The following is a 49,283-nucleotide window of genomic DNA, read 5'->3' as shown; positions in this document are numbered from 1 at the left end:
TTGGGCCGGCAGGCCTCGACCAAAGGCTCCAGTTCAGACCACTGGGCGTCGCTCAGCATCGTCCCTCCTGCTCAGAGAAACGAAAACGCTAGCCAAGCCAATCCGTTCAGACGACAACAGGCCCTAGCTCTCCGGCAGCAGACAAACGACCACGCTGCGATCGAAGAGAGCGAGGAGCAGCCGAGCCAGCGATCTCCTCAATGTCTTACGCTGTGCCGGACGTAGGCCTGCCTGAAGCGTGGCAGTCTGAAAGCGAGCCCCGAAGTGCTACCCTAGGGTCACTGAACCGTCGGTCTGATCAACTGCGAGGACCGCGGACATCCGGATCACGCTGTTCCCAGGCCGATAAGGCAGCGTTAGCCGCTTCGACGATCGCTCCCGTGGAGCCGATGCCGATCTGCGGACGGATCGCTTCAACAAGCCGCGTGACGATCGTCTGCTCCTCAAGAAGGTAAGCAGGCATCGTCGCCTGCCGGCAGAGCGCTGCGTAGACGTTCTCGGCAATTACCCGTGCGGCGCGGTCAGGATCCGGCGTGTCGCTCATTTCAGATGACCCTTCGCATACGGGTGGTCGGTCAGTGCTCCACCGGCTGCTCAACGAACGAACGTATTCCGTCCTTGGCGACCGCATGTTCGAAAGCCTCGAAGGCGTCCTCATCGTTCGCGAAGGTGCCGGTCCAGGCCGTGTGCCCGCCTTCGTGGTCAACGACCTCTAGGGTCCATTCGTCCGCGGTGCCGGCGAACCGGTAAATATGGACCTGCACCGTGACGCCGTCGCGGGTGACGCTGCCGCCGAGCGGGGAGTCCTCGATCTCGCAGTCAGGGATGCCAGCCATCGATCGTTCCTTTGGTTCGCGCCCTCGGGATCCTCACGGTGCTGCACGTACCCCTGGCCGGGCGCGGTGGTATGTCAAAGATCCGGCACGTCCGCATCGAGCCAGTCCGCCGCTGCTTTCAGGTTCGGGAACTTGTGCGCCTCACTTGTGAAAGGCGCCGGCAAGGGTGAGCTGTCGGCGAGTGGTTCGGCTGTCCAAATCGCCTTCGTACCCATCCCGCGACACATCGCGGACCAAACTGCCGACCACTTGGCCGTCGAGGATGAGATCGAAACTGCCGGGGGCGAGGCGTTTGAGGCTGTAGGGCATCAGCATCTCTCGGAGCGAAGGCGCGATCAGGATCTAGCGTAGCGCTCACTTCAGGCGGCCCTTCGCCTTCAAGTGCTCGTCGCAGTCCAATTGGATCCAGCTCAGAAGGGCCTCGGCCTACGCGGCTTCCTCAGCACGATCATCGTCCGCCTGATCATGATCCGATCCGTCTGCTTCCTCGCTTTCCTGATCGTGGCTCTTAGGATCGTCGCTTCCTGGGTCCGCAATTTGAGTGCCAGAGCGATAGGAGTCGCCCTGACGTACCAATTCTCCACTGGTTGCCATCACGCTAAGGTACGTGGCCAACGTGTTCGCAGCTACGTCATGCAAACGCTCCGTGATCTGCGCGTGAGATAGGCCCTGCGAACCGGCTTCCTCTAAGAGCGCCTTCAACCGACCCTTCGCGGAGTTGGCCCGAGGTCCACGAGGACCGCGGGTAGCGCGAGGTTGATCATCGCTAGCGGCAGCACGACGGCGCTTTGGCTGATCGTCAGTGTTATCCTCCATCGGCGTGCCCTCGACGATCGATGCGAGCGACCGCTCTGCCAAGCGGAGCTTCGATAGCTCGCCACTCACCCGTTCAAACTCAGCCTCAAGAGCCTCGCGCTGGTGCCTCACGTTGGCCAGAGCTTGCGTGAGCGTGCTGTCTTTTGTCATTGGTAGATCGACTTCTCTAATTTCGAATTGAGTTCCTGTAGGCGTAGTGGCTACACGCCCTAATCCGCGCCCTCGGGATCCTCACGATGCCGGACGTACCCCTGGCCCGTGAGCCAGTCCGTCAAGGCATGTCGGATTGCCTCTGGACGTGAGGGCTTCGGCTCCGGCTGGTCTGCAATCCAGGCGTCGAGGGGAGAGACCTGCGTCGGCATCAGCCGCACCAGGACAGGCGTCGCATCCGTCGCCGGGCGACCGCGCTTCTTTTTTCCAATATCGCCTATTGACGCCATGCATTAGACGATATTATAAATCGGCTCGGCCCGCAACGGTGTTTGCACCACCGCGCGGGCCTGACCACCATCGAGCCGCAGAGATCGATCATTGCTAACCACGCCCATAGCACACGCACGCCCTTATTACCCCAGGCTGGCGCTCCGTCGGCCTTATTACCCCGCGGGGCTGGGAGGCAGCTTGGTCCCGTCACCGTGGCCCTTTGTGCCATGCGGACAGCCGATCCCGACCAAGCCGCACACGACGCCATCGAGGCGATCCGCCGAGGCTTGGATCGCCACTTCTGCTATGCCGACCACGAGCGCCTGCAGGCCCTTCGCCAGCGCGTTGCGGATCGCATCGAAGCCGACCTTGCTCTACTGGATACCCTGGATGGCGACCCGGACTTAGACGCCGACCATATGACATGTGAGCGGGCGGCTGACGGTAGCCTCTACCTGCTCGGCCGTTCCACGGACGACGAGGATGGCGACAACAGCTGCGGCGACCTCGATGGCTCGCTTGAGCAGCATGGCCACGGCGCCTTCAACGATGTGGTGTTCGCATGAGCGCCCCATCAGACCGCCGCGGGTTCCTCCGCGGCCTCGTCTTGCTCCCGCTCATCGGCGGCGGCGTGACGCTCATCGGCAACCCGATCAAAGCGGCCGAAGCAACCTCCATCCCGTGCGCCGAGAGCTATGCGGCGTGGCTCCATTACGAACAGCGGGCTTTGCAGAACGCTCTCTATCCGGGGATCGGCGAGGGGTACTACATACCGCAAACCTGTCCCGGCGCGACGTTTCATTTCGATGATCACTTCGGGAACGAGGGCTGGTGGCAGAGGGTCGGCGCCGAGGCCATGGCGCGCGCCCCGGTGGTTCTGGCAGCGGTCGGATGCGATTGGCGGGAGGCTCGCCGATGAGCAATCCGTCCGCTTGGGAGGCCATCGGCGACCTAGAAGGTGACGATCGCGACGTGGCGCGCTGGGGCCAAGTCGTTAGCACCATGGCCGAAGCGCAGGCCCATGGATCGAAGCCGCTGATCACGGTCGCTTATGCGATCGTGGATCTCGGCAAAAAGCTGACGGCGCAATGGGAGGCGGCCATGGATGCCGCACGGCAGGGGGACAGGCGATGAGAGTCCTCCTCGCCGCTCTTGCCATCGCGAACATCCGGTGGGCCGTCGCCGACCTCGCTCGAGCCGAACGGCTCGCCAACGAGTCCGATGCTGCTCTCGCCCTGGCAGGGGAGCGCCGGCGGCTAGCCGAGAATTTGGCTCGCCGCGCAGGCCTTGGCAGCCTGCTTTAGGCCGCGCCGCGTGAGTGATGACGTCCGCGCCCGGCGTGAGGCAGGAAGGGGCCAACCTCAAGCGGGCGCGGACGGTCTGACCGAAGCCTAACTGGCGACACTTACCGGTCAGTTGTTTCGATGAAATTACCGCTTGGTCACATCGCTAGCGGCCCCGCGGCTGGCCGCCCTCGTCCGCTATCGTTCGCCTAAATTTGTCGAACGTATGTGGGTGAGAACGTGGGTAGGCATTGATGAAAAATCAGTAAAGGACTGCGTCTAATGGAGATCTACGAACGTACTCGCGGACACCCCTTCCGCCTGACTTCCCGCCTTCCTCGGCGCGGCGCAGACCGCCGCCGCGAGACCGCGCGCCGGCTCGGCTTCCCGGGCAGGGTCGAACGTTCGGCTACGCCGGGAGGACGACTACCTTGGTCTTCACCAGCGTCCGGGCGTAGAGGTGGATCATGTCCTGGCTGAGCAGGCCGACGCAGCCGCTCGTGATGCCGGTGCCGATCGTGTCGGGCTCGCTCGAGGCGTAGATCGTGTAGAGCGTGTAGGCGCCGTTCTGGTAGAGATGCAGGGTGCGGGCGCCCAGCGGGTTGTCGAGGCCGCCCGGCATGCCGCGGGCGTATTGGGCCGCCTCCGGCTGGCGCCGGATCATCTCCTTGGGCGGCGTCCAGGTCGCCCACTCGGACTTGCGGCCGACATAGGCGTCGCCGTGCCAGAGGAACCCGTCGCGCCCGACATTGGCGCCGTAGCGGGTCGCGGCTCCGTCGCCTTCGATGCGGTAGACGTAGTAGTTGGCGGGATCGACGACGATCGTGCCGGGCGCTTCCTTGGTCTCGTAGCGCACCGTCCGGCGATAGTATTTCGGGTCGAACTTGCTGATGTCGACCGCCGGGATCGGGAACTTCTCGTCCGGCATCGGCCCGTAGGTCTTGGCCGCCTCGGCCAGCAGGATGCCGTCGGTGGTCGCGCAGCTGCCGAGGCCGAGGGCGCCGAGGCCGACCGCCGAGCCGGCCAGGAACGACCGGCGGCTCAGAAGCGCCGTCCGAAGCCGAGCGGTCCGGTCCATCGCGCCGGCATCGGCACGCCCACCATCCATGATCATGATCCCGAGCGTCCCATGTCCTGCGGCCCGATCGAAGCACGCTCCGACCGACGCTGCGCCAATGTACTGCCAAGCCGAGACCGGTGACAGCCGACGGGACTTGCAAGCTCGGCTTTTGCGTCGGGAGTGTGGCAAAAGTCACTCGGCGGCTCTGATCGACCGCCGACGGCGACTTCGGAACATCAGTCGAATGCACTTGCCGCGAGTCGCACTTGCGTTCGGAACTGTCCGACACTGGGCGATCGCGGTGACGATCGTTGCGCGTCGCCGGGCTCGCCCGCGGTGGCCGGCGCGGAAGGATCGATGCCGAAGTGATCGATGCCGAGGTCCCTCGGGCGAGCCCGGAGCCGGATCCGATTGGATCGCCGCGCGATCCGCGCATCGAAGGCTCCGGGATCAGCCGTGCGACCGGCTCGCGATGCGGTCGAGGAGGACGTGCGGCACGGTCAGGGCGGACAGCATCTGGAGCGTCAGAGTCAGGAGGTTGGCCGGCGCATCCGCGGCGCCGGCGGCGTAGAGCGGCCACAGCCCCGCGCCGAGCAGCAGCGTCAACGCGAAGACCGGCAGCGCGGCGCGGACGGCGCGCGGCATCGTGTCGACGCCGGGCGCCTTCGCCGGGTCCCGCACCAGCGCCCGCATGTGCCGGGGGCCATGGAGGACGACGAAGTACAGGGTGAACGCGGTGAGCGGCGGCAGCAGCCAGAAGGCAGCGGCCAGGACGAATATCTCGGCCAGCACCGCCGGCCGCACGCGACGGCCGAGGAGCCAGGCCGCCGCGAGGGCGAGCCAGAGCCAGGCGGCGGCCGTCCACCAGGCGGGAAGCGACGGCATCGGCACCCGTGCGACCGCCGAGAAGATCTCCGCCGTCTCGGGCGGATGCAGGAGCGCCGGCAGGGCGATCGGGAGGCCACCGCGCACGAGCGCCTCGAATGGTCGGCCCGGGCCCGAATCCTCCTCGCCGAAATGCAGGACCGACAACCCGAGGAAGCCCGCAAGCGTCGCAAGGGGGGCGATCTGCCAGGCCAGGAGGACGAGGGCCGAGAGGCCGAGATAGGGAACGGCGAAGACCCCGAACCACGCCCGGCCGTAGCGCGGGCGCAGCAGCGGGGCCGCCACCGCGCCGTCAAGCGCACCGTGCGGAACGCCGAGGACGATGACGACCGTCAGGGCGACGAGCCAGGAGGCTTCGCGCGGGAGGAACGCGGAGGCGACCAGCCCGAGCGCGACGAGCGCGGCGGCGAGCTGCGGCAGGCCGGTCACCCCCGCATGGATGCGGTGGCGGCTCGCGCCGTCGGGCCCCGCGAGGCGGGAGAGGGACGATCGAGCCGCCAGGGGCATCAGGCCGCCCGGCGCAGCGGCGTCGTGGCCGTCCGCCCCTCCGCCAGGTCGCGGTCGACGGCGCGGGTCGTCTCCAGCGTCGCCATGATGCCGTAGACGACCTTGGCGGTGAGATCGAGGATCGCGATCACCGCCAGCGCGAGGCTCGGCGACAGGATGCCGAGGCCGTCCTGGCCGACGAGCAGCACCACCGGGTAGGCGCACCACACCCCGGTGAGGAATACGGCATTGCGCAGGAAGGCCTTGCGCACGTCGGCCCGCTCGCCGGCGTTCTCCTCGCGCAGCTGCACGAAGATCCCGTAGAACACGGCCAGGAACGCGCCGCAGGAGATGGCGAACCACGTCCACTTCACGGCGGCGACGTCGGACAGGCCGAAGGCCAGGGCCGTCACGATCATGAGCAGGTCGGAGCCGATCAGCCCCCAGACGACGGCCGGCCGGCGCATGCCGGAATGCATCGCGGTGCGCGAGAGCCCGACGAGCAGGAGCGGCGTGGTGAAGGTCCAGTCGATGTAGCGTGCGAAGTAGAACTGCCGCGCAGCCTCCGCCGCATCGGGACCGGCTGGAAGGATGATGCTGCCCTGGCCCGTCGCCATGGCGAAGTAGGAGCAGGCCGCGATGATCGGCACGATTCCGTGGATGATCCCGTCGGCTTCTTCGGCGGGCGTGCGCCGCTTCGCGATGAACAGGATCACGGCGGCGCCTGCCGCCATTCCTGCAAAGCCCAGCCACAGCCAGAATTGAGGCGTCATAAATCTCTCGTCGGTATGGGGATGAAAGGGGCGCCCAGGACCGTGGCGCCCCTGCCCAATCACCCTCGCCCCCGATTGTTGCCAAGCCGCCGCGTCACAGGCGCGTGAGCCCCTGCGGCGCGTCGCCGCCTCGGCGAACGCGGGGTTCCGCCCTGTCCTGCGAGCGCTCGGCCTCGGCCGGCGTGCCGGGGCAGCATCGCAGGCTCCGCCAAAATGCCGACGCTGCGACGCGCCGTCAGGGCGCGGCAGACGGGGCGACCGCCTGCTGCCGCCCGCGCTGCCAGACCTCGACGATCCGGGTGCTGGCGGCGATGTCCTCGGACGGATCGGCGGCGAGCACGACGAAATCGGCGCGGCGACCCGCTTCCAGGCGGCCGCGGTCGGCGAGGCCGAGGAGGTCGGCCGCCCGCGCCGTCGCGATGGTCAGGGCTTCCATCTGCGTGAACCCGGCCTGCACCATCAGCGCCAGCTCGCGGTGCTCGGCCACGCCGGGGACGCGCTCGGGGGCCGCGCCGCTGTCGGTCCCGAACCCGATCCGGACGCCGGCGGTCTAGAGCCTCTTGAGGTTCGCGAGGTTCGTGGCCAGCGAGTCGCGCGCGGCCTGCGCCTTGGCGCTCGCGCGGGTGTCGCGCTGCCAGGCGGGGTCGTCGAACCGCGCCTTGAGGTCGGGCGCGAGCGCTGTCCGGACGAAGGGCGTTTGCGCCCAGGCCGGCGCGTCGGCGTAGGCGAAGGTCGCCTCGTCGAGGGCCAGGGTCGCGATGTACCAGGTGTCGTGCGCCTTCAGCAGCGCGACGAAGTCCGGGTCGACCGGCTTGTCGCGGACGCCGTGCGCCAACACGTCGGCTCCGGCCCGGACCACGGCCCGCGCGTCCTCGAGATCGTGGACGTGGGCCGCGACCCGCAAGCCGAGGCGATGGGCCTCGTCGATCACCGCCGCGTAGACGGAAGGCTGCATCTTGGCCGGTACGGAGCCGCCGAAATCGTCGAGCCAGAGCTTCACCATGTCGGTGCCGCGCGCCTTCATCGCGCGGACCGCGTCGCGGCCCTCGTCGGCGTTCGCCGGGCGGAAGAGCTGATCCGGGCTGACGCGCACCATCGCCTGCGGCGGGCCGCCGTCGGGCACCCCGATGCCGCGGTCGACGCCGAACAGGTCGGCGTCGGGGATGAGACCCGCATGCGCCTCGTTACGGATCTCGGGCATGATCGCGCCGTTGAGCCCGAGCGCCATGATCGTGGTGACGCCCCGGGCGGTGTAGGCTTCGAGCTGGGCGAGGATGTTCTCGCGCGTGTAGTTCCAGGCGCCGATGTCGACGCCCCTTACGATGCCGACGTGTGAGTGATCGGAGATCAGTCCCGGCATGATCGTGTGCCCGGGCCGTTCGCGGATCTCGGCGTCGGACGGCACCGCGACCGCCATGCGCGGCCCCGCCGCGACGATGCGGTCGCCGTCGACGACCAGCACCGCATCCGCGACCGGCTCGGCCGACAGGCCGTCGATCAGCCGGATGCCGGTGAAGGCGAGCGGCTTGGCGGCGGCTCCGCCGATGCAGGACAGGCTCGTGGCGACGGCCAGGGCCGACAGCAGCGCGTTCCGACGCATCGCACTCTCCTCCCGGATCGCCGACGGGACGTCGCCGGTCGCTCTTTCTGGCGTGCGACCTGGGACCCCGCGCGGTTCTCGAGCTGCGATCTGACGGCGTTTCATCCGGTTTGTCGAGGCGATCCGGGCGTGCGGTGCCGCCCGGCGCTTCGATCCGCCTCGGACCTGCGCACGGGCGTGCCGGGATGAATCGTCTGCCGGGTGCGCCCTCAGGTGAAGAAGCGGTTGCCCGGGCGCGGCAGGCCGAGATGGTCGCGCAGGGTCGTCCCCTCGTAGTTCCGGCGGAACAGGCCGCGGCGCTGCAGTTCCGGCACCAGCCGGTCGACCACGTCGTCGAGGCCTTCCGGCACGAAGGGGAACATCACGTTGAAGCCGTCGCAGGCCCGGCCGTCGAGCCATTCCTCCATCCGGTCGGCGACCTGTGCCGCGGTCCCGACCATCTGAAGGCCGCCGTAGCCGCCGACCTTGCGCGCCAGCTCCCGCACCGTCGCGCCGGTCCTGCGAGCGTAGTCGACGATCTGCGCCTGCCCGCTCTTGCTCGCGTTGGTCTCGGGGATCTCGGGCAGCGGCGCGTCGAGGGCGAAGCCCGAGGCGTCGACGCCGAGGCGCACCGAGAGGTTGGCGAGCCCGCTGTCGGGATGGACGAGGTCGTCGAGCCGCGCCTTCTTGTCCCTGGCCTCGTCCTCGGTCCCGCCCAGCACCACGAAGGCGCCGGGCAGGATCTTGAGGTGTTCCGGGTCGCGGCCGAGCGCCGGCATGCGTCCCTTCACGTCGGCGTAGAACGACTGGCCCGCCTCCAGGGTGGAGCTCGACCCGAACACCACCTCGGCGGTCTCGGCGGCGATCTGGCGTCCGGCTTCGGAGGCGCCGGCCTGCACGATCACCGGCCAGCCCTGCACCGGCCGGGCGACGTTGAGGGGGCCCTTCACCTTCAGGAACGCGCCGCGGTGATCGAGGACGTGCATCCTGTCGGGGTCGAAGAACAGCCCGCTCTCGGGGTCCATGCGGAAGGCGTCGTCGGCGAACGAATCCCAGAGGCCGGTCACCACGTCGAAGAACTCGCGGGCGCGGGCGTAGCGGGTGGCGTGCTCGACATGCGCGTCGCGGCCGAAGTTGTGCGCCTCGTCGGGATTGCCCGAGGTGACGAGGTTCCAGCCGGCGCGGCCCTTCGAGATGTGGTCGAGCGAGGCGAACTTGCGAGCGACGTGGTAGGGCTCGTTGTAGGTCGTCGAGGCGGTGGCGATCAGCCCGATGCGCTCGGTGACCATGGCGAGCGCTGGCAGCAGGGTCAGCGGATCGAACGAGGTCACGGTGGCCGAGCGGCGCAAGGCCGCCGGCGGCATGTTCATCACCGCGAGATGGTCGGCCATGAAGAAGGCATCGAACTTCGCCGCCTCCAGCCGGCGGGCGAAGTGGACGAGATGCTCGAGGTTGAAGTTGGCGTCCGGGTACCCGCCGGGATAGCGCCACCAGGCGGTATGGATGCCGAGCGGGCGCATGAACGCCCCGAGATGCAGGCGTCGGTCCCGGCTCATCGTCCCTCCTTCGTGCCGCTGCCCGAGCCGGACGGCGCCGTTGGGCCGAAGCCCGCGGGCGGACGCGTGCCGAGATGCCCGCGCAGCGTGCGGCCCTCGTACTCCGTCCGGACGAGGCCGCGCCGGCGCAGCTCCGGCAGGACCAGCTCGATGAAGTCGTCGAGGCCGCCGGGCAGGGTCGCGGGCATGATGTTGAAGCCATCGGCGCCGCCGGCGCGGAAGCGGGCTTCCATCTCGTCGGCGATCTGCATGGGCGTGCCGACGATCTGCGAGTGGCCCCGCGCCCCGGCGATCCGCAGGTAGAGCTGGCGCAGGGTCAGCCCCTCGCGGCGGGCGAGGTCGAACATCAGCTGCTGGCGCGACTTGGCGCCCTCGGCCTCCTGCAGCTCCGGCACCGGGCCGTCGGGATCGAACCCGGAGAGGTCGAAGCCGCCGACCATCCGCTCGAGCAGGGCGAGGCCCACCACCGGGTCGATCAGGTCCTGCAGCGCCTCGAACTTGGCCCGCGCCTCCGCCTCGCTGCGCCCGACAACGGGAAACAGGCCCGGCATGACCTTGAGGTCGCCGGGCTCGCGGCCGAACCGCGGCAGGCGCGCCTTGAGGTCGCCGGCGAACTCGACCGCTTCCGCGAGCGTCTGGTTGGCGGTGAACACGACCTCGGCGGTGCGGGCCGCCAGATCCTTGCCCGGCCCCGACGAGCCCGCCTGCACCACCACCGGCTGGCCCTGCGGCGTGCGCGCGATGTTGAGTGGTCCGCGCACCTCGAAATGCGTGCCGCGATGGTTCAGCGGGCGGAAGCCGTCCGGCTTCGAGAACTGGCCGCTGGCGCGATCGATGACGACGGCGCCGTCGTCCCAGGTGTTCCACAGGCCCAGCACCACGTCGACGAACTCCTCGGCCCGGGCGTAGCGGTCGCCGTGGCGGGCGATGCCGGCCTCGCCGAAATTGGCGGCCTCGGCGTCGGTCGTGGAGGTCACGAGGTTCCAGCCGGCCCGGCCGCCGCTGAGGTGGTCGAGCGAGGCGAAGCGCCGGGCGACGTTGTAGGGCTCGTTGAAGCTGGTCGAGGTGGTCGCGACGAGCCCGATCCGGCTGGTGACGGCGGCCAGCGCCGACAGCAGCGTTACCGGCTCGAAATGCGCCGAGCGCGCGGTCCGCTCGCTCGAGCGCAGGTTCGAGTCGCGGATGCCGGAGCCGTCCTCGAGGAAGACGAGGTCGAACTTCGCCGCCTCGGCCCGCTGCGCCCAGCCGACATAGCGCTTGAGGTTGAGGCCGCCGTCGGCCTCGCTCGACGGGTGGCGCCAGCCCGCCACGTGGTGGCCGGTGGCGTAGAAGAACGCGCCGAGGCGCATCGTGTCCTGTCCCAAGGTGTCCCGCCCCGCCGGCCGATGGTGAATGTCGCGCTGGGCCTCTCGGGTGCCCGCATTGCAGAACGCGCCGCGACCTGCGCCGTTTCAGCACTCGCGGCGCCGGGCCTCAAGGATGCTTGTGGATCGGATCGATCCAGTGGACGGTTTCGGGCCGCTCCACCGGCTCGACCTCCGGGATGTTGACCACCACCGCCTCGTTGTCGGAGCGCACGAGCACGCATTGCAGCGTCTCGTCGGGCGAGGCGTTGATCTCCTGATGCGGCACGTAGGGCGGCACGAAGATGAAGTCGCCGGGGCCCGCTTCGGCGACGTATTCGAGCCGGTCGCCCCAGCGCATCCGGGCGCGCCCCGACAGCACGAAGATCACGCTCTCCAGCGCGCCGTGATGGTGCACCCCGGTCTTGGCGTCGGGCTCGATCGCCACGGTGCCGGCCCAGATCTTCTGCGCGCCGACGCGGGCATGGTTGATCGCCGCCTGCCGGAACATGCCCGGCGTCTGCGCCGTGTTGGCGTCGAGCCTGTCGCCGGGGATCACCCGGACGCCGTCGTGCTTCCAGCGCTCGGCGCCCGGACCCGGCTCGGCCTGGGCGTGCGGGTGGTCGTGCGGGTCGTCGTGGTGATCGTGCATCGCTCGAATCCTGCTCGTCGGCCGATCAGCGTAACGCAGCCGGTTGCGGGAATCCCGTGTCGAAGATCGCCTCGGCCCGCGGCGCGCGCGCCTTCGGGATCAGGCCTGCGCGCACGTAGAGGTCGATGTTGGCCTGCTCGTCGGCGATCACGGCCTCGTCGATCGGGACGTTGCGGTACTGCGCCCGGCCGAACCAGCGCAGCGGCACCGCCTCCGGCAGGCCGATGAGCTTCGACCAGACCTTCGCGTAGGGGGCGGGGTCGCCGAGCGCCCAGGCCCGGGCCCGCGCGAGCCGCTCCCCGAAATCGGCGAGCAGCGCGCGCTTGCCCTTCAGCGCGGCGTCGCTCGCCACGGCGAAGCTGAGGCCGGGCGTGATGCCGTTGCCGTCGCGCACGACACGGACCAGGCCCGCGAGCTCGGCGGTGGAGGTGTAGGGCTCCCAGGTCGCCCAGTCGTAGACGCTGCCCGAGGCCAGGGCGATCTTGGCGTCGGCCGGCGGCAGGAAGCTCAGGGTGACGGCATCGGCCGGCAGCCCGGCCTCCCCCAGGGCCGCGAGCACCACCTGATGCCCGATCGAGCCGCGGTTCGTCGCGATGCGCCTGCCCTTGAGATCGGCGACCGTGCGGATCGGTGAATCCGCCGCCGCCAGGATCGCGAGCCCGTCCTGGCGGTTCCGGAAGGCGAGGAAGGCCTTGACCGGAACGCCCGCGGCGGCGGCGAAGGTGAAGGGCGCGTCGCCGACGCCGCCGGCATCGATCGCGCCGGCGTTCAGGGCCTCGAGCAACGGGGCGGCGGCCGGGAACTCGCTCCAGGCCAGCCGGTAGGGCAGCCCGTCGAGGACGCCGGCGGCCTCCATCAGCGCGCGTGCGTTGCCGCGCTGGTCGCCGACCCGGAGGACGTCCTCGGCCCGGGCGGGGACCAGGGCAACGAGGAGCGCGAGAACCGTCAGGAGCGCGCGCATCAGGCGGCGTCCGCGGTGGCGGAGCGGTTGGCGAGCTGCGCGCGGAAGGCCGGCAGCAGGTCGCGACCGTAGCCGATCGCATCCTCCAGCGGATCGAAGCCGCGGATCAGGAAGGTGCGCACGCCGAGGTCGTGATAGTCGAGCAGCGCCTCGGCGACCTGATCGGGCGTGCCGACGAGCGCGGTGGAATTGCCGGCCGCGCCGGTCTCGGCGGCGATCGCCGTGTAGAGGCGCTTGTCCAGGCGGGTGCCGCTCGCGGCCGCCGCGAGGAGCCTTCGCGCGCCCTCGTTCTGCGGGGTCGCCGCGGGGCCGAGGCCCCTGGCCGCGCGCAAAGCCTTGGTCCTGGCGAGGATCGCCTCGGCCCGCGTCCAGGCCGCCGCCTCCGTGTCGGCGAGGATCGGCCGGAACGACAGGCTGAAGCGCGGATTCCGGCCGTAGGGGGCCGCCGCGGCGCGGACGCGGGCGATGAGGTCGCGGACCTGATCCAGCGTCTCGCCCCAGAGGGCGTAGGTGTCGGCATGGCGCCCGGCCACGTCGAGCGCCGCCGGCGAGGCGCCGCCGAAGAACACCGGGATGCCGTCGGCCCGCACCGGCTTCACCTCCGAGAACCCCTGCTCGACCTGGTAGAAGCTGCCGGCATAGTCGAACGGCGTTTCCGCGGTCCAGGACAGGCGCGCGACGTCGAGGAATTCCCGCGTCCTGGCGTAGCGCTCGTCCTTGCTCAGGTGATCGCCGTCGCGTGCCAGGTCCCGATCGTCGCCGCCGCTGATCGCGTGGATGGCGATGCGGCCGCCGGTGAGCTGGTCGAGCGTCGCGAATTGCCGGGCGGCCACCGTCGGCGCGGTGAAGCCGGTGCGATGGGCGATCATCAGCCCGATCCGTCGCGTCACCGCCGCGATCCGGGACGCGATCAGCAGGGCGTCCGGCGCCGTCGAGTAGGCGGCAACGAGGATGCGGTCGAAGCCGCCGGCCTCGTGCGCCTGAGCGAGGCGGTCGAGGTAGTCCCGGTCGATCGCCGGACCCTCCGCCGGATGGATCTCGGAGGTCAGGCGAGGAGCCGCGAAGCCGATGAACTCGACGGCATCGGGCGGGAGATGGCTCATGGGACTCTCCTGATCGCTCGGGCGTTCGAAGGCCGGGGTGCCGTGCGCTGCGATGGCGCGTGCAGCCGCCCGAAGCGGTCGACCCGAGCGAGGACGCGCGTCCGACGCCTGTCGGACGGGACCGGGAAGGGTTGCGAAAAATCCGACCGTCCTCGCCCGAAGTCAACGAGAGGGAATTTTTAATGCAGACGGCGAGCCAGAAAGACGATCTCCGATCTGGGGCTGCTGGCGAACTATATTCTACTCTTCGAAAGGCTCCTGACCTTCTGCCCTTCGTCCGATCCCGCGACATCATCGGCGACATCGGGAGCGGCACCGAACCCTCGCCGTCTTGCGAACGGATGCGTGCGCTCGATGCCGTTATCGATCGACGGACGCCTTCTTCCTGGAGCGCGCCGAGGGCAACCCTTACGCCAACGTGCGGGCGACGACGCAGGCGCTCGCGCACGACCCGCACATCGAGCGCCTCTTGGTGCCGCTGCAATTGGAGTCGGTCGCCGGCTTCATCCGCGAGCGCGACCGCGGCTCGGTGATCCAGGGTCCGCCAGCATCGTCCGCATCGGCCGGCGGGCAAATCATCCGGTAGGGCGCCGCGGACCATCGCGGCGCATGGTGCGCAAGGGCGTCGTCCGCTCGATGCCGGGGGCATGCACGGCAGTACCGGTCAGCGCCGTCACCGCCGCCTGGTCCGCAGGGCCAAACCCAGCGTGCCCGGCCAGAACACGAGGCTCAGGGCGATGACGGGCCAGAGATTGCGCCCCTTCCAGGCCGCGATCCCGGCCGGCAGGAGCAGGATGGGGATGGCGACCGCGAGGAAGAGCCAGAACTGGAGGTCGCTCATGGCTTCTTCAGGCGGGTCGCGACCGGTCGGGCGTTCTCGGCGGGCTTGGACTGCAGGTCCATGCATCCGACGGTGGCGATGCCGTCGGTGATCGTGACCGAGGGAAGCACCGCGTAGCCTTGGCAATAGGCGCCGATCAGGATCTCGTCGCGCCGGCAGAGCACGTCCTGCCGCACCAGGCCGTCGAGGGCGGGGCCGACGGGACCGGGCTCGCCGCGCTCGCCCCTGTCGCCGGTCGCGCCGCGCTGCCCGGTCGCGCCGGTGAGGCCCGCGTCCCCTCGGGGGCCGGGCGGGCCGGTGTCGCCCTTCGGCCCGGCCGGGCCGGCGGGGCCGGGCTTCGGATCCTGGCAGCTGCCGAGGGCGAGCAGGATGCAGGCACCGAGGAGGGACAGCCGCATCCGGCCGACCTCATCACCGATGGGCCGACGTCGCGGACGCACGGTCGGCGAGAGCGGGATCAAGGCGGCGCGCCGGACGACCGGATCAGGATCGGCCGTGCTTGCACGAATTCCGGAAGGCCTTGCGCGCCTTGCCGTGCAGGCCCTGCTTGTCGGCCTGCATCGAGCATTCCTTCGATCGCGCGGTGCGATCCGCCTTCGGCGCCGCGGGCTTGCTCCCCGGTGCGGTGGGATTGGCCGCCGGTGCGGTGGCCGCCGACCCCGGCACCGCGCCGGGCGCGTTCGCCGTGCCCTGCGCACGTGCGGGGGCGACGAGGAGAAGGCTGCTGGCGACCAGCGAGGCGGCGAGACCGAGCTTCATGATGGTAGGCTCCCGTGAGGCGGCTGAAACGGATCCGCCCGGCCCGGCGTTCCGCCCCACACGGATCGTTGATCGACGCGTTTGCGCGGGTTCTGCGACTCCGGTCCGATTCGAACGCCGTTCGGTCATTCTTCGGCAACCTGTCTGCCGCACCATGCCTTCACTGCCTCGGCAGCCAGCAGATCTGCCCGATCCGCTGCGGCGGCCCTGCCTGCCCTCTCGGGCAGGGTCGCCTCCCCGGGCCTGGCGCGACGCTCCCCCGGCCCTTCCGTCCCGATCGTCTGTCACGGCTCCGAGACTTCGGGGGCGGCGCCTTCGCCGTCCTCCGTGCCGTCGCGGCCGGCCTCGGGCGGGGCTTCCTCCATCTCGGTGGTCTGCAGCCAGGTCATCAGGCGCTGCAGGCTGTCGAGGGACGGTTCCTCGGGGCGAGCGGTGGCGAGCGCCGCGCGGACTTCGCGCAGAAACGCCTCGGCATCGTCATCGGACATCGCGGCTCAACACGGTTGATGCCATTCCCGGTCGCTCATCGGAGACGATGACGGAGCCCGGCAGCCGTTGGCCGGGGGCTCGTCGCCCGTTGCGCCGAACGCCGTGGATACCGCGTTCGGGCCTGTGCGGGGACGGAACGCGACGCCCCGGCGCCGCGGATCCCATGGGGTCAGGACGTCGACCACTCGCGCTTGACCTCCTCGGCCGGCCGGTCGAGGCGGACGGTGTCGCCCTCGACCGCCTGGACGAAGTCGACCGGGATATAGTGGTGCAGGCCCCCGGCGGCCGCGTCCTTCTTCGTCAGCTTAATCTCGCCCTTGTCGACGTGATCGACCGTGCCGACGTGGGCTCCGTCCGAGCCGACGACCTCGGCGTGTTCCTTGATCTGCCCGACGTCGACCATGCGTTTTCTCCCATAATACGGCTGTCTCAACGGGATGCGCCGCGTCGATGTTCCTCGTTCACGCTCCCGGCACAGGCCGTCGATCGGGCATGAACTGTCGATCGGGCCGTCCTGACGCTGGCTGGCTCCGGCGGAACTGTCCCGGGCGGATGCGGTTGCGCTCATCACAGGCCTACGGACGGGGTGAGGTTCATCGTGCGCGACTGCAAGCGACCGTCACGCCGGAGCCTGCTGCGATCCGGGGGCGGCGTCGTCGCCGGCACGCTGCTCGGGATGACGGCCGCCGCGGGTGCGGAGAGCGAGGCGGGAGGGCCGGCTGTGACGGAGACGGGCCGGCGCGCGAAGTCCCTCGACACCGACTACTTCAAGGGCATGTACGCCACCGAGGCCGATCCCTGGCAGTTCGCCTCGAGCGCCTACGAGCGTGCCAAGTACCAGGCGACGCTCGCCGCCCTGCCCCGGCACCGCTACGCGTCCGCCCTCGATGTCGGCTGCTCGATCGGGGTGTTCACGCACCAGCTCTGTCAGCGCTGCGATGCCGTGGTCGGGCTCGACGTGGTTCCCTCCGTGATCGAGGCGGCCCGCGCCCGCTGCGCCGATTGCGCGAATGCGCGCTTCCAGCTCGCCGCCGTTCCGGGGCAATGGCCCGACGGGCGGTTCGACCTGATCGTGATCTCGGAGGTGGCCTACTACCTCGACCGGGCCGATCTCGCGCGTCTCGTCGCACGGGTGGAGAACGCGGTGCTGCCCGAGGCCGACATCGTGCTGGTGCACTGGCTCGGCGTCACCCACTACCCGCTTTCCGGCGACGACGCGGCCGAAGGCTTCATCGCCGGCGCGAAGGGCTTCGCGCGGGTGCTGGCGCAGTCGCGAACCGCCGAGTACCGGCTCGACGTGCTGCGCGCGACCAAGCCGGGCGCCGCCTCGACGCCGTGATCGCGCTTCGGGAACGGTGCGCGCCAGCGGTCTCGGCCGGCCTCGCGTCGCACGCATCGGCTTCGGGATCGAGCGGCCTCATCGCATCGGCGTCCGGTCCCTGCGCCGGGCCAGCCCGTCCGCGACGACGAAGAGCAGCAGGCCGGCCAGCATCAGGAGGAAGCCCGCGAGCGACTGGAGCGGTCGCGAGGCGACCAGGTGGACCAGCATGAACAGCGTGACGCCGAGGAAGATCAGCGGCGTGACCGGATAGCCCCAGGCGCGGACCGGCCGCGGCAGGTCGGGCCGGGTGATGCGCAGCCTGATCACGCCGAGGACGGTGAGGAACGAGCACAGGATCAGGCTGAACTGGATGAATTCCAGCACCGCCTCGAAGCTGCGGGTGAGGAGCAGCAGGCTCGCGACGACGGCCTGCAGCAGGGTCGCGGCCACGGGCACGCCGGTGCGGGCGCGCCGCGCGAACATGCGCAGCAAGGGCGCGTCCTCGCCCATCGCCACGGTGACGCTCGGCCCGATCCACATCATGGCGCTGATCGTCGGGATCAGGCCGAGGCAGATCAGGATGCCGACGAGCCGCCCACCCGCCTCGCCGAACACGTGGCGCCCGCTGATCAGGGCGACCTCGATCTGCCCGGCGAGCTCCGCGGTCGGCGTCGTGTAGAGGAACACCGCGTTCAGCGCGACGTAGAGCACGAGCACGACGCCCGTCCCGACGAACAGCGCCCGCGGCAGGCTGCGCGGCGGATCGGCCAGGTCCCCGACGATGTAGGTCGCCGCGTTCCAGCCCGTGTAGGCGTACATCACGAAGACGAGGCTCACCGCGAAGCTCGCGCTGAAGATCTGGCCCGGGTCGGCGGCGCTCGGCGCGAAGTCGGTCGACCCGCCCCCGCCGCCGGCGAAGCCCGCGACGATGAAGAGCACGATCAGCGCGAGCTTCAGCAGCGTGAAGCCGACCTGGATCGCATCGCCGTGGCGGCCCCCGACCAGGCGGATGGCGGTCACCCCCCAGACGACCGCGAGGCCGAGGGGCAAGGGCGGGGTCCCCGGCAGGATCGCCTGCGCATACTGGCCGAACGCCATCGCCGCGAGCGCCACCGGCGTGGCGAATCCGACAGTCGCCGAGAGCCAGCCGGCCATGAAGCCGAAGGCGGGGCCGTAGGCGCGGGTGAGGAAGTTGTACTCGCCGCTGGAGCGGGGAAACATCGCCGCCAGCTCGGCGTAGCTGAACGCCCCGCACAGGGCGACGACGCCGCCGACGAACCACAGCAGCAGCAGCGTGAAGCCGGACGTGATGTCCGTGACCTGGAAGCCGAGGCTGGTGAAGACGCCGACCCCGACCATGTCGGCGATCACGATCGACGTCGCCGCCCGGGTCGAGACGAGCGGCGCCGTTCGCGTCGCGGGCGGATCACCGATGTCGGGCATGGCCGCGATCATCGCCGCGCCGACCCGCGCGATCAAGCGCGAGGGCTCGGGCACCGGATACGGCGCGGTTCCGACCGGAGAGGGGCAGGCACCGGCCTCGGCGGATGCGGACACCGATCGGCAGGCACCCGCCGCGCGACATCGGGACACGGGCGGTCCGCAACCTCACGGTGACGATCCGGTAGCGCCGAGCCGTCGATCCGTGTTGAAAGGTTGCGGAAACGCGGGGGGCGGAAGCGTCGGCATGAGGCTTCGGACGTGAGCACGATCCCCGATCGCGCCGACGCCGCCGGATGCGGGGATGCGCCGCGCCGGCGGTTGCCGCTCGGCGAGCTCGGGCGGACGATCCAGGGTCTGCGGGCGGGCGAGCGGCTCGTCCTCGTCGGCATCGGGCGCGACGGCGTCGGCGCCGCCCTCGACGCGGCGGGTGCGGCGGAGCGGGGCGTGCTGTTCCTCGAAGCCGACGCGGCGCGGACGGCCGAGGCCGTGCTCGATCGCCTGCTCGACGACTTCGCCGACCTCGCCCTTTCCCGGTGGCCCGACTGGCACGGCCTCGACGCGGCTGCCGATGCCGCGCCCGACGACCTGGGCGTGTCCCGCCCCTGGCTCAGGGCGGCGGCCAAGCGCGCGGGCGCCGGCGCCCGGCCGCGGTTCCGGCATCTCGATCGGGGTTTCGAGCTCGCCCAGCTGCTTCGGACGATCTATCCGGCGGGCGTCGCGCTCGTCGCGGAGGTCGATCCGTCGAGCCCGGTCCGCGCGGCCGCGCTGATCGAGGCGCTGGAGCGGTGCGCCGCCTGCGGCGCCGCCTTGGTCGTCGCGCTGCCGGCGGCCCGCCCCCGATGCCGCCCTACGACCGGGTTCTCTACGGTGCGTACGAGGTTCTGCGCGAGCCGGTCGCCGCCGCGGTGCGCTTCATCCCGGCCCGCTCCCGCGCCCACCCTGCCAGTGCCGTGGAGCGGCGGATGGAGGAGGCGCGGGACGCCGACCTTGCCGGCCTGTTCGGGGGCAACGCCCGCGTGCTGCTCGGCGGCGGCCGGTTCGTGCCCCGGGTCGACCTGCTGTGGGAGGCGGGCGGCGTCGTGGTCGAGCTCGACGGACCCGAGCACCGCGCCGCGGCGGCCTTCGACGCCGACCGCCACCGGGACTACGAACTCCTGGTCGCCGGCTATCTCGTGCTGCGCCTCACCAACGCGCAGGTGGAGGCCGATCCGGGCCTGGCGATCGAGAAGATCCGCGCCGTCGTGCGGCGCGCGCGAGCGCTGAAGGGGTTTCGATGAGTGAGCCGACGCCGACGCAGAGCCTGGTTCTCTGGTGCCTCCTGGGGCGCTGCGGCCGTGCCGCGCAAGGCACGCTGGTGCCGGCGGTGAGAAAGCCGGATCGGGAGGCCCTGGCCGCCGCGGGCCTGATCGCCGTCGAGAAGGCCGGCCGGTCGTTCGTCCTCTCGGTGACGGATCGGGGCTGGCACTGGGCCGGGCGGAACCTGCAGGCGCCGCTGCCGCCGAACCTACGCGTCCTTCGGGATTGGCTCGGGCGCATCGATCGCCACCTCGCCGCGACCGGGCAGACGCTGGCGGACCTGGTCGGCTCCCCGCCGGAAACTGCGCCCGAACCCGCTCCCGAGACCAAGGCGGCTCCGAAGCGCCGGGCGGCGGCCCCGCGAAAGGCCGCGCCGAAGGCGGGAAGGCCCCTCGGCCCGCGCCAGCTGCGCGCGCGCATCGAGGCCGCCTATCTCGACCTCACCGGCGGCGCCCGCGCCGAGGCCGTTCGGCTCAGCGACCTGCGCGCGGCGCTCGCCGACCTCGACCGCGCCACGGTGGATTCGGGCCTTGCCGCCATCCTCCGGAAGGACGCGACCGCCCGCCTCAGCCAGTTCAGCGACCCGAAGGCCCTCACGCCGGCCGAGCACGCCGCCGCCTACAGCCCGGCCGGCGAACCCTTCCACATCCTCTGGATCCGGTGACCGCCCGATGAGCGACGCCCTCGACGCCCTGCGCCGTGTCGATTTCGACTGGGTCCGCACCCTCGACAGCATCTGGATCGACGCGCCGCCGACCGGCGCCCCCAACGAGGCCCTGGTGCCGGCGCTGGTCGCGGACCTCCGCGCCGAGGCGCGCACCCCCGACCAGCGGGCCAAGGGACGCGCTCTCGTCGGCCAGCCCGGCATCGGCAAGACCCATCTCGTCGGGCAGCTGCGCCGCGAGGTCTGGCGGCAGGGTGGCTGGTTCGTCCCCCTCGACGTGCTCGGCCTGACCGATTTCTGGCGCAGCGCGGCGCTCAGCTTCGTCACGGCCCTGCTCCAGGCGATGCCGGACGGGCGCCGCCAGTCGGACGCCGTGCTGGCGGGCGTCGCCCGCCGGTTCAAGGTCGAGGCCCAGGTCGAGGCTGCGTTCAACACTCCCAACATGGACGCGCGCCGCATCGTCGACGTGCTGGTCAGGGCCCTGATGAGCGTCGACGCGGCGCGGGCGCTGAAGCACCTCGATGTCTTCCGCGCCCTGTGCCTGCTGCGCTCCCAGGATTTCAGCGCCGTCGGCCTCGCGCATGCGTGGCTTCAGGGCTACGACGCCGACCCGGGCGAGCGGGCCGCGCTGGGCTTCAAGACGCCGCCGCCGGCCCCGATCGACCTCGTGCGCGGCATGTGCTGGATCATGGCGCTGAGCGGGCCGACGCTCATCGCCATCGACCAGATCGACGGCGTGATCGAGGCGAGCCGGCTCGCGGCCACGGACGACCTCGACGGGGCGGCGGGCCTCGCCGAGGTGCTCGGCGCCGGCCTTCTCGAGCTCCACACCGTCTGCGACCGCAGCATGACCGTGGTGACCTGCCTCCCGGAATCCTGGGCCCGCCTCGGCGAGCGGACCACGGGGGCGACGCGGCACCGCTTCACGGGCGACATCTACCTCCGCGGGATGAGCGATCGCACGGCCGCCGCCGCGCTGATCGTCGGGCGCATGCGCCCGGCCTGCCTTGAGGCCGGCTTCACGCCGCCCTTCCCGTCCTGGCCCTACAGCGAGGCCGCGATCGCGGCGGCCGCCGAGGCCGGGATGATGCCGCGCACGATCCTGATGCGGTGCGACGCCTTCCGCCGCGCCTGCCTGGCGGAGGGGCGGGTCTCCCTCTGCGACGACCTGACGGGGCGGATCGAGAAAGTGGATCGGGACACGTCCGAGACGCTCTTCGACCTCGCCGGCGCGAAGGCGAGAGCCGAGATCGGCGACCTCCTCGACGGGGAGGACGACGCCCTCGCCGAGGTGCTGCGCGCGGCCTTCGACCTCTACGCGCTGGAGGACGACCCGGACGACGCCCTCGACGTGGCGAGCAAGGGCGAGCCGGAGCAGAGGATCCCGCCGCTGCACGGCCGCCTGACGCTGACCCACCGGGACGAGAACGACCGCGAGCGGCACGTCTGCTACCGCGCGCTGCTGCACCAGAACGCCATCGCCTTCCAGGCTCGGCTGCGGGCGGCGCTCACCGCCTCGGGCATCTCGGCCCGCATGCCGGGGCGGGAGCTGCTGATCGTCCGGCGCGGGCCGGTGCCGGGCGGCGCCAAGACCAAGCAGCTGGTCGACCTGTTCACCGCGGCCAACGGCGTGCTGATCGACCCGGACGAGGACGACCTGCGCACCTTCGTCGCGTTGCGCGACCTGCGGGATGCGGCGTCGGCGGAGGGGCGGCTCGACCGCTTCGAGGCCTGGCTCCGGGCCGGGCGCTTCGTGCGCGCGACCGCCCTCTTCCAGCGGGCCGGCCTCGGCGAGCCGGATGCCGGCCCGCGCCGCTCCCCGGCGTCCGCGGTGGAGGACGCCCCCGTCATGCCGCGCGAGACCGCATCGGCGGGGGCGGGTCACGCGCTGCCGCCGCCCCGCCCCGGCCGCGGCGAGGACCGCCCGCGTCCGAACGGCGAGGCGAATGCGGCGCCGTCCGAGATCCCGATCGGTCATCGCATGAGCGCGGGCGGCGAGCCCGTGACCCTGCCGATCCGGCTGCTGCCGCGCCACACCGCGATCATCGCCGGCTCGGGCTCGGGCAAGACCGTGCTGCTGCGCCGCCTCGTCGAGGAGGCGGCGCTGGCCGGCATTCCGGCCATCGTGATCGATCCCAACAACGACCTGTCGCGCCTCGGCGAAGCCTGGCCCGAGCGGCCGGGCCGGTTCACCGCAGACGACGACGCCAAGGCCCGCGTCTACCGGGCCCGGGTCGAGGTCGTGGTCTGGACGCCGGGGGTGCATGCCGGCAACCCGGTGTTCCTGTCGGCGATGCCGGATTTTCGCGGCCTCGGCGACGACCGCGACGAGCGCCAGCAGGCCGTCGAGATGGCCGCCGAGACGCTGGGGCCGCTCGCCGGCGCGAAGAAGGAGCTGCAACGCGGCGTCCTCGCCGACGCGCTCCGCCTGTTCGCGGCCGACGGCGGCGGCGACCTCGCGGCCTTCACCGCGCTACTGGCCGATCTGCCCGACGACGTGAGCCGCATCCGCGAGGCCGGCAAGCTCGCCGCCGGCATGGCCGACCAGCTCCACGCCGCAGTGGCGACGAACCCTCTGCTGAAGGCCGAGGGCGCGGCACTCGATCCCGCGATCCTGTTCTTCGGCGGCGACCGCACCCGCATCTCCGTGATCAACCTCGCCGGCCTCGGATCGGACGCGGCCCGGGAGGATTTCGTCAACCGGCTGCAGATGGCCCTGTTCGGCTGGGTCAAGCGCAACCCGTCGCCGCGCGGCCTGCTCTACGTGGTGGACGAGGCGCAAACCTTCCTGCCCGCGCAGCGGCAGGCGCTGAGCCTCGGCAGCGGCATCAAGCTGGTGGCGCAGGCGCGAAAGTACGGGCTCGGCATGATCGTCGCGACGCAGGTGCCGCGCGGCATCCACAATCAGGTGGTCTCGAACTGCACGACGCAGGTCTTCGGCCGGCAGAGCGCGCCCGCGACCATCGCGGCGGCCCAGGAGATCCTGGCCGCCAGCGGCGGGACGGCGGCGGATATCGGCAAGCTCGGAGCGGGCGAGTTCTACTTCGCCACCGAGGGCTCCGGCCGCCCGGTCAAGCTGCGGACGCCGCTGTGCCTGAGCCACCACCCGGCGAACCCGCCGACGCCCGAGCAGGTCGTCGACATCGCCAGGCGCTCGGCCGTCGGCCCCGCGACGCCGCGGTGACGCGCCGATGCCCGGCCGGCGCCGCGCGAGGGTCCATCCTCGGCGCTCAGCCGACGTCGAACGTCTCGATGTCCAGCGAGAGACGGGCCCGGAAGACGACCTTCCGGTGCTCGTCGCGGACCACCGCGAGGTAGTCCTGGCGCTCGGGGACGGCCGCGAAGCCCTGCGCGATCTTCGACATGATCCGGACGAGCTTCTCGCGCGCGGCATCCGCATCGGGCAGATCGAAGCCCTCGGTGTCGCGCACGAAGTGCGCGCCGTCATGCAGGTCGATGGTGAAGCGCGGCATTGCGGGACGTATCCGTGGGATTTTATCCCACAGATACGGCATCCGCTCTTCCGTGGGAATGATCGTTCGGTCGCAGGTGACGCCGATCAGGACCTCCGGTGATGGATGCCTGCTGCGAGAACCGAATGCGTGTGATGAGCGGGAAACTATCAGGGGGATGGACGGGTGAACAGGCGCGACGATTGATCTCGCGATCACGAAGCGGCGCGTTCGTAACGCCCCGACAGAACCCGCGGGCCGCTGCAGCCGGATGATCGCGGCGTTCCCGCTCGCGGCCCCGCGGCGGTTGCACCGTGCCGGCCGCCCCGCGATGGTGCTCCGGAACGCCCGGACCGGACCTTGCCCCATGGATACCCTCTCGCTCGTCCTCGACGCGTTCTCGCCGATCGCGGGGCGCCGCATCGTCGATATCGGGTGCGGCCCCGGGGCGATGTCGGCTGCGCTGGCCGGCCACGGCGCACGGGTGACGGGGATCGACCCCGGCGAAGCGGCGGTCGCCGCAGCCCGGCGCCGGGCGCCGGACTGCGCCTTCGAGATCTGCTCCGCCGAGGCCCTGCCGTTCGCCGACGGGACCTTCGGCGGCGCGGTCATCCTCAACGCCCTGCACCACGTTCCCGACCCGCGCGCGGCGCTGGACGAGGCGGCCCGCGTCGTCGCACCGGGCGGCCGGATCGTCGTGGTCGAGCCGCTGGCCGAGGGCAGCTTCTTCTCGGCGCTCCAGCCGGTCGAGGACGAGACCGCGATCCGCGCCGCGGCGCAGGGCGCCATCGCTGCAGCGATCGCGGCCGGGGCGTTCCTCTGCCTGTCCGACACGAGGTTCGTGCGCCGCGAGGCCTTCGCCGACCGCGACGCCTTCCTCGAGCGCGCGGCGGCGGTCGATCCGGCGCGGCGGGCCGCGATCCGCGACAACGCGTCGGCGATCGCCGACGCCTTCGCGGCCGCCGCCGAGACGGATGCGGGCGGGCGCCACGTCCTGTCGCAGCCGCTGCGCGCGCACGTCCTCGTGGCGGCGACGACGTCCTGAGCCTTACGCGTGCGCCTTGGCCAGCCGGTCGAAGGCCAGGAGTTCGGACACGAGCGCCGGCATGTCCCGCAGCGCCACCATGTTGGGGCCGTCGGAGGGGGCGCGATCGGGATCGGGGTCGGTCTCGATGAAGACACCCGCGACGCCGACCGCGACGGCGGCCCGTGCCAGCACGGCGACGAAGCGGCGCTCGCCGCCCGAGCTTCCCCCCTGCCCGCCCGGCTGCTGCACCGAGTGGGTCGCATCGAACACGACCGGCGCGCCGCCCGTCACCGCGGCCATGATCGGCAGGCTGCGCATGTCGGAGACCAGGGTGTTGTAGCCGAACGAGGCGCCGCGTTCGGTGACGATCACGTTCGGGTTGCCGGCCCCGGTGACCTTGGCGGCCACGTGCTGCATGTCCCAGGGTGCGAGGAACTGGCCCTTCTTCACGTTGACCACGCGGCCGGTGGCGGCGGCGGCCAGCAGCAGGTCGGTCTGCCGGCACAGGAAGGCCGGGATCTGGAGCACGTCGACCACCTCGGCCGCCGGCCCGCACTGCCCGGCATCGTGCACGTCGGTGAGCACCGGCAGGCCGTAGCGCGCCTTGATCTCGGCGAAGATCGGCAGCGCGCCGGACAACCCGATGCCGCGGGCGGCGCCGCCCGAGGTGCGGTTCGCCTTGTCGAACGAGGCCTTGAACACCAGGGCGATCCCGAGGGACTCCGCCATCTCCTTCAGCGCGGCCGCGATCTCGAGCGCGTGGTCGCGGCTCTCGAGCTGGCACGGGCCGGCGATCAGTGCCAGCGGCAGGTGGTTGCCGAAGGCGACCGTGCCGGCGCGGACGGTCCTGGGTGTTGGGCTGTCGGTGGAATCGGGCATGGCCGGAGGCTTAGCCCGCCGGAGCCTCCCGCGAAAGTCCGGCCTTGCGGCGCAGGGCGGGCGGCCGGTTCGGCACCAGCACGCAGACGGTGAGGTCGCCGGCCAGCGCGTCGGCCCGCGGCCCGGTCTCGCAGCGCAGGGCCGCCTTGCCGGCGACGCCCTGGCGCGGTGCGTCGGCCAGCAGCGAATCCTGGTGGACCTGCCGTGCCAGCACCTCGGCGGTCTCGGCGTCCGCGCCGGCGAGCGCACGCGCCGCCCGGCCGATCAGCTCGTAGAAGCCGCGCTCCGGCTCGCGGTCGCGGGAGGCGAACACCATCCGCGCCGGCGCCCGGCAATCGAGGCTCATGCGCTCGGCATCGGTCGCGCGGAACACCGCGCGCGTGCCGGCGCGGCCGGCGAGCGAGGCGCCGGTGGCGCGGATCATCGCGGCGGTCAGCCCGTCGCAGGACGCGACGCGCGCGGCGCGCGGCGCGGCGCAGGCCGGCAGCGTCGCCGCCAGGACGAGGAAGCCGGCCGCCCGGAGCAGGCCGCTCATTCCTGCGGCGCCGCGCGCACCGCCCGCTCCGATTCGAGCGCGGCGAGCAGGATGCAGAGCGCGATCCCTTCCGCCGCCTCCCGGACCTCGGACAGGCTCGGATAGGACGGCGCCAGCCGCAGCGCCGCGTCGCGGGGGTCGCGGCCGTAGGGGAAGGTCGCGCCGGCCGGCGTCAGGCCGATGCCGGCGCCCTTGGCCAGCTCGACGATGCGCTCGGCGGTGCCGACGCCGGCGTCCACGCTGACGAAGTAGCCGCCCTCGGGCCGGCTCCAGGCCACGTCCGTCCCGGTCAGGTGCCGCGCGAGCGCCTCGGTGACGGCGGAGAACTTCGGGGCGAGGAGCTCGCGCTGGCGCTCCATGTGGGCGGTGAGCCCCGCCGCGTCGCGCAGGAAGCGGACGTGCCGGAGCTGGTTCAGCTTGTCCGGGCCGATCGTGCGCTTGCCCGCCCGCGCGAGGTACCAGCGTACGTTGTCGGGGGAGCCGGCGAAGAAGGCCAGACCCGCGCCGGCGAGCGTGATCTTCGAGGTCGAGGCGAAGATGAAGGCGCGGTTCGGATGCCCGGCCGCCCGGCAGGCTTCCAGGATGTCGGGGATCGCGTGGTGCTCGGGCGTGAGGTGGTGGACGGCGTAGGCGTTGTCCCAGAACAGGCGGAAGTCCGGGGCGCCGGCCTTCATCGCGGCGAGCCGCCGGACGGTCTCCTCCGAATAGATCTCGCCGGACGGGTTCGAGTATTTCGGGACGCACCACATCCCCTTCACCGCCGGGTCGGCGACGAGGGCCTCGACCACCTCCATGTCCGGCCCGTCCGGCGTCATCGGCACCGGCAGCATGCGGATGCCGAATTCCTCGCACAGGGCGAAGTGGCGGTCGTAGCCCGGCACCGGGCAGAGGAAGGCCGGCGCCTCCTCGCGCGACCACGGGCGCTCCGAGCCCGGCACGCCCTTTAGCATCGCCCAGACGATGCAGTCGTGCATCACGGCGAGGCTCGCGTTCTCGGCCACCACCACCTGCTCCGCGGGCACGCCGAGCAGCGCCGGCCCGAACAGCGCGCGCGCCTCCGCAAGGCCCTGCAGGCCGCCGTAGTTGCGGGCATCCTCCCCCGACGCCGTGGTGTGGTCGCCGTTGCCGGGCAGCGCCAGCATGCCCGACGCGAGGTCGAGCTGCTCGGGCGAGGGCTTGCCCCGGGTCATGTCGAGCTTGAGCCCGCGGGCGCGGAACGCTTCGTAGGCGCCCTGCGCCTGCGCGTAGCGCGCGGCCAGTTCGGCGGGGGACAGATCTGCGAGTGCGGTCATCGGGAAGGCGCCGGGTTGTTCGAATGTCGGGCGTGTCATAGGCCGATCCGTGTGCGAGCGCACGCGAAAGGCGCGTCGGCGACGCCGTCGAACCCCGACCGGGCTTTCCAGGTGCCGGACGGCTGGGCTAGGTTCGCGGCGAGGGGGTGCTCGCTCCGAGAGCGCCATGATCGACGACGTCTTCACCTATGGCGGACAGGCCCTGGGTTTCTTGGCGATCGGCCTGTGGGCCTGGCTCGCCCTGACCGCACCGTCGCTGCAGGCCTGGATCCTGGCACGCTACGAGGACGAGCTGCGTCTCGGCGCCGCGCCGTCGGCGCCCGCGCGCCCGGACCGGATGGGGCTCGTCGCCGGCGGCGTGACGATGGTCGCGATCCTGTGCCAGTCGATCGGGTTCGCGATCCCGGACTGACCGGGCGCCACCCCGCTCAGCGTCTCCCGAACAGCCGCTCGATGTCGTGGCGGCCGAGGGCGACGTAGGTCGGGCGGCCGTGGTTGCACTGGCCGGAATTCGGCGTCGCCTCCATGGCGCGCAAGAGCGCGTTCATCTCCTCCGGGCGCAGGCGCCTTCCGGCGCGGATCGAGCCGTGGCAGCTCATCCGCGACAGTACCGCGTCGAGGCGCCGCCCGAGCGGGCCGTCCTCCAGGGCCCCGGCCCCGCCCTCCTCGACCCCGCTGTCGTCCAGCGCGTCGAGGATGTCGGCGACGAGGTCGCGCACCGAGGCGCCGGCCAAAGCCGCGGGCACCGCGCGCACCAGCAGCGCCCCGGGGCCGAACGCTTCCAGCGTCAGGCCGAGCCGGTCGAGCTCGGGGGCGGCCGCGGCCAGCCGCTCGGCGGCCTCGGGCGCCATCTCGATCACGTCGGGGATCAAGAGGCCCTGGCGCAGGATGCCGCCCGCCGCGCGCTCGCGCTTCATCCGCTCGTAGACGAGGCGCTCGTGCGCCGCGTGCTGGTCGACGATCACCACGCCGTCGCGGGTCTGCGCGACGATGTAGGTCTCGTGCAGCTGCGCCCGCGCGGCGCCGAGGGGATGGTCGAGGGCATCCTCGGCGCCATCGAGGCTGCGCAGGTCGGCCGCGGGCGGCGCCAGGTCGGCCATCGGATCCGGAAAGGCGTCGGCCGCGCCGTCCGGCGCCAGCGGTGCCTGCGCCGCCTCGCCGAAGCCGTGCGGCCGATCCGGCGCCGGCCGGTGGAAGCCGGACGGGGCCGCGACGGACGGGGTGCCCGGGCGGAACAGGCCGGTCCGCGCGCTCTGGAACAGGCTCGGGCTCGCCGTCCCGCCATGCTGCGTCAACGGGATGCCGCCCGAGGGACGCAGGGCCTCGAGGGTGCGGGCCGCCACGCCGGTCGAGGCCCGCGCCCCGCCGCGGCGCAGCGCCTCGTGGATCGCGCTGACGACGAGCGCCCGCACCAGCCCCGGATCGCGGAACCGCACCTCGGTCTTGGCCGGGTGGACGTTGACGTCGACGAGGCCGGGCTCGCAGGCGATCGCCAGCCCGAGCACCGGATGCCGGTCGGAGCGCAGGGTGTCGGCGTAGGCGCCGCGCACCGCGCCGAGCAGCAGGCGGTCGCGCACCGGCCGGCCGTTCACCGTGAAGTGGATGTGGTTGGCCGCGCCGCGGTGGAAGGTCGCCAGCCCGACATGGCCGGTGAGCGAGAAGCCCTCCCGCGCCATCGCCACCGGCAGGGCGTTCGCGGCGAAGTCCGATCCCAGCACCTGCGCGAGCCGGGCGAGGCTCGCGGTCGCGTCGTCCGGCTCGGCCCCGGCGAGGGCCGGCAGCACCAGCGGCGTGCCGTTCTCGCTCGTCAGCGTGAAGCGGATCGCGGGCTGCGCCACCGCGAGCCGGCGCAGGATGTCGGAGACCGCCGCGCTCTCGGCGCGGTCGGATTTCAGGAACTTCAGCCGCGCCGGCGTCGCCGAGAACAGGTCGGTGACCTCGATTCGGGTGCCGCGCGCCGCCGGCGCCGGGCGCACCGCGCCGCGCAGGCCCGCCTCGACGGTGAGCGCCGCGCCCGAATCCGCGTCCGCCGTGCGGGTGGTGATCGACAGCCGCGAGACCGCGCCGATCGAAGGCAGCGCCTCGCCGCGGAAACCCAGCGTGTCGATCCGGGTCAGGTCGCCGCCCGGCAGCTTCGAGGTGGCGTGGCGCTCGACGGCGAGCAGCAGGTCGTCCGGCGACATGCCGGCGCCGTCGTCGACCACCCGGATCAGCCGCCGGCCGCCGGCCTCGATCGTCACCGCGATGCTGCGGGCGCCGGCATCGATCGCGTTCTCGACCAGCTCCTTGACCGCCGAGGCCGGCCGCTCGACCACCTCGCCCGCGGCGATGCGGTCGACGAGGACCGGGTCGAGACGGCGGACGGGCTGCGGGGCGGACATGTCCGGCCGCTTATAGACCCTGCCCGCGCCTCGATCCATCGGCGGCGGCGATCCGCCGGTGGATCCGGTCTCCTCCGATGCTCCGCCGCCCCGTGCCGTTGACGCTGCATTAACCACGCCCGGCTAGCCTTCGTTAACCACGCGGAAGCGGTGCGACGGTCGTCTTCGCACGCGCCCAGCCAGGGGAGTCGGGATCCGGTGCTGGGCTTGGAGGGCGAGGGGCATGCGCGACGGGAGGCGGGCCTTGCCTGCGGCCTCGCGCTGCTGCTCGCGGGCCTGCCGGCCGCCGTCGCGATCGCCCTCCCCCGCCCGGCGCAGGCGCAGGCAACGCGGTTCGAATCCCTGAGCCCCGTCGCCGGCCAGCCCGACAACCCGGGCATCGGGCAGGATCCCGGCCAGGACGGATTGCCGGTGCTGCGCCGCAACCGCCTGTCGGAGGGCCCGCCCCGCCTCGGCAACGGCAATTCCGGCGAGGCGGCGGGCGGCGAATCCTCCGGCGGCCTCACCTCCGGCGGCGCCAGCCTGTCGGGGCCGACCGGGGCCGAAGCCGGCGCCTCGAATCTCGACACCCGGGTCCGCTCCTCCGGCAGCCGCACCGGCGGCGCCACGTCCGGCACCAACAACCGCGCCCCGATCAGCCTGCTGCGTCAGCGCGCGGCGCCGCCCCGGCGCCTGGGGACGGCGACCAAGCGCTACACCCAGGACGTCACCCAGATCCCCGCGCCGGCCCTGCGGCTCTCGCCGGTGATCCAGAACCCGGTGGTCGGCGTGCCGCTGCCGGCCGAGGCGCCGCGGCCGCAGGCGCCGGGATTGCCGCTGATCAACCCGCTGAGCGGCGTCCTCACGCCGGGGGCGCTGCTGACCAACAGCCTGCGGCGGCCGATCGCCACCGAGGACGCCTACGCGCCGCTCGGGATCAGGCTCGGCAGCTTCACGGTGCTTCCGTCCTTTACCCAGAGCCTCGGCTACGACACCAACCCGGACCAGACCACGCCGTCGCTCGCCAAGGGCTCGGTCGCGCTCCGGAGCGAGGGGGAGCTGAATTTCCGCTCGGACTGGTCGCGGAGCGAGCTCGCCGGCGAGTTGCGCGCCGGCTACCTCGAGACGCCGGAGAACGAGGCGGCGAGCCGCCCGAACGCGGCCGGCACCGTGCGCCTGCGGATCGACGCCAACCGCGACCTGCGGATCGACGCCGAGACCCGCTTCCTCGTCGACACCCAGCGCACCGGCAGCCCCAACCTCCAGGCCGTGACCGCGACCAACCGGCCGATCGTCGCGACCTACGGCACCTCGCTCGGCGCGACCGAGACCTTCAACCGGCTCTCGGTGTCCCTGCGCGGCTCGGTCGACCGCTCCGAGTTCGAGGATGCCCGGCTGTCGGACGGGACGGTGATCAGCCAGGCCGACCGCAACCAGAACCAGTACAGCATGCGCCTGCGCACGGCCTACGAGGTGACGCCGGAGATCAGCCCCTTCGTCGAGCTGCTCGCCGACACGCGGGTCTACGACCTGCGCCGCGACACCAGCGGCCTGCGCCGCGATTCCGACGGCATCGCCGCCTCGGTCGGCGCGACCGTGAACTTCACCCGCTCGATCAGCGGCGAGATCTCGGGCGGCCTTCAGCACCGCACCTACGTCGACCCGAGCCTGCGCGGCCTCGACGCGCCGATCCTCGCAGCCGCCCTGGTCTGGGCGGCGACCCCGCTGACCACCGTGCGCCTGAACGCGCAGGCCGGCGTCACCGAGACGACGGTCCCCGGCTCCAGCGGCATCCTGACCCAGACGGCGACGCTGGAGGTGCAGCACGACCTCCTGCGCAACCTCTCGATCATCGTCGGCGGCGCCTACCTCCGCAACGACTACCAGGGGGTGTCGATCCGCGAGACCGGCTTCTCGGCCACTGCCCGGCTCGATTACCGCTTCAACCGCTGGCTGACGCTGCGCGGCACCTACCTCTACCAGGAGATCACCAGCACGGCGGCGACGGCGAGCTTCTCCGACAACACCTTCCTGCTCGGGCTGCGGGTGAACCCGTAGCCCCAGTGCGCGGGCCCTCCCGGTTCAGCGCACTAGCGCGAGGGAGGCGCCGGACTTGGTGAGCGCGCCGTCGAGGGCGCCGCCGCCCTGCCGCAGGCGGGCGGCCACCGTGCCGCCCTGCTGGTACAGGTAGACCTCGCCGTCGCGGAAATCCCAGGCCGTGACCTTGGCCAGATCCTTGTTCGGGCAGCCGGCGGCGGAGGCCTTGTAGAGGTCGAGGGCCGGCGCGCTCGAGAGCGTCACCTTGCAGCTTCCGCCGGTCGCGTCCTTGGCGTCCCAGGCGCCGACCACCGAGGCCCGCCCGCTCGCCACCACCGGCGGGGCCGGGGGCGGGGCGACCACCGGCTCGGCGATGACGTTGGAGGCCGGCGGCGGGGCGATCGACGCCTGCGCGCCGATCGGTGCCTCGTCCGGCGCGGCGGTGGCACCGGGCGGCGGCGCGAGCGGCGCCGAGGTCACGGCGCCGGAGGGCATCGCCGGGGCGATGTTGTCGATGGCGGCTTGCTGTGCCGGCCCGCGGACGCGGGGTCCGTCGAAGCGCTGCGACGCGCAGGCGCCGAGCCCTGCCGCCAGCGCGAGGAGGGCGATCGTCGAACGGTACTGACGCGGCATCGGTCTCGGCTTCCCCGGCGCACGTGCGGCGCCCCTTGCGAGCCCTTGCGTCGGGGGCAATTGCGATGCCCGCAAGGTGGCCGGTCGGGGAACGGTCTTCGGAGGGCCCGCGCGCGAGGCTTTTCGGGCCGAGTGTGGCGGGGCGGCCTCAGTCCGCCGCCCCGCCGGATCACACCGTGCGCTCGACCATCATCTTCTTGATCTCGGCGATCGCCTTGGCCGGGTTCAGGCTCTTCGGGCAGGTGTTGGCACAGTTCATGATCGTGTGGCAGCGATAGAGCTTGAACGGGTCGTGCAGCGCGTCGAGGCGGTCGCCGGTGTTCTCGTCTCGGCTGTCGATCAGCCAGCGATAGGCCTGCAGCAGCGCCGCCGGGCCGAGGAACTTCTCGCCGTTCCACCAGTAGCTCGGGCACGAGGTGGTGCAGCAAGCGCACAGGATGCACTCGTACAGCCCGTCGAGCTTGGCCCGGTCCTCGGGCGTCTGCGGCCACTCCTTCTCGGGCGCCAGGGTGTCGGTCTTGAGCCAGGGCTCGACCGAGGCGTGCTGGGCGTAGAAGTTCGTCAGGTCGGGGACGAGGTCCTTCAGCACCGGCATGTGCGGCAGCGGATAGATCTTCACCGCAGCGGTCTTGCGGCCTTTCGCGTGCTCCTGGCACTCGTCGATGCCCATGGTGCAGGCGAGCGCGTTCTGGCCCTCGATGTTCATGGCGCAGGAGCCGCAGATGCCCTCGCGGCAGGAGCGGCGGAACACCAGCGTCGAGTCGACCTTGTTCTTGATCCACAGCAGCGCGTCGAGCACCATCGGCCCACAATCGTCGCGGTCGACCTGATAGGTGTCGATCCGCGGGTTCTTCCCGTCGTCCGGGTTCCAGCGGTAGACGCGGAACTCCTTGAGGTTCTTGGCCCCCGTCGTCGCGGGCCAGGACTTGCCCTCGGTGATCTGGGAGTTCTTGGGGAGGGAGAATTCGGCCATGGCTGTCGTTGGCTTCCGCTAGAGTCGATCGAAGCAACGATCGGCAAGACGCATCGGGAACGCGGTCCCGCCGATCGGCTTTCCGAAGCGCGCAGCTTAGTAAACGCGCGCCTTCGGCTCGATGTACTGGATCTCGTTCGACATCGTGTAGGTGTGGACCGGGCGGTAATCGATGCTCACCCGGTGGGCACTCTCGTCGAGCCACGACAGGGTGTGCTTCATCCACTCCTTGTCGTTGCGGTCGGGGAAGTCCTCGCGAGCGTGCGCCCCGCGCGATTCCTCGCGGTTGGCGGCCGATTCCATGGTGACGACCGCCTGGCCGATCAGGTTGTCGAACTCCAGGGTCTCGAGCAGGTCGGTGTTCCAGACGAGCGACCGGTCGGTGATGCGGATGTCGGCGGATGCCGACCACACCTTGTGGATCAGGCCCTTGCCCTCCTCCAGCACCTCGCCGGTGCGGAACACGGCGCAGTTGTTCTGCATCGTCTTCTGCATCTCGAGGCGCAGGTCCGCGGTCGGCGTGGAGCCGTCGGCGTAGCGGAAGCGGTCGAGGCGGGTCAGCGCCTTGTCGGCGGAATCCTTGGCCAGGTCCATCGGCCGGCCGTTCGGCTCGACGATCTCGGCGCTGCGCTGGCCGGCGGCGCGGCCGAACACCACGAGGTCGATCAGCGAGTTCGAGCCGAGGCGGTTGGCGCCGTGCACCGAGACGCAGGCCGCCTCGCCGATCGCCATCAGGCCGGGCACGACGGTGTCGGGGTTGCCGTCGCGCAAGGTCAGCACCTCGCCGTGATAGTTCGTCGGGATGCCGCCCATGTTGTAGTGCACCGTCGGCAGCACCGGGATCGGCTCCTTGGTGACGTCGACGCCGGCGAAGATCTTGGCGGATTCCGAGATGCCCGGCAGGCGCTGGTGGAGGATCGCCGGGTCGAGGTGGTCGAGGTGCAGGAAGATGTGGTCGCCGCCCTTGCCGACGCCGCGGCCGGCCCGGATCTCCATGGTCATCGAGCGCGAGACCACGTCGCGCGAGGCGAGATCCTTGGCCGACGGGGCGTAGCGCTCCATGAAGCGCTCGCCCTCGGAATTCGTCAGGTAGCCGCCCTCGCCGCGGGCGCCCTCGGTGATCAGGCAGCCGGCGCCGTAGATGCCGGTCGGGTGGAACTGCACGAACTCCATGTCCTGCAGCGGCAGGCCGGCACGCAGCACCATGGCATTGCCGTCGCCGGTGCAGGTGTGGGCCGAGGTCGCCGAGAAGTACGAGCGGCCGTAACCGCCGGTGGCGAGGATCACCATCTGCGCGCGGAAGCGGTGGATCTCGCCGGTGGCTTGGTCCATGGCGATGACGCCGCGGCAGCGGCCCTCGTCGTCCATGATCAGGTCGAGGGCGAAGTACTCGATGAAGAAGTTGGTCTGGTTCTTCACCGCCTGCCCGTACAGGGTGTGGAGCATCGCGTGCCCCGTGCGGTCGGCGGCCGCGCAGGTGCGCTGCGCGGTGCCCTTGCCGTAATCGGTGGTCATGCCGCCGAACGGGCGCTGGTAGATCTTGCCCTCTTCCGTGCGCGAGAACGGCACGCCCCAGTGCTCGAGCTCGTAGACGGCCGCGGGAGCGTTGCGCACGAGATACTCGATCGCATCCTGGTCGCCGAGCCAGTCCGACCCCTTCACGGTGTCGTACATGTGCCAGCGCCAGTCGTCCGGGCCCATGTTGCCGAGCGAGGCCGAGATGCCGCCCTGCGCCGCCACCGTGTGCGAGCGGGTCGGGAACACCTTGGTGATGCAGGCGGTGCGCAGGCCCGCCTGGGAGCAGCCGACGGTGGCGCGTAGGCCCGCGCCGCCCGCGCCGACGACCACCACGTCGAAGGTGTGGTCGGTGATGGGATAGGCGGGTCCCTGCCCGTTCTGTCCGTTGGCGGCCATGGAAGGCTCCTTCAAGATCGCGAGTGGCAGGTCAGACGAGGCGGCCGAGCCCCACGCGCAGGATCGCGTAGAGGCAGGCCACGGCCACGACGACCGCGTAGAAGTTGTTGGCGAACACCGCGGCGATCTTCAGCCCCGGGCTGTGGACGTAATCCTCGATGATCACCTGCATCCCGAGACGCATGTGGATCGCGACCGAGGTCACGGCGAGGATCAGGACGATCGCGACGAAGGGGTGCGACACCAGGGCCACCGCCTCCGCGTAGGAGCGGCCGGCCATCAGCGCGATGATCACCACGAAGGCGAGCATCAGCGGCGCGTTTGCGGCGGCGGTCAGCCGCTGCATCCACCAATGCCCGACGCCGTGGTGGGCGACGCCGAGGCCGCGGACGCGGGCGCGGGGCGTGCGGATCGAGACCTGCGGGTTCTGGAGGATCTTGGCCTTGGCCATGGCGGGAACTCCTCAGCGCGCCAGAAGGGCGACGGCCCAGACGACGATGGTCAGCGTCGCCGAGCCGATCAGGGTGGCGCGGGCCAGCGCCATGCGCTTGTCGCGGTCGAAGCCGTATCCGGCATCCCACACGAAGTGCCGCAGGCCACCCAGCATGTGGTGCAGCAGGATCCAGGTGTAGGCGAACAGCACGATCCGCCCGATCCAGGACCCGAAGAACCACGCCACCCAGGCGTAGGCCGCCGGGCCCGAGGCGAGCGCCACGAGCCAGATCGCGACGAGCGCGGTGCCGCCGTAGAGCGCTGTGCCGGTGACGCGGTGGAACACCGACATCGCCATCGTCCAGGTCCAGCGATAGATCTGGAGATGCGGCGAGAGCGGCTGGGCGACGGTGGGGCGTGCGGTGGGTGCCATCGTGCGGGAGGCCTCGTGTCGTTCTCGGAACCGGGTCGATCTTGGAATTGGACCGTCTCTAATCTGTAGCGCTAGAGGCCCGAGCGTTTCGCCGCAATGCGGCATGGCAGGACGGAGATGACGATTTCGTCGGGATATCGCCTGCCGCCGGGCACGGCGGGCGCCGTTCTCGCGACACGTATCCTTCTCATGGCAGTCGCCCGATCAGCCGCCACCAGAGGTAGTCGAGCGGCGCGGCGACCAGCAGCGTCGCGACCCCGTAGGCGAAGGTCGCGCGCGTCGCGTCCTTCAGCGACACGCCGCCGAGCTCGCGCGCGAACACGATGGGCGGCGCCTGATACGGGAAGAACAGCGTCGCGTAGCCGAGCACCTGCACCATCACCACGTCGAGCACAGGCCAGCCGCTGGCCTGTGCCATCTCGCCCGCCAGCGCCGTGTAGAGCGCGGGCGCGCCGTTGGCCGTGACCACGAGGGTGAGCGCCGTGGCGACGCCGGTCAGCACCGCGAAGTTCTGCACGGTCGCGCCCGGGCTCAGGGGCGCGACCGCCAGCAGCGCGTGGCCGAGCCGCTCGCCCAAGCCGGTCTCGTTGACGACCGCCACGAGGCCGAGCAGCGCGGCGATGTAGAAGCAGGTGCGCAGCGAGACCTGCGCGAAGGCGTCCGCCGGCAGCACGCCGATCCGCGGCATCAGGCAGATCACCGCGGCCGAGAGCCCGACCCAGGCCGGGGCGATGCCGTGCAGCCCGTCGGTCATCCATAGCGCCAGCGTGCCGACGAGGATCGCGGCCAGCCGGCGCTCGGCGGGCGAGGCCGGGGGCAGGGCCGGCAGCGCCGCGGCACCGGATTCGAGCCGGTCGGGGAACAGCGTCACGAGGAGTGCCACGAGCAGCACGCCCTTCACCAGCGCCAGGACCGGCGCGTGCAGCCAGAGATAGGGCAGGTAGGTGAGGTGCAGGCCCTGGAGCCGCTCGGCCGCGCCGGCCATCACCAGGTTCGGCACGTTGGCGGGCAGGATCGCCGCCGACAGGATCGGGGTCGCGAGCCCGACCGCCATCACCGCGCCGATCCGGCCCTTCCGCCCGGGCGCCAGCCCGAACGCGTCGCAGAGCGACAGGGTCACCGGAATCATCAGCGCGATGCGCCCGAGGTTCGACGGCATCACGAAGGCGAGCAGGAAGCTGAACCCCACGAGCCCGGCGACGAGGCGCGGATAGGAGCCCGAGAGCCGGCCGCTCAGCCCCTGCGCCAGGCGTGCGCCGAGGCCGGTCCGCGTCATCGCGAGGCCGACCACCATCCCCGACATCACCAGCCAGAAGGCCGATGCCGCGAAGCCGGAGAACACCGTCGCCGCCGTGCCGAGCTTGAGCAGCATGGCGAGGGCGAAGAACAGCAGCGCGGTGACGATCTCGGGCAGCAGCGCCGTCGCCCAGAGGCCCATGCAGAGCACGAGCAGCGCGCCGGTCGCCCAGATCGTCGTCCCGCCTCCCATGCCGCCCTGCCCCTACCCTGTTCGATCCGCCCGATGGTTAGGGGCCCGATTGGAACGGTTCGCAATACGGATTTCCTTGATGATGCCTTCGCGATCGGCGAAGGCTGAGCGTCGGGCGCGCGCGTTTCGCAGTCGCTCGTGCATCGCTGTGGCGCCGGCAGCGGCTTCGCGGCCCGCGTAAGGAAGCCCGGCGATGATGCGCTTCGACCTGTCCGACCTCAGCCTCTTCCGCCACGTGGTCGAGGCCGGCTCGATCACCCACGGGGCGGCGCGCGCGAACCTCGCGCTCGCCGCCGCCTCGACGCGGATCCGGGCAATGGAGACCTCGCTCGGCGCCGCCCTGCTCACCCGCACCCGTTTCGGCGTCACGCCGACCCCGGCCGGGCGGGCCTTGCTGGCGCATGCCCGCGGGCTGATCGCCGCGATCGAGCGGATGCAGGGCGAGCTCTCGGCCTTCTCCGGCGGCACGGTCGGGCAGATCCGGGTCCTGGCCAACACCAACGCGCTCACCGAATTCCTGCCGGATGCGCTGGCCGCCTACCTGGCGAAGAACCCCGGGGTCAGCGTCGAGATCGACGAGCACACCTCGGACGAGATCGTCGGCCTCGTCGCGGACGGGCAGGCCGACCTCGGCATCCTGTCGGGCACGGTCGACACCGGCGACCTCGAGACCTTCCCGTTCCGGCAGGACCGCTTCGTGCTGGTGGCGGCGCGCGGGCACGCCCTGGCCGGGCGCGGGGCGGTCGCCTTCGCCGAGGTGCTGGCGCACGACCTCGTCGGTCTCGACCGGGCGAGCGCGCTCACCCGGTTTCTCGCCGACAAGGCGGCGCGCGTCGGGCGCCCGATGCGCCTGCGCGTGCAGCTGCGCGGGTTCGACGCCGTCTGCCGCCTCGTCGATGCCCGCGTCGGCGTCGGCATCGTGCCCGAGAGCATGGCCCGGCGGGTCGCCCGCGGCCTCGACATCGCCGTCGTGCCGCTGGTCGAGCCGTGGGCGACGCGCGCCCTGACCCTGTGCCTGCGCAGCTACGAAGGCTTGCCGACCTTCGCGCAGGAATTCGTGACGCACTTGCGCGACGGTCGCGACGCCTGAACAGACCGCACCATGTCGTCGGTGATGAAAGCGCGGCGCGATCTCTACCTTCGGTAGAACATTGCCACTATGTTTCTCGCTGGTCACGAAGGGTTGATCGCGAAGAACTACGCAAGGATCTTCTTTTCGGGATGGTTGCGACTTCTGTACCGTGCGGGCGTGTCGAAGGCGCCCCTGCCGGAGGGATGTGCTCGCCATGCCTGCTCAGACGGACTGCTTCGATGTCGTGGTGATCGGCGCGGGCCTGGCCGGAACCTGCCTGGCCGGCCGCCTCGCCCGCAACGGCCGCAGCGTCGCGCTGATCGACACCCACGCCGTCCACCCGCACGATTTCCGCGCCGAGAAGTACGGCTCCGCGCAGATGTCGCTGTTCGAGTCCCTCGGGTTCGGCGCCGCCGCCCGCGGGTGCACCACGAGCACCGACACCGTCCGGGTCGTGCGCTTCGGCAGCCTCGCGTATTGGGAGCGCAACACCGAGTACGGCGCCGCCTATCCCGACCTGATCAACGCCCTGCGGGCCGACCTGCCCGCCGGGCTGCTCACCGTCGGCCGGGTCGCCGACCTCGATCTCGGCCCGGAGCGGCAGGTCGTCACCCTCGGCGACGGGCGCCGGTTCGCCGGCCGCCTCGTGGTGCTGGCGACGGGGCTCGGCGACGTGCTGCGCCGCAAGGCCGGGATCGTCCGGCGCGTGATCGGCGAACGCCACTCGCTGGCCGTCGGCTTCGACATGGCGGCGCCGCGCGACACCTTCCCGTTTCAGGCGATGACCTACTTCTCCGAACGGTTCGGCGGACGCGACGCCTACCTGACGCTGGTCCCGCTCGGCGAGACCATGCGGGCGAACCTGTTCGGCTACCAGCAGCCGAACGCCCCCTGGGCGAAGGCGTTTCGCGCCGAGCCGGAGGCGGCCCTGCGCGCGCTGATGCCGGGGCTCGCGGCCCATTGCCCGGACCTCGCCGTCGCCGGCTCGGTCGAGGTGCGCCCGATCGACCTGATGCGGGCCGAGGGCCACGTCCGCGACGGGGTGGTCCTCGTCGGCGACGCGTTCCAGACCGCGTGCCCGATTCCCGGGACCGGGATCGGCAAGGTGCTGACCGACGTGCGGCAACTGGCCGACGCCCACCTGCCGGGCTGGCTCGCGACGCCCGGCATGGGTGCCGACAAGGTCGCCGCGTTCTATGCCGACCCGGTCAAGGTCGCCTGCGACGCGGCGAGCCTGCGATCCAGCCTCTACGCCCGCGCGCTCGCCACCGAGACCGCCCTGCCCTGGGCGGTCCGCCGGGTGCGCAACCGCGTCGCGCGCCACGCGATCCGCTACGCGACGGGCGCCTCGCAGGGAGCGGTGCGCGCCGCCTCGGCGGTCGCGGCCCACCTGGCGCTCTGACCGCGCCGGGCGGTTGCCCCGTGCGGCCATCGGCGTAGCCTCGGCCGCGCGACGGGACGGAAAGGACGGCCATGGCGATTGCGACGGTGGACGCGCTCGGAAGCCGCCGAGGGGCGATGGTGCTGCTCGAGGTGCTGCGCTCGGAGGGGGTTCGCTACATCTTCGGCAATCCCGGCACCACCGAGCTGCCGCTGATCGACGCGCTCACCGAGACCCCCGACATCGCCTACGTGCTGGCGCTGCAGGAGGCGAGCGCGGTGGCGATGGCCGACGGCTACGCGCATGCCGCGCGCCGGCCCGCCTTCCTCAACCTCCACACCGCCGGCGGCCTCGGCCACGGCTTCGGCAACCTGATCAACGCCCACGTCTCGGGCACGCCGCTGGTGGTGACGGCGGGCCAGCAGGATTCGCGTCACGCGATCACCGATCCGCTGCTGTTCGGCGACCTCGTCAGCCTCGCCACGCCCGCCGTGAAGTGGGCGCGCGAGGTCACCAACGCCGACCAGCTGCCGATCCTGCTGCGGCGCGCCTTCCACGACTGCTCGGCCGCGCCCTCGGGCCCGGTCTTCCTGTCGCTGCCGATGGACGTGATGGAGGCGATGACCGCCGCGCCTGCCGGCGGCGTCTCGACGATCGACCGCTGCGCCGTGGCGGGCTCGCTCGAGCGGCTCGCCGACCACCTCGCCGCGGTGGCGCCCGGGCGCCTCGCCGTCATCGCCGGCGACGAGATCGACGCCAGCGACGCCTCCGGCCAGGCCGTGGCGCTCGCCGACCTCCTCGGCGCGCCGGTCTACGGCTCGTCCTGGCCGGCCCACATCCCCTTCCCCACCGCGCATCCGCTCTGGGCCGGGAACCTGCCGACCAAGGCCACGGAGATCGCCGGCATCCTCGGCGCCTACGACGCGGTGTTCGCGCTCGGCGGCAAGTCGCTGATCACGGTGCTCTACACGGAAGGCTCGGCGGTGCCGGCCGGCACGCAGGTGTTCCAGCTTTCGGCGGACGTGCGCGACCTCGGGCGCACCTACGAGACCACCCTCTCGATGGTCGGCGACGTGCGCGCCTCCCTCGACGCGCTGCTGCCGCTCCTGAGGCCGCGCCTCGCGGAGCGGGCCGATGCCTATGCCGAGCTGCGGGTCGCGGCCGCGCGGATCTACGCGGCCCGTCGCGGAAAGCTGACCGAGGCGGCCGACGCCGCCTTCGCCGACCCGGTGATCGCGCCGCTGGTCGCCGCCCGCGAGATCGCCCGCGCCGTCGGCGCCGACACCGCCATCGTCGACGAGGCGCCGGCGACGATGGCGCATCTGCGCACCTTCCTGCACAGCGACAAGACGCACCAGTACGCCTCGATGCGCGGCGGCGTCCTGGGCTGGGGAATGCCGGCCTCGGTTGGCACCTCGCTCGGCCTCGACCGCGCGCCGGTGGTCTGCGTCGTCGGCGACGGCGCGGCGATGTACTCGCCCCAGGCGCTGTGGACCGCCGCCCACGAAACGCTGCCGGTGACCTTCGTGGTGATCAACAACGCCGAGTACAACATCCTGAAGAACTACATGAAGTCGCAATCCCACTACGCGTCGGTGCGCGCCAACCGCTTCATCGCCATGGACCTCGTCGATCCGCGCATCGACTTCGTCGCGCTGGCCGCCTCGATGGGCGTGCCGGCGCGGCGCGTGACCCGTGCGGCCGACATCGCGGCGGCGATCGAGGACGGGATCCGGTCGGGCGCGCCGAACCTGGTCGAGGTGGTGGTGCGGGCGACCTGACGGGCGGCGTGCCTCACGGCAGCAGCAGGATCGATCCCGTCGTTTCGCGTGCCTCCGCCGCGCGGTGCGCCGCGACCGCCTCCGCGAGCGGGAACCGCGCGCCGATGCGCGCGACGATCGCCCCCGAGGCGATGGCGGCGAAGACCTCGGCCGCGTTGGCCCGCAGGTCCGCGGGGTCGGCATTGTGCGGAAACACCGACGGGCGGGTGAGGAAGAGGCAGCCCTTCTTGTTCAGCAGCTCCGGCTCGATCGCCGGCGCCGGCCCGGAGGCGGCGCCGTAGAGCACCACGAGGCCGAAGGGCGCGGCGAGGTCGAGCGAATGCAGGAAGGTGTCGCGGCCGACCGAATCGTAGACGACCCGCGCCTTGCGGCCGCCGGTGGCGGCGAGCAGCGCCTCGGGCCAGCCCCCTCGCGAATAGTCGACCGCCACGTCGCAGCCGGCCTCGCGCGCCACCGCGCACTTCTCCGCCGATCCCGCGGTGCCGACCACGGTGGCGCCGAGCGCCTTGGCCCAGCGGCACAGGATCTGCCCGACGCCGCCGGCCGCGGCATGGACCAGCACCATCTCGCCCGGCTGGACCGCATGGGTGCGCCGGAGCAGGTACTGCGCGGTCATCCCCTTGAACAGCAGGGCGGCGGCGTCCTCGTCCGAGACGGCGTCGGGGATCGCCACCAGCTTGTCCGCCGGCACGACGCGCCGGTCGGCGTAGCTGCCGAGCCCCGCGTTCATATAGGCGACCCGGTCGCCGACCCGGAACCCCGCGACGCCCTCGCCCAGCGCCTCGATCCGCCCGGCGGCCTCGTGGCCGAGCCCGGTCGGCAGCGGCAGCGGGTAGACCCCCTTGCGCTGATAGACGTCGATGAAGTTGAAGCCGATGGCGGTCTGGCGCAGGAGCACCGCGCCCGGTCCGGGCGGGGGCAGGTCGACGGCTTCGAGGCGCATCGCCTCGGGGGCGCCGAACGCGCGGAGGATGACGGCGTTCGCGTCTGTCATGGCGGTTCTCCGAGGCCGGGCGACGGTCTCGACCACCTAGCCCTGCGCCCGGCATCTGCCTAGAAGGCCGGGACCGGAATCGGAAAGGGGTCGCGATGGCCGTCACCGACGTCGCCGCGGATTCGCTCGCCGCCCTCGACACCCCCTGCCTACTCCTCGACGAGGCGCGCCTGACCGCCAACGTCGCGCGGATGCGGGCGCGGCTCGCCGGCCTCGGCGTCGCCTTCCGGCCCCATCTCAAGACGGCGAAGTCCCTCGACGTGGCGCGCCGCGCGATGACCGGCCCGCGCGGGCCGGCCATGGTCTCGACGCTGCGCGAGGCCGCCTACTTCGCCGAGGGCGGCGTCACCGACCTCACCTACGGCGTCGGCATCGCGCCGCAGAAGCTCGATCGGGTCGGCGGCATCCGCCGGCAATACGGGGCCGACCTCGCGATCGTCCTCGACAGCGTGGCGCAGGCCGAGGCCGTCGCGGCGTGGGTGGCGGCCAACCGCGATCCCGTCTGCGCGCCCCTGCCCGTCCTGATCGAGGTCGACGCCGACGGGCACCGCTCGGGGGTCGCGCCGGACGACGCCGGGACGCTGACGGCGATCGGCCGCGTCCTCGTCGCCGGGGGCGCGGTGCTGCGCGGGGTGCTGCTGCATGCCGGCGACAGCTACGGCCTGAGCGAGCCAGAGCGGATCGCGGCGGCGGCGGAGGTCGAGCGCGCGGCCGGCGTCGCGGCGGCCGGGCACCTGCGGGCCGCCGGCCTCCCCTGCCCCGTGGTCAGCATCGGCTCGACCCCGACCGCGCGGTTCGCCGAGGCGCTCGACGGCGTGACCGAGGTGCGGGCCGGCGTCTTCATGTTCGGCGACTTGTTCCAGGCCGGCATCGGCACCTGCGCAACCGGGGACATCGTCCTGTCGGTGCTGGCGACGGTGATCGGGCACCAGCGCGCGAAGGGCTGGATCATCGTCGACGCCGGATGGATGGCGCTGTCGCGCGACCGCGGCACCGCGCGCCAAGCCGTCGACCAGGGCTACGGGATCGTCTGCGATCCGGCGGGGACGCCCTACCCCGACCTGATCGTGCGCGACGCCAACCAGGAGCACGGCATCGTCGCCCTCCGCCCCGGATCAGCCGCCGCGCTGCCGGACCTTGCCTTGGGCGCGCGCCTGCGCATCCTGCCCAACCATGCCTGCGCCACCGCCGCGCAGCACGGAAGCTACCACGTGCTCGACGCCGCCGGGCGCGTCTCCGCCACGTGGCCCCGCATCGCCGGCTGGTGATCCTCTCCATGACAGATCCGATCGAGCGCATCGCGACGAAGGCCGTGCCGGAGCCCGCCGGGCACTATGCCCAGGCGACGGCATGGCGCGACCTCGTCTTCGTCTCGGGCCAGCTCGGGCCCCGCCCCGACGGCAGCCATACCTTCGACCGCCCGTTCGAGGAGCAGGCCCGGCAGGCGCTGGCCAACGTGCTCGCCATCCTCGGCGCGGCCGGATGCGGCCCGGAGCGCGTGCTCAAGGTCACCGCCTACTTGGTCGGCGTCGAGAACTGGCCGGCCTTCGATCGGATCTACGCGGAGATGTTCGGCGCGGCCCGCCCCGCCCGCGCCGTGGTGCCGGTGCCGGGCCTGCACCACGGCTACCTCGTCGAGATCGAGGCCGTCGCCGCGCGCCCGGACCCGGCCTGAGCCGACCCATCGCGGCCGTTTACCGATCGCCGGGGGCATCCCCCAAACGGGTGATGTGCGGGTCGTCGGAATCGCGGTGTTCTCTCGTGTCCGAGCCTGACGAGGGAGCCCGACATGCGAAACCGCCAGGATTTTCCGATCTGGACGCGAAACCGGGCGCAGCGTCACGCCGCGCGCGGCTGCAGCCGGCTCGTGGTCGGCCTGATCCTCCGGTCGGGCCGCCGGCGGCCGTCGCCCCCGGTCGCGGACGAGCGTCCCTCGAACGTCCTGCCGTTCAAGATCCCCGCGACCGCGCAACCTTTCCGGCCCCCGCCGGCGCCGGTGGACGACCTGCGGCACGGGTGAGGCCGCAGGTCTCTCAGAACCGCTCGACCCAGGGGCGCAGCTCCAGCTCCTGGGTCCAGGCGCTGCGATCCTGGCGCAGCACGTCGCGGTAGCTGCGGGCGATGGCCTCCGGGTCGAGGTGGCTGTCGGGGGCATCCGGCGCCTCGGGCGCGCGGGCCGGGTTCCGGATCGCGCCGTCGATGACGAAGTGGGCCACGTGGATGCCCTGGGGCTGCAGCTCGCGCGACAGGCTCTGGGCCAGGCCGCGCAGGGCGAACTTGCCCATGGCGAAGGCCGACGAGCCGGCGAACCCCTTCACGCTCGCCGAGGCGCCGGTGAGCAGGATCGCGCCGTGCCGGGCCGGCAGCATGCGCCGGGCGGCCGCCTGCGCCACCAGGAACCCGCCGAAGGCCGAGACGGCGAGCGCCTGGGCGACGGCCGCCGGGTCGAGCTCCGCGATCGCGCCGCGCACGCGCCCGCTGGCGTTGTAGACCACCACGTCCGGCGGGCCGCCGAGCGCCGGCTCGATCGCGGCAAACAGCGCCTCGACGTCGTCCGGCCGGCTCGCGTCGCAGGCATGGACCGCCGCGCCGGTCTCGCGGGCGAGCGCGTCGAGCTTCCCGACGTCGCGGGCCGCAAGCCCGACCCGCAGGCCGTCGGCGGCGAGTTGCCGGGCGAGCGCCGCGCTGAGGCCCGAGCCGGCCCCGACGATCAGGGCGCGATGATAGGTCGGTCTCATGGAGGCGGCTTCCGGGTTGTCCGACGGGGCAACGTCGGGCGGGCGGGGCCGGTTCGCGCGCAGGGGCGACGGGTCAGTCCCGCCGCTCGCGGAAGAAGGCGCGCAGCAATGCCGCCGCCTCGTCCTCGCGGAAGCCGCCATACACGTCCGGCGCGTGGTGGCAGGTCGGATGGTTGAACACGCGTGCGCCGTTCTCGACCCCGCCGCCCTTGGGGTCGGCGGCGCCGTAATAGAGCCGCCGGATCCGCGCGAAGCCGATCGCGCCCGCGCACATCGGGCACGGCTCCAGGGTCACGTAGAGGTCGCAGCCCGGCAGCCGGTCGTCGCCGAGGGCGGCGCAGGCGGCGCGGATCGCCAGGATCTCCGCATGCGCCGTCGGATCGTTGAGCGCCCGCGGCCGGTTGTGCGTCACCGCCAGCACGACGTCGCCGCGCACGATGACGGCACCGACCGGCACCTCGCCGGCCTCCGCCGCGCGGCGCGCCGCGGCGAAGGCGAGATCGAACGGCGACGTCTTCGCGGGAGGGATCGAGTGGGGCACGAGGACGTTCCTAGCCGCCGGCACCGCCGCCGCAAAGCGCGCCGCACCGGCCGGCACATCGACCCCCGTCCGAGGAATGTTAATCGGCGGAACATTCAGCCGGGGCCGGCCGTTTCTCATCCAACGCGGCACGGCCGCATTCAGGATGAGGAGCCGGCGATGAGCAGCACCACCGACAAGATCAAGGGCGCCGCCAACGAGGCGGTCGGCAAGGCCAAGCAGGGCATCGGCAACGCGACGGACAACGCGAACCTGAAGGCCGACGGCGCCGCGCAGGAAGCCAAGGGCAAGGCCGAAGGCGTCAAGGGCGACGTGAAGTCGGCCGTCGGCAAGTAAGCCTCGCAGCAACGCATCCCCCGGTGCGGACGCGGGTTTCGTTCCGCATCGGGGTTCGGTCGGCCGGTCGGTGCGTCCCCGGCCTTGCATCAACGCATTCGTTTCCAGGAGGTCTGCATGATCGGTTGGGCCATCACCTTTCTCGTGGTCGCGTTGGTCGCGGCGCTCCTCGGCTTCGGCGGCATCGCCGGGACGGCGATGGAGGCGGCCAAGATCGTCTTCTTCGTGGCCATCGCCCTGTTCCTGGTCTCCGCCGTGTTCGGCGTGATGCGCGGACGCGCGCCGCGGCTCTGACCGGCCGGACTAGTTCTGCGTTGTGAGAAGGGCGGCCCGGATCGGGCCGCCCTTCTCGCGTTCCAGGGGGCACTGGCCGGGGTGCATTGGAACGCGTGCGGGCGTAGCCTCAGGTGCCCTCGCCTCACCCTGTCCGGTCCATGAATCCCCAAACCTGGGCACTCTTCCTCGGCGCCGTCTTCCTGCTTTCCGGCACCCCCGGCCCGAACATGCTGCACGTGATGACGCGCAGCCTTCGCTTCGGCCTCGGAGCCAGCCTGTTCGCCATGGCCGGGTGCCTGTCGGCCGTGGTGCTGGTGCTCTGCGCCTCGGCGACGGGGCTGGGCGCCGTGCTCGCCGCCTCGCCCAACCTGTTCGCAGGGCTGCGCTATGCCGGCGTCGCATACCTGGTCCTCCTCGGGATTCAGGCGTGGCGCGGGGCCGGCGGGGTGCCGCAGGTCGGAACGGGACCGATCGCCCCCTCCGCCGGCGGCCTGTTCCGGGGCGGGTTCCTGATCGGGGCGAGCAACCCGAAGCTCCTGCTGTTCGCGGCGGCGTTCCTGCCGCAATTCATCGATCCCGCCGTGGATCAGGGGTTGCAGCTGACGATCCTGGTCGCGACCTTCGCCGCCGCCGAGGCGTTCTGGTATGCGGTCTACGCCCTCGGCGGCCGGCAGCTCGCGCGCCATCTCGCCAGGCCTGCGCTGCGGCGCCTGTTCGACCGGGCCACCGGTGCGATCTTCGTCGGCTTCGGGCTCGGCCTGCTGGCCGGACGCCCCTGAGCGACGATCCGTCTCGCGCGGCGGGGCCCGCTCTGTTATGGGCTTGCCGATGAGCGACAATCCGACCACCCTCTCCGCGGACGAGCCCGTCCGCGGTCCCGAGACGACGCAGGCGCCCGAGACCCCGGCGAACGCCGAGCCCGCACGCCGCGAGGCCGCCTCTCAGGACGAGCCTTCCCGTCCAGAGCCTTGGAGCCCGGCCACCGACGCCAACGTCCGGTCCGCGGACGACGAGGCGCCGCGGGAGCGCGTGGCCCGCGACCGACCCAAGGACCGGCACGCCAACGAGCGCCCGGCCAAGGAGAAGGTTTCGAAGGAGCGCGGCGGCGACGCCCCCCTGCGCCGCCGCCCGGCCGCGGCCGAGCCGACCCCGGCAGCGTCGGCCCCCGTCGATGAGGCCGAGCTCGAGGAGCTCGAGGCCGCCGCGCCGGAGGCCACGGCTTCCGAGATCGCGGCCCCCGAGACCGCGCCGGCGACGGCCGCCCCCGCTGCGCCCGAGACCTACGAGGGCGAGCGCATCGCCAAGGCGATCGCCCGCGCCGGCATCGCCTCTCGCCGCGACGTCGAGGCGATGATCGCGGAAGGCCGCATCACGCTGAACGGCCGCGTGCTCGACACGCCGGCGATCAACGTGACGGATTCCGACGCCATCACCGTCGACGGCGAGCCGCTGCCGACGCGCGAGCGCACCCGGCTTTGGATCTTCCACAAGCCGCGCGGCCTCGTCACCACGGCGCGCGACCCGGAAGGGCGCCAGACCGTGTTCGAGGTGATGCCCGAGGAGATGCCGCGCGTCGTCGCCATCGGCCGCCTCGACATCAACACCGAAGGCCTGCTGCTGCTGACCAACGACGGCGGCCTCGCCAAGGTGATCGCCCATCCCGATACCGGCTGGCTGCGCCGCTACCGCGTGCGTGCCTTCGGCGACATCACGCAGATGGAGCTCGACCAGCTGCGCAAGGGCGTGACCATCGACGGCATGGAATACGGCCCGGTCGAGGCGACCCTCGATCGCGCCAGCGGCGACAACGTCTGGCTGACGCTCGGCCTGCGCGAGGGCAAGAACCGCGAGGTCAAGCGCATCCTCGAGCATCTCGGCCTGTCGGTGAACCGGCTGATCCGGCTGTCGTTCGGGCCGTTCCAGCTCGGCGACCTCGAGGTCGGGCTGACCGAGGAGATCAAGACCAAGGTCCTGAAGGAGCAGCTCGGCAAGGGCCTCGCGAGCCAAGCCGGCGTCGACTTCGAGAGCCCGGTGCGCGAGCCGATCGCGCCCTTCGGCGGCCCGAAGAAGGAGGCCCAGGCCGAGCGCTCGCGCCGGGACGAGGCGCCCCGCGGCCGCGCGCCCTCCGGCGGGCGCACC

At 71.9% G+C, this 49,283-nt stretch carries 56 protein-coding genes; 21 read left to right on the top strand and 35 right to left on the bottom strand.

Features of this window, described 5'->3' with window-relative positions; all coding sequences use genetic code 11:
• Positions 1-298 precede the first annotated feature (298 nt).
• The 4 genes from FV227_RS13475 to FV227_RS13460 all read right to left on the bottom strand — a co-directional run bounded on the left by FV227_RS13475 (position 299) and on the right by FV227_RS13460 (position 1,802).
• Positions 299-544 carry a hypothetical protein gene (locus tag FV227_RS13475; protein WP_147859151.1) on the bottom strand — a complete coding sequence of 82 codons (246 nt, stop codon included), beginning with the start codon at positions 542-544 and terminating at the stop codon, positions 299-301.
• Positions 545-575: 31 nt separating this feature from the next.
• Positions 576-836 (bottom strand): hypothetical protein, encoded by a 261-nt coding sequence (locus FV227_RS13470; RefSeq protein ID WP_246686465.1) that lies wholly within the window; start codon positions 834-836, stop codon positions 576-578.
• 141 nt (positions 837-977) lie between these two features.
• Positions 978-1,145: a hypothetical protein gene (locus FV227_RS13465; RefSeq protein ID WP_246686466.1), complete on the bottom strand. Its 168-nt coding sequence runs from the start codon at positions 1,143-1,145 to the stop codon at positions 978-980.
• A gap of 117 nt (positions 1,146-1,262) precedes the next feature.
• Positions 1,263-1,802: a hypothetical protein gene (locus FV227_RS13460; protein WP_147726196.1), complete on the bottom strand. Its 540-nt coding sequence runs from the start codon at positions 1,800-1,802 to the stop codon at positions 1,263-1,265.
• A gap of 500 nt (positions 1,803-2,302) precedes the next feature.
• Between FV227_RS13460 and FV227_RS13450 the strand changes: the two genes are divergently transcribed.
• From FV227_RS13450 to FV227_RS13440, 3 genes are read left to right on the top strand one after another with little or no spacing between them, the layout of a single operon-like run.
• Positions 2,303-2,641 carry a hypothetical protein gene (locus FV227_RS13450; RefSeq protein ID WP_246686467.1) on the top strand — a complete coding sequence of 113 codons (339 nt, stop codon included), beginning with the start codon at positions 2,303-2,305 and terminating at the stop codon, positions 2,639-2,641.
• Positions 2,638-2,994 (top strand): hypothetical protein, encoded by a 357-nt coding sequence (locus FV227_RS13445; protein ID WP_147859150.1) that lies wholly within the window; start codon positions 2,638-2,640, stop codon positions 2,992-2,994. The genes FV227_RS13450 and FV227_RS13445 overlap by 4 nt, the downstream gene beginning before the upstream one ends.
• Positions 2,991-3,209 (top strand): hypothetical protein, encoded by a 219-nt coding sequence (locus FV227_RS13440; protein ID WP_147726200.1) that lies wholly within the window; start codon positions 2,991-2,993, stop codon positions 3,207-3,209. Before FV227_RS13445 ends, FV227_RS13440 begins: the two co-directional genes overlap by 4 nt.
• A 558-nt stretch (positions 3,210-3,767) precedes the next feature.
• On the opposite strand, the gene FV227_RS13435 is transcribed toward FV227_RS13440, so the two are convergent.
• The 10 genes from FV227_RS13435 to FV227_RS13395 all read right to left on the bottom strand — a co-directional run bounded on the left by FV227_RS13435 (position 3,768) and on the right by FV227_RS13395 (position 13,756).
• Positions 3,768-4,472 carry a L,D-transpeptidase gene (locus FV227_RS13435; protein WP_147859149.1) on the bottom strand — a complete coding sequence of 235 codons (705 nt, stop codon included), beginning with the start codon at positions 4,470-4,472 and terminating at the stop codon, positions 3,768-3,770.
• 396 nt (positions 4,473-4,868) lie between these two features.
• Positions 4,869-5,810: a Brp/Blh family beta-carotene 15,15'-dioxygenase gene (locus FV227_RS13430; protein ID WP_147726202.1), complete on the bottom strand. Its 942-nt coding sequence runs from the start codon at positions 5,808-5,810 to the stop codon at positions 4,869-4,871.
• Entirely contained in the window at positions 5,810-6,562 is a 753-nt protein-coding gene (locus FV227_RS13425; RefSeq protein ID WP_147726203.1) for a bacteriorhodopsin, read from the bottom strand. The genes FV227_RS13430 and FV227_RS13425 overlap by 1 nt, the downstream gene beginning before the upstream one ends.
• A 235-nt stretch (positions 6,563-6,797) precedes the next feature.
• Entirely contained in the window at positions 6,798-7,097 is a 300-nt protein-coding gene (locus FV227_RS29510; protein ID WP_210246717.1) for an amidohydrolase family protein, read from the bottom strand.
• Between the two features lie 15 nt (positions 7,098-7,112).
• A complete protein-coding gene (locus FV227_RS13420) occupies positions 7,113-8,162 on the bottom strand; it encodes a hypothetical protein (protein ID WP_210246716.1) in 1,050 nt (349 codons plus the stop codon).
• A gap of 209 nt (positions 8,163-8,371) precedes the next feature.
• Positions 8,372-9,697 (bottom strand): LLM class flavin-dependent oxidoreductase, encoded by a 1,326-nt coding sequence (locus FV227_RS13415; RefSeq protein WP_147726204.1) that lies wholly within the window; start codon positions 9,695-9,697, stop codon positions 8,372-8,374.
• Positions 9,694-11,061: an LLM class flavin-dependent oxidoreductase gene (locus FV227_RS13410; protein WP_147859148.1), complete on the bottom strand. Its 1,368-nt coding sequence runs from the start codon at positions 11,059-11,061 to the stop codon at positions 9,694-9,696. The genes FV227_RS13415 and FV227_RS13410 overlap by 4 nt, the downstream gene beginning before the upstream one ends.
• Before the next feature lie 109 nt (positions 11,062-11,170).
• On the bottom strand, positions 11,171-11,692 hold the full coding sequence (locus tag FV227_RS13405; protein WP_147726206.1) for a cupin domain-containing protein: 522 nt from the start codon (positions 11,690-11,692) through the stop codon (positions 11,171-11,173).
• A 25-nt stretch (positions 11,693-11,717) separates the two neighbouring features.
• A complete protein-coding gene (locus tag FV227_RS13400; protein WP_147859147.1) occupies positions 11,718-12,653 on the bottom strand; it encodes an ABC transporter substrate-binding protein in 936 nt (311 codons plus the stop codon).
• On the bottom strand, positions 12,653-13,756 hold the full coding sequence (locus FV227_RS13395) for an LLM class flavin-dependent oxidoreductase (RefSeq protein ID WP_147726208.1): 1,104 nt from the start codon (positions 13,754-13,756) through the stop codon (positions 12,653-12,655). The genes FV227_RS13400 and FV227_RS13395 overlap by 1 nt, the downstream gene beginning before the upstream one ends.
• Before the next feature lie 418 nt (positions 13,757-14,174).
• Between FV227_RS13395 and FV227_RS29010 the strand changes: the two genes are divergently transcribed.
• Complete coding sequence (locus FV227_RS29010) at positions 14,175-14,342, top strand: hypothetical protein (protein ID WP_187274790.1); 168 nt, start codon at positions 14,175-14,177, stop codon at positions 14,340-14,342.
• 87 nt (positions 14,343-14,429) lie between these two features.
• Here the strand turns inward: FV227_RS29010 and FV227_RS29005 are convergent, their stop codons facing one another.
• The 5 genes from FV227_RS29005 to FV227_RS13375 all read right to left on the bottom strand — a co-directional run bounded on the left by FV227_RS29005 (position 14,430) and on the right by FV227_RS13375 (position 16,248).
• Complete coding sequence (locus FV227_RS29005; RefSeq protein ID WP_187274789.1) at positions 14,430-14,597, bottom strand: hypothetical protein; 168 nt, start codon at positions 14,595-14,597, stop codon at positions 14,430-14,432.
• Positions 14,594-14,995, bottom strand: a complete 402-nt coding sequence (locus tag FV227_RS30330) for a collagen-like protein (protein ID WP_147859146.1) — start codon at positions 14,993-14,995, stop codon at positions 14,594-14,596. Before FV227_RS30330 ends, FV227_RS29005 begins: the two co-directional genes overlap by 4 nt.
• A gap of 85 nt (positions 14,996-15,080) precedes the next feature.
• A complete protein-coding gene (locus FV227_RS13385; protein ID WP_147728969.1) occupies positions 15,081-15,356 on the bottom strand; it encodes a PsiF family protein in 276 nt (91 codons plus the stop codon).
• A gap of 284 nt (positions 15,357-15,640) precedes the next feature.
• Positions 15,641-15,844: a hypothetical protein gene (locus FV227_RS13380; RefSeq protein WP_147728968.1), complete on the bottom strand. Its 204-nt coding sequence runs from the start codon at positions 15,842-15,844 to the stop codon at positions 15,641-15,643.
• Between the two features lie 170 nt (positions 15,845-16,014).
• The gene (locus FV227_RS13375; RefSeq protein WP_147728967.1) at positions 16,015-16,248 is read right to left on the bottom strand and encodes a DUF2171 domain-containing protein; all 234 of its coding nucleotides are present in this window, start codon (positions 16,246-16,248) and stop codon (positions 16,015-16,017) included.
• Positions 16,249-16,521: 273 nt separating this feature from the next.
• On the opposite strand from FV227_RS13375, the gene FV227_RS13370 reads away from it, so the two are divergent.
• On the top strand, positions 16,522-17,184 hold the full coding sequence (locus tag FV227_RS13370) for an SAM-dependent methyltransferase (protein WP_147728971.1): 663 nt from the start codon (positions 16,522-16,524) through the stop codon (positions 17,182-17,184).
• 78 nt (positions 17,185-17,262) lie between these two features.
• Here FV227_RS13370 and FV227_RS13365 read toward each other — a convergent pair whose 3' ends face one another.
• Together FV227_RS13365 and FV227_RS29835 are read right to left on the bottom strand one after the other, a co-directional pair.
• Positions 17,263-18,609: an amino acid permease gene (locus FV227_RS13365; protein WP_246686473.1), complete on the bottom strand. Its 1,347-nt coding sequence runs from the start codon at positions 18,607-18,609 to the stop codon at positions 17,263-17,265.
• Positions 18,610-18,774: 165 nt separating this feature from the next.
• Positions 18,775-19,269, bottom strand: a complete 495-nt coding sequence (locus tag FV227_RS29835) for a hypothetical protein (protein WP_246686469.1) — start codon at positions 19,267-19,269, stop codon at positions 18,775-18,777.
• A gap of 179 nt (positions 19,270-19,448) precedes the next feature.
• Between FV227_RS29835 and FV227_RS29830 the strand changes: the two genes are divergently transcribed.
• The 3 genes from FV227_RS29830 to FV227_RS13350 are packed head-to-tail and all read left to right on the top strand — an operon-like array spanning position 19,449 to position 23,753.
• Positions 19,449-19,886, top strand: a complete 438-nt coding sequence (locus FV227_RS29830; RefSeq protein ID WP_246686470.1) for a DUF559 domain-containing protein — start codon at positions 19,449-19,451, stop codon at positions 19,884-19,886.
• A complete protein-coding gene (locus FV227_RS13355) occupies positions 19,883-20,569 on the top strand; it encodes a hypothetical protein (protein WP_147729365.1) in 687 nt (228 codons plus the stop codon). The genes FV227_RS29830 and FV227_RS13355 overlap by 4 nt, the downstream gene beginning before the upstream one ends.
• A gap of 7 nt (positions 20,570-20,576) precedes the next feature.
• Complete coding sequence (locus FV227_RS13350; protein WP_147859145.1) at positions 20,577-23,753, top strand: ATP-binding protein; 3,177 nt, start codon at positions 20,577-20,579, stop codon at positions 23,751-23,753.
• Between the two features lie 46 nt (positions 23,754-23,799).
• Here the strand turns inward: FV227_RS13350 and FV227_RS13345 are convergent, their stop codons facing one another.
• Complete coding sequence (locus FV227_RS13345; protein WP_147729487.1) at positions 23,800-24,042, bottom strand: hypothetical protein; 243 nt, start codon at positions 24,040-24,042, stop codon at positions 23,800-23,802.
• Positions 24,043-24,388: 346 nt separating this feature from the next.
• On the opposite strand from FV227_RS13345, the gene FV227_RS13340 reads away from it, so the two are divergent.
• A complete protein-coding gene (locus FV227_RS13340; protein WP_147859144.1) occupies positions 24,389-25,066 on the top strand; it encodes a methyltransferase domain-containing protein in 678 nt (225 codons plus the stop codon).
• A gap of 3 nt (positions 25,067-25,069) precedes the next feature.
• Here FV227_RS13340 and kdsA read toward each other — a convergent pair whose 3' ends face one another.
• Genes kdsA through FV227_RS13325 form a run of 3 tightly spaced genes read right to left on the bottom strand, consistent with a single transcriptional unit; the run spans position 25,070 to position 27,754 of the window.
• Positions 25,070-25,927, bottom strand: coding sequence for a 3-deoxy-8-phosphooctulonate synthase (kdsA, locus tag FV227_RS13335; RefSeq protein ID WP_147859143.1), 858 nt, complete (start codon positions 25,925-25,927; stop codon positions 25,070-25,072).
• A gap of 10 nt (positions 25,928-25,937) precedes the next feature.
• Entirely contained in the window at positions 25,938-26,462 is a 525-nt protein-coding gene (locus FV227_RS13330) for a hypothetical protein (RefSeq protein WP_243933823.1), read from the bottom strand.
• Positions 26,459-27,754, bottom strand: a complete 1,296-nt coding sequence (locus tag FV227_RS13325) for an aminotransferase class I/II-fold pyridoxal phosphate-dependent enzyme (RefSeq protein WP_147728974.1) — start codon at positions 27,752-27,754, stop codon at positions 26,459-26,461. Before FV227_RS13325 ends, FV227_RS13330 begins: the two co-directional genes overlap by 4 nt.
• Positions 27,755-27,920: 166 nt before the next feature.
• On the opposite strand from FV227_RS13325, the gene FV227_RS13320 reads away from it, so the two are divergent.
• Entirely contained in the window at positions 27,921-28,166 is a 246-nt protein-coding gene (locus tag FV227_RS13320) for a hypothetical protein (protein ID WP_147728973.1), read from the top strand.
• Between the two features lie 16 nt (positions 28,167-28,182).
• Here the strand turns inward: FV227_RS13320 and mutL are convergent, their stop codons facing one another.
• Positions 28,183-30,135, bottom strand: a complete 1,953-nt coding sequence (gene mutL / locus FV227_RS13315) for a DNA mismatch repair endonuclease MutL (protein WP_147728972.1) — start codon at positions 30,133-30,135, stop codon at positions 28,183-28,185.
• Between the two features lie 198 nt (positions 30,136-30,333).
• Between mutL and FV227_RS13310 the strand changes: the two genes are divergently transcribed.
• Positions 30,334-32,172, top strand: a complete 1,839-nt coding sequence (locus tag FV227_RS13310; protein WP_246686471.1) for an outer membrane beta-barrel protein — start codon at positions 30,334-30,336, stop codon at positions 32,170-32,172.
• 24 nt (positions 32,173-32,196) lie between these two features.
• Here the strand turns inward: FV227_RS13310 and FV227_RS13305 are convergent, their stop codons facing one another.
• The 6 genes from FV227_RS13305 to FV227_RS13280 form a co-directional block, all read right to left on the bottom strand.
• On the bottom strand, positions 32,197-32,784 hold the full coding sequence (locus tag FV227_RS13305; RefSeq protein WP_147859142.1) for an AprI/Inh family metalloprotease inhibitor: 588 nt from the start codon (positions 32,782-32,784) through the stop codon (positions 32,197-32,199).
• 169 nt (positions 32,785-32,953) lie between these two features.
• Positions 32,954-33,757: a succinate dehydrogenase iron-sulfur subunit gene (locus FV227_RS13300; RefSeq protein WP_147727562.1), complete on the bottom strand. Its 804-nt coding sequence runs from the start codon at positions 33,755-33,757 to the stop codon at positions 32,954-32,956.
• A gap of 96 nt (positions 33,758-33,853) precedes the next feature.
• On the bottom strand, positions 33,854-35,671 hold the full coding sequence (gene sdhA / locus FV227_RS13295) for a succinate dehydrogenase flavoprotein subunit (protein WP_147859141.1): 1,818 nt from the start codon (positions 35,669-35,671) through the stop codon (positions 33,854-33,856).
• A 31-nt stretch (positions 35,672-35,702) separates the two neighbouring features.
• Complete coding sequence (sdhD, locus tag FV227_RS13290; protein ID WP_147727560.1) at positions 35,703-36,122, bottom strand: succinate dehydrogenase, hydrophobic membrane anchor protein; 420 nt, start codon at positions 36,120-36,122, stop codon at positions 35,703-35,705.
• Positions 36,123-36,134: 12 nt separating this feature from the next.
• On the bottom strand, positions 36,135-36,536 hold the full coding sequence (gene sdhC, locus FV227_RS13285) for a succinate dehydrogenase, cytochrome b556 subunit (RefSeq protein ID WP_147727559.1): 402 nt from the start codon (positions 36,534-36,536) through the stop codon (positions 36,135-36,137).
• Positions 36,537-36,723: 187 nt separating this feature from the next.
• A complete protein-coding gene (locus tag FV227_RS13280; RefSeq protein WP_147843279.1) occupies positions 36,724-38,025 on the bottom strand; it encodes an SLC13 family permease in 1,302 nt (433 codons plus the stop codon).
• A 193-nt stretch (positions 38,026-38,218) separates the two neighbouring features.
• Between FV227_RS13280 and FV227_RS13275 the strand changes: the two genes are divergently transcribed.
• From FV227_RS13275 to FV227_RS13265, 3 genes are all read left to right on the top strand, one after another.
• On the top strand, positions 38,219-39,115 hold the full coding sequence (locus FV227_RS13275) for a LysR substrate-binding domain-containing protein (protein ID WP_187274788.1): 897 nt from the start codon (positions 38,219-38,221) through the stop codon (positions 39,113-39,115).
• 196 nt (positions 39,116-39,311) lie between these two features.
• Positions 39,312-40,499: an NAD(P)/FAD-dependent oxidoreductase gene (locus tag FV227_RS13270; RefSeq protein WP_246686472.1), complete on the top strand. Its 1,188-nt coding sequence runs from the start codon at positions 39,312-39,314 to the stop codon at positions 40,497-40,499.
• 71 nt (positions 40,500-40,570) lie between these two features.
• Positions 40,571-42,259, top strand: a complete 1,689-nt coding sequence (locus tag FV227_RS13265; protein ID WP_147859139.1) for a thiamine pyrophosphate-binding protein — start codon at positions 40,571-40,573, stop codon at positions 42,257-42,259.
• 13 nt (positions 42,260-42,272) lie between these two features.
• On the opposite strand, the gene FV227_RS13260 is transcribed toward FV227_RS13265, so the two are convergent.
• Complete coding sequence (locus FV227_RS13260; RefSeq protein WP_147729398.1) at positions 42,273-43,253, bottom strand: quinone oxidoreductase; 981 nt, start codon at positions 43,251-43,253, stop codon at positions 42,273-42,275.
• A gap of 95 nt (positions 43,254-43,348) precedes the next feature.
• Between FV227_RS13260 and FV227_RS13255 the strand changes: the two genes are divergently transcribed.
• The 3 genes from FV227_RS13255 (at position 43,349) to FV227_RS13245 (ending at position 45,273) form a co-directional block, all read left to right on the top strand.
• Entirely contained in the window at positions 43,349-44,521 is a 1,173-nt protein-coding gene (locus tag FV227_RS13255; RefSeq protein ID WP_147859138.1) for an alanine racemase, read from the top strand.
• 8 nt (positions 44,522-44,529) lie between these two features.
• Complete coding sequence (locus tag FV227_RS13250) at positions 44,530-44,928, top strand: RidA family protein (RefSeq protein ID WP_147729782.1); 399 nt, start codon at positions 44,530-44,532, stop codon at positions 44,926-44,928.
• Positions 44,929-45,042: 114 nt separating this feature from the next.
• Positions 45,043-45,273, top strand: coding sequence for a hypothetical protein (locus tag FV227_RS13245; protein WP_147729781.1), 231 nt, complete (start codon positions 45,043-45,045; stop codon positions 45,271-45,273).
• A gap of 13 nt (positions 45,274-45,286) precedes the next feature.
• On the opposite strand, the gene FV227_RS13240 is transcribed toward FV227_RS13245, so the two are convergent.
• On the bottom strand, positions 45,287-45,991 hold the full coding sequence (locus tag FV227_RS13240; RefSeq protein ID WP_147859137.1) for an SDR family NAD(P)-dependent oxidoreductase: 705 nt from the start codon (positions 45,989-45,991) through the stop codon (positions 45,287-45,289).
• Positions 45,992-46,064: 73 nt separating this feature from the next.
• Positions 46,065-46,532: a nucleoside deaminase gene (locus FV227_RS13235; protein ID WP_243933835.1), complete on the bottom strand. Its 468-nt coding sequence runs from the start codon at positions 46,530-46,532 to the stop codon at positions 46,065-46,067.
• A 159-nt stretch (positions 46,533-46,691) separates the two neighbouring features.
• On the opposite strand from FV227_RS13235, the gene FV227_RS13230 reads away from it, so the two are divergent.
• From FV227_RS13230 to FV227_RS13215, 4 genes are all read left to right on the top strand, one after another.
• Positions 46,692-46,868, top strand: coding sequence for a CsbD family protein (locus tag FV227_RS13230; protein ID WP_147729527.1), 177 nt, complete (start codon positions 46,692-46,694; stop codon positions 46,866-46,868).
• Positions 46,869-46,985: 117 nt separating this feature from the next.
• Positions 46,986-47,162 carry a DUF1328 domain-containing protein gene (locus tag FV227_RS13225; RefSeq protein WP_147729528.1) on the top strand — a complete coding sequence of 59 codons (177 nt, stop codon included), beginning with the start codon at positions 46,986-46,988 and terminating at the stop codon, positions 47,160-47,162.
• Between the two features lie 140 nt (positions 47,163-47,302).
• Positions 47,303-47,923: a LysE family translocator gene (locus FV227_RS13220; RefSeq protein WP_147729529.1), complete on the top strand. Its 621-nt coding sequence runs from the start codon at positions 47,303-47,305 to the stop codon at positions 47,921-47,923.
• A 49-nt stretch (positions 47,924-47,972) separates the two neighbouring features.
• Positions 47,973-49,283, top strand: a 1,311-nt coding sequence (locus tag FV227_RS13215; RefSeq protein WP_348643783.1) for a pseudouridine synthase, incomplete at its 3' end; no start/stop codon positions are given.

The sequence above is a fragment of the Methylobacterium sp. WL119 genome (assembly GCF_008039875.1).
Lineage (GTDB): Bacteria > Pseudomonadota > Alphaproteobacteria > Rhizobiales > Beijerinckiaceae > Methylobacterium.
Note: the sequence above shows the minus strand (reverse complement) of the source record. Positions and strands in the feature narration are given on the sequence as shown.

Excerpts from the sequence above, each read along its gene's own strand:
- FV227_RS13345 (WP_147729487.1), bottom strand. The coding sequence starts at position 24,042 with ATGCCGCGCTTCACCATCGACCTGCATGACGGCGCGCACTTCGTGCGC.
- FV227_RS13325 (WP_147728974.1), bottom strand. The coding sequence starts at position 27,754 with ATGACCGCACTCGCAGATCTGTCCCCCGCCGAACTGGCCGCGCGCTAC.
- FV227_RS13450 (WP_246686467.1), top strand. The coding sequence starts at position 2,303 with ATGCGGACAGCCGATCCCGACCAAGCCGCACACGACGCCATCGAGGCG.
- FV227_RS13220 (WP_147729529.1), top strand. The coding sequence starts at position 47,303 with ATGAATCCCCAAACCTGGGCACTCTTCCTCGGCGCCGTCTTCCTGCTT.
- sdhD (WP_147727560.1), bottom strand. The coding sequence starts at position 36,122 with ATGGCCAAGGCCAAGATCCTCCAGAACCCGCAGGTCTCGATCCGCACG.
- FV227_RS13460 (WP_147726196.1), bottom strand. The coding sequence starts at position 1,802 with ATGACAAAAGACAGCACGCTCACGCAAGCTCTGGCCAACGTGAGGCAC.
- FV227_RS13280 (WP_147843279.1), bottom strand. The coding sequence starts at position 38,025 with ATGGGAGGCGGGACGACGATCTGGGCGACCGGCGCGCTGCTCGTGCTC.
- FV227_RS13395 (WP_147726208.1), bottom strand. The coding sequence starts at position 13,756 with ATGAGCCATCTCCCGCCCGATGCCGTCGAGTTCATCGGCTTCGCGGCT.
- FV227_RS13405 (WP_147726206.1), bottom strand. The coding sequence starts at position 11,692 with ATGCACGATCACCACGACGACCCGCACGACCACCCGCACGCCCAGGCC.
- FV227_RS13265 (WP_147859139.1), top strand. The coding sequence starts at position 40,571 with ATGGCGATTGCGACGGTGGACGCGCTCGGAAGCCGCCGAGGGGCGATG.
- FV227_RS13230 (WP_147729527.1), top strand. The coding sequence starts at position 46,692 with ATGAGCAGCACCACCGACAAGATCAAGGGCGCCGCCAACGAGGCGGTC.
- FV227_RS13445 (WP_147859150.1), top strand. The coding sequence starts at position 2,638 with ATGAGCGCCCCATCAGACCGCCGCGGGTTCCTCCGCGGCCTCGTCTTG.
- FV227_RS30330 (WP_147859146.1), bottom strand. The coding sequence starts at position 14,995 with ATGCGGCTGTCCCTCCTCGGTGCCTGCATCCTGCTCGCCCTCGGCAGC.
- FV227_RS13245 (WP_147729781.1), top strand. The coding sequence starts at position 45,043 with ATGCGAAACCGCCAGGATTTTCCGATCTGGACGCGAAACCGGGCGCAG.
- FV227_RS13305 (WP_147859142.1), bottom strand. The coding sequence starts at position 32,784 with ATGCCGCGTCAGTACCGTTCGACGATCGCCCTCCTCGCGCTGGCGGCA.
- FV227_RS13330 (WP_243933823.1), bottom strand. The coding sequence starts at position 26,462 with ATGAGCGGCCTGCTCCGGGCGGCCGGCTTCCTCGTCCTGGCGGCGACG.
- FV227_RS13250 (WP_147729782.1), top strand. The coding sequence starts at position 44,530 with ATGACAGATCCGATCGAGCGCATCGCGACGAAGGCCGTGCCGGAGCCC.
- FV227_RS13415 (WP_147726204.1), bottom strand. The coding sequence starts at position 9,697 with ATGAGCCGGGACCGACGCCTGCATCTCGGGGCGTTCATGCGCCCGCTC.
- FV227_RS13430 (WP_147726202.1), bottom strand. The coding sequence starts at position 5,810 with ATGCCCCTGGCGGCTCGATCGTCCCTCTCCCGCCTCGCGGGGCCCGAC.
- FV227_RS13255 (WP_147859138.1), top strand. The coding sequence starts at position 43,349 with ATGGCCGTCACCGACGTCGCCGCGGATTCGCTCGCCGCCCTCGACACC.
- FV227_RS13365 (WP_246686473.1), bottom strand. The coding sequence starts at position 18,609 with ATGCCCGACATCGGTGATCCGCCCGCGACGCGAACGGCGCCGCTCGTC.
- sdhC (WP_147727559.1), bottom strand. The coding sequence starts at position 36,536 with ATGGCACCCACCGCACGCCCCACCGTCGCCCAGCCGCTCTCGCCGCAT.
- FV227_RS13385 (WP_147728969.1), bottom strand. The coding sequence starts at position 15,356 with ATGAAGCTCGGTCTCGCCGCCTCGCTGGTCGCCAGCAGCCTTCTCCTC.
- kdsA (WP_147859143.1), bottom strand. The coding sequence starts at position 25,927 with ATGCCCGATTCCACCGACAGCCCAACACCCAGGACCGTCCGCGCCGGC.
- FV227_RS13300 (WP_147727562.1), bottom strand. The coding sequence starts at position 33,757 with ATGGCCGAATTCTCCCTCCCCAAGAACTCCCAGATCACCGAGGGCAAG.
- FV227_RS13275 (WP_187274788.1), top strand. The coding sequence starts at position 38,219 with ATGATGCGCTTCGACCTGTCCGACCTCAGCCTCTTCCGCCACGTGGTC.
- FV227_RS29830 (WP_246686470.1), top strand. The coding sequence starts at position 19,449 with ATGCCGCCCTACGACCGGGTTCTCTACGGTGCGTACGAGGTTCTGCGC.
- FV227_RS13425 (WP_147726203.1), bottom strand. The coding sequence starts at position 6,562 with ATGACGCCTCAATTCTGGCTGTGGCTGGGCTTTGCAGGAATGGCGGCA.
- FV227_RS13355 (WP_147729365.1), top strand. The coding sequence starts at position 19,883 with ATGAGTGAGCCGACGCCGACGCAGAGCCTGGTTCTCTGGTGCCTCCTG.
- FV227_RS13375 (WP_147728967.1), bottom strand. The coding sequence starts at position 16,248 with ATGGTCGACGTCGGGCAGATCAAGGAACACGCCGAGGTCGTCGGCTCG.
- FV227_RS13465 (WP_246686466.1), bottom strand. The coding sequence starts at position 1,145 with ATGCCCTACAGCCTCAAACGCCTCGCCCCCGGCAGTTTCGATCTCATC.
- FV227_RS13435 (WP_147859149.1), bottom strand. The coding sequence starts at position 4,472 with ATGATCATGGATGGTGGGCGTGCCGATGCCGGCGCGATGGACCGGACC.
- FV227_RS13240 (WP_147859137.1), bottom strand. The coding sequence starts at position 45,991 with ATGAGACCGACCTATCATCGCGCCCTGATCGTCGGGGCCGGCTCGGGC.
- sdhA (WP_147859141.1), bottom strand. The coding sequence starts at position 35,671 with ATGGCCGCCAACGGACAGAACGGGCAGGGACCCGCCTATCCCATCACC.
- FV227_RS13475 (WP_147859151.1), bottom strand. The coding sequence starts at position 544 with ATGAGCGACACGCCGGATCCTGACCGCGCCGCACGGGTAATTGCCGAG.
- FV227_RS13470 (WP_246686465.1), bottom strand. The coding sequence starts at position 836 with ATGGCTGGCATCCCTGACTGCGAGATCGAGGACTCCCCGCTCGGCGGC.
- FV227_RS13270 (WP_246686472.1), top strand. The coding sequence starts at position 39,312 with ATGCCTGCTCAGACGGACTGCTTCGATGTCGTGGTGATCGGCGCGGGC.
- FV227_RS13400 (WP_147859147.1), bottom strand. The coding sequence starts at position 12,653 with ATGCGCGCGCTCCTGACGGTTCTCGCGCTCCTCGTTGCCCTGGTCCCC.
- FV227_RS13225 (WP_147729528.1), top strand. The coding sequence starts at position 46,986 with ATGATCGGTTGGGCCATCACCTTTCTCGTGGTCGCGTTGGTCGCGGCG.
- FV227_RS13370 (WP_147728971.1), top strand. The coding sequence starts at position 16,522 with ATGACGGCCGCCGCGGGTGCGGAGAGCGAGGCGGGAGGGCCGGCTGTG.
- FV227_RS13260 (WP_147729398.1), bottom strand. The coding sequence starts at position 43,253 with ATGACAGACGCGAACGCCGTCATCCTCCGCGCGTTCGGCGCCCCCGAG.
- FV227_RS13420 (WP_210246716.1), bottom strand. The coding sequence starts at position 8,162 with ATGCGTCGGAACGCGCTGCTGTCGGCCCTGGCCGTCGCCACGAGCCTG.
- FV227_RS13320 (WP_147728973.1), top strand. The coding sequence starts at position 27,921 with ATGATCGACGACGTCTTCACCTATGGCGGACAGGCCCTGGGTTTCTTG.
- FV227_RS29005 (WP_187274789.1), bottom strand. The coding sequence starts at position 14,597 with ATGAGCGACCTCCAGTTCTGGCTCTTCCTCGCGGTCGCCATCCCCATC.
- FV227_RS13440 (WP_147726200.1), top strand. The coding sequence starts at position 2,991 with ATGAGCAATCCGTCCGCTTGGGAGGCCATCGGCGACCTAGAAGGTGAC.
- FV227_RS29835 (WP_246686469.1), bottom strand. The coding sequence starts at position 19,269 with ATGCCGGAACCGCGGCCGGGCGCCGGCGCCCGCGCGCTTGGCCGCCGC.
- FV227_RS13380 (WP_147728968.1), bottom strand. The coding sequence starts at position 15,844 with ATGTCCGATGACGATGCCGAGGCGTTTCTGCGCGAAGTCCGCGCGGCG.
- FV227_RS13340 (WP_147859144.1), top strand. The coding sequence starts at position 24,389 with ATGGATACCCTCTCGCTCGTCCTCGACGCGTTCTCGCCGATCGCGGGG.
- FV227_RS13350 (WP_147859145.1), top strand. The coding sequence starts at position 20,577 with ATGAGCGACGCCCTCGACGCCCTGCGCCGTGTCGATTTCGACTGGGTC.
- mutL (WP_147728972.1), bottom strand. The coding sequence starts at position 30,135 with ATGTCCGCCCCGCAGCCCGTCCGCCGTCTCGACCCGGTCCTCGTCGAC.